Raw genomic sequence first — 57671 nt, forward strand, 5'->3', positions numbered from 1 at the left:
AATTCCTTCTCAAGCTCTTTTTTGTCTTGCTCTAATTTCTTCCTTAATTCCTTGAGCACCTTTCCTTTTAATCCCGCATTTTTAGGCTTCTTATCCTTATTGCCTAAGATATCGGGAAATTTTGGTTTAGGAATTTTAGTAAAATCTAGTTTGGGGATCTTGGGGAATTTCATAAAATTAGTTTTTTATTTTTAGTCCTGCAACCTTAATCTAAGTTTATAATACCCGACAAGAAAAGGCAAGGATTAAATTTTTAATTTTTAATTTTCATTAAATTTTCAAGAAATTAATTTTTAAACCTCTTTTATTTCCTAATTAGTATAGGTTTCTTTAAATTGCGAAACCCACCCCCCCCCCCTGCCTTGAGCGGGGAGGCAAGAGGGGGTGGGAGCTCCAATGCCCCACCTACAGTCTCTAGAGGGAGGAATATTTTATGATTTTGGAAGTTTTCATAATGCACACTAGGCTTTTTAAAAAAAATAAACAAAAAAACAGCCTTATCCAAATTAAGCCTGTCTTCTTTTAAGAGAAACAGGGGCAAGATAGCCCGCGATATATATTGTTTAAGGGGGCATCTGCCCCTGTGTTAGATTGGAATACTCCAACCTCGACCCCAAAATACCAAAAGGTAAATGAGGTCGATTGGAATTCCAGTCTTTTTTTTGGCTGTAGTGGTCAACTACTGGCCGTCTTCTACTACTGACCTCCCTTGCGGGAGATTCTTTTCCGCTTTTAAGTACAAAGAGCTATTTTTTGGACTGCACCCTGAAATTCAATAACTTCCAGCTGAATTTAAGGCGTTATCAAACTTTAGGGCGCAGTCCATTTTGTAGTTTTTGTTTTTGTTTTTGCTATTGACCTAGAATAGCGAATTTTTAGAGTAGCAGAAGAAAAACCCAATCACAAATAGGGGGAACTTGTGATTGGAGTTCTCTCCACTACTCTATAAACAAAACAGAAAATTGATTGTCTGTGTTTATAAATGTACCCTCTTTTTATTCAATTTTTCTGGCTTCGTCTAGCTTTGCCAGATCTTTATGACCAGATCTCGCAGAGCGAGACTATATCCAGTATAGCATAGAAAAAATCCCATGTCAATCCGTGTGGATAACTAAAAAACCCAATTAAAGCCTATTCTTCAATAATAAGTTGTTTCAGCCTAAAATAAACAAAACAATCAATATTTTTCCCTTTTCCCTTCCTTATTTTTCCTTTTAAACAGTGGATAAACTGTGCACAACTGGATAAGCGAAAAACTAAAAGTAAAAAGTTAAAAGTGGAGATTCAAATTTGTCAATTTGCAATTTAAAATCACAACTTTGCACTTTGAATTTTGAACTTTTAACTTGCTACATTTCCCCCCAAACCTTTATCAAAATCCCATCTCGCGCGTTGCGGCTTGAGCCTTGCAATTTTTTGAAGCCCGAAAGGACATTCGCCTGACCTGCTTCGGTTAACTTTTCCAAATCAAGATAAAACCATTCATCAGCGTTGGAGAATGATTTCTGTAAAGGATCCTCTTGGGGCTCGCGAAAAGAAGAAATTACTTTCTGAAAAATCTCCTCGGAGTCGCTGACAATGAGCCTGTCGGCTAAATAACCATAAAACAAATTGCGCTTGAGGTTTAAAGCAATTATATCGGTTTGAATGCCCGCCACTTCTTTTTGTTCGGGAAGCGCTTCATCCGGAAGAACGTATTCCGTAATTGCGCTGCCATCCGGCAATATCACTTCTTCTTCTTGAGGTTGGTTGGCAACAGCGAGGCTTTTTAAAATTGCCGCCAATCTTGGAAGCGCTGTTTCATCTTCCGCGCTTTTAGACACAATTAAGGCAGTGGTTAGGGTCTTGTCTATTTTACGATCAACGATAAGCTCAAGGTCTCCCAAGGCGAGAGACTTCAGCTCCGCCATCTTGTTGGTTGCCTCGAGATTTTTCCGAATTAACCCATCGGGATCCAGAAAAGACCAGAAAAAACTCTGAAAGGGAGTATCCCCCAAGACAAACCGGGCATCACCCGCGGGAAAACGCGCTACCAGCAAAGGATCGGAAGGAATAAATCTCGACCAGGAAGCTTCGGATTTATCAGAAACCATTTTGTCTTGAGAGGGATAGTACGCCTCCAATTCCAGACTATTTCCATTTATCTTGGTAAGCCCCACTCCAGAAGGCAGCACGCTGTCTAGATTCAGATAAACAAACAAAGGAGAAGGGGAGCGAAAATGGGCTTGCGTTTTCTGGAAATTGGCATTGTTCTCTAACGCGTTGGAGGGAATGGCTTTAAGATCCGCAATTGTTTTTAAATTTTGTTCGTTTTGCGAAAAAAACAGATAACGATCCAGAAGCATATAATAAAAATTTCCTTCTTCTGAAATTACCCGCCCAAGCGAAATCCCTTGGTAAGGAACATCGGCGCTTAAAAATTTCTCTCTCAAAATATTGGAGATGATCGCTCTGTTTTTAATTTCTAAAACTAAAAGCTGGTGTTCTGCCCCATTATCGGCAAATTGAACCCAAGCCAGCATCTTGCCTTCGCGCAGCAAGAAATCATCTAGCTTAACAGAAAAGGTTCCCAAGATGTTTTGAATTTGCGCCGCGCTCGCGGGCAGACCTGCCTTTTCCGCGAACCGATCGTAAAATTCAAAAAGCTGGCGAGTATTATTATTCTCGCGGTCAATGTTTAACTGAACTAAAATTTTTGTATCGTTCGGCAACAGACGGGCAAGGCTATTCTGGTTGGAAAAATCCTCCAGATACTGCCGCGAGCTGAAACCCAGAATAGCGACTAAAAAAATAAGGGCGAGAATCGTCCCTAAAACAAAAAAGTGGGTTTTATCCCTCATTTTTCCTCGTGTTTTAACCTCTTGTTTTGGCTTTAAGAGATTAACTGCTGGATTCTGCATAGTAAAAAATTCTCATTGCTCTGATTGATATAGTTGGTCTAAATGAATCAGGAATACTATAAGAGTATAAATCCAAAATTCAAAGTTCAAATGTCAAATCAAATCTAAAATCCCAATGACAAAAATTTAATTGTTTTGGATTTTGAGGCTTTGAGCTTGATTTGAAATTTGGATTTTGACCTTTCTCTAACGGGGCTAACGGGGTTTATTCCCTGTCAGGTCTCCCAAAGAAGGGGGCGTGTTTAGAAAAACCGGATTGATTATTTTTATTTTCTAGTTTCAACAGATTTTTACAAGAGAGGTTTATCCGTCCCTTCTCATCAATCTCAATCACGCGGACTGGGACAATTTGGCCCACTTTAAAATACTGATCTACCCGTTCCACGCGAAAAGGAGCAATCTCGGAAACATGGATCAGACCTTCCTGACCTGGCAAGACTTCCGCGAAAGCGCCAAAATCCATAATCCGCGTAATCTTGCCCTGAAAATCCTCGCCCACTTTCACCTCGCGGGTGAGATTCTGAACCCATTCCACCGCTTTTTTGGACATTTCGGGGTTTGCCGAAGTTATCATCACAAGCCCCGAGTCTTCAATATCAATATCCACCCCCGTATCCTTAATGATCGCGTTAATCACTTTGCCGCCCGGACCAATCACATCGCGGATTTTATCCGGATTAATCTTTAAAGTCACAATCCGCGGCGCGTAAGGCGATAAATCCTTGCGGGAAGAGGAGAGGACTTGATTCATCTTGCTCAAAATCTGCAGGCGAGAGACCTTTGCCCGCTTCAAAATTTCCGGGAAGAGATCCAAGGGCAATCCTTCTACTTTAACATCAAGCTGGAGCGCGCTAATGCCGTCTTCCGTGCCCGCAACTTTAAAATCCATATCTCCCGCGTGGTCTTCAATGCCTTGAATATCGGACAAAATTTTATAACTGGTTCTATCTTCAGAAAAGAAAATTCCCATCGAGATTCCCGCCACGGGCTTTTTTAAAGGCACGCCCGCATCCATTAAAGATAAAGAACTGCCGCACGTCGCCGCCATAGAAGTAGAACCATTGGATGATAAAATCTCGGTTACCACGCGGATCGTGTAGGGAAATTCTTCTTGGGAAGCAGGCAGGTAAGGCAAAATCGCTTTTTCCGCCAAAGCGCCGTGACCAATCTCCCGCCGCCCCGGTCCGCGCAGCATACCGACCTCGCCCGAACAATAGGGAGGGAAATTATAATGATGCATATAACGTTTGGCGCCGTCTTCCTCCATAGAATCCAAAAGCTGCTCGTCGCCGGGCGCGCCCAAAGTGACTACGGAAAGGGCTTGGGTTAAACCCCGTTCAAACAGCGCCGAACCGTGAGTGCGAGCCAAAACTCCCACCGCGCACTCAATCTTCCTTAACTCATCAATCTTGCGTCCATCCACTCTTTTCCCCTCCTGAAGCAGGGCTTGGCGCGCGGCGTCAGCCAATAATTCTTCAAAATAAACCTTGACCATACCCTTGCCTGTCTCATCCAACTCGCCCAAATAGCCTAAAAGGGAATCAAAAAGTTTTTTCACGGCATCGCTGCGCTCCGGCTTTTCCGGCACGAAAAGCACAGCCGCGAGTTTATCCTGCAAAAATTCCTGAATTTTATTCTTTACTTCACTGGAGAGCTCTACTTGCGCGTAAATCATCTCCTGGGGCGCAATTTCACCGCATTTATCTTTAAACTCTTGAATTAAACGCAAGCACTGCTTGACCTCCTCGTGCGCTCTACCGACATAGCTCACGATTTTTTCTTCCGGAATATCCGGTCCGCTCGCTTCAATCATATTCACCACGTTCTCCGTGCCCGCGACCAACAAATCCACGGGGGATTTGTCTAAAACCGCCTTGCCGGGATTCACCACCAATTCACCTTCCACTTCCCCAATGTGGCAAGCGCCAATGGGGCCATAGACAGTGGGGATTCCGGAAGTAGTAAGAGCGGCGGAAGCCGCGATCAAGGCTGTAATATGGGGATCCACCTCTGGATCCAAGGAGAGCACCATCACTATAATTTGAATATCATTGCGAATTTTGGGATCAAAAAGAGGGCGCAGGGTGCGATCAATAAGGCGCGAAACCAAAATCGCCTCATCGGTCGGCCGACCTTCCCTCTTTATAAAGCGGGAGCCTTTAATCTTGCCCGCTGCATACAATTTTTCTTCATAGTCCACAATAAGAGGCAGATAATCCACCCCTTGGCGGACTGCTTCGCCGCGCGTGACAGCGGCTAAAACCACTGTGTCGCCATACTGGACTCTTACCGCGGAGGTAGCCTGGATGGCTAAATGTCCTTTTTCAAAGGCAATCTTCTTGCCCCCCAAAACCCCCTCGTGTTTCATTACTTTACGCATTTTTGCTTCCTGCTCACAAGACTCTTTTCTCTTCCTCTGCAAGCATGGAAGACCAAATAACGCTTAGTCTTCTCGTCTGTAGACGAAGGGAAAATATGTCCAGCAAGGAATAGTTATAAATTATTAATAATACAAAGTTTAAATGAGATATTTTTTCGCCTCTTTGTCTAAATCAATGAAATCATCCGCTTCTTCAATTAATTTCTTGGAGGCGGATTTACCAAAAGCGATGATTTCTGTACGATGCCCCAAGCTCTTTAAATATTCCAAAAGGGGCTGAAAATCGCCATCTCCCGAAATTAAAACCATTACGTCCAGTTTCGGTCCCATTTTAATCATATCCACGGTAATCCCCACATCCCAATCTCCCTTTTTCTGCCCGCCCCAAAATACCTGCAAATCCTTCATTTTAACCTCAAAACCGGCATTAGACAAGGCATCGAAGAATCCTTGTTCTGACTCTGTTTCCGCTTTTATCACATAGGAAATCGCCCGGATGAGCTTTCTGCCCGCCACCGCCGCTTTTAATATCTCTTTGAAATTGACCTTTCTTTTGTAGATATGCCGCGCCGAGTAATACATATTGGAAACATCCACAAAAACCCCGACGCGCTGTTCTTTATGCTTGAGCATAATCTTGGTAATTGGTAATCAGTAATTGGTAATCAGTAAAATAATAGATTCTCTAATTACTAATCGCCGTTTTATTTTTTCAATTTTAATTTTTTAATCAGAGTCTGATATCTTTTTTCGTCTTCTTTAGCCAGATAATTTAAAAGTTTGCGGCGCTTATTCACCATCTGCAAAAGACCACGGCGGCTGGCAATGTCTTTCTTGTTTTTCTTTAAATGGATAGTTACTTGCTTGATTTCACTGGTTAAAATCGCGCATTGCACCTCCGGCGAACCAGTATCGCTCTTGTGGGTGGCAAACTTCTTAATAATTTTATCCTTTTCTTGAACAGTAAGCATAAAAGAAAGTTAAAAGTTAAAAGTGAAAAGTTTGAAATTTGACTTTTAATATTAGTTAGTAAACATTCCAAATTTAGCATAAAATAATAAAATGCGCAAGGGGTTGCATAAAGAGGGGAATGTCGTAAAATGAAAGGGGAAAGTAATCAGTAATCAGTAACTAGTAATTCGTAAAGGGGGATTTTTAATAAGTGATAATGGTTAGGACAAAGGACGAGAGAATTAATCCCTCCCCCCTAAAGGGGATGGCAGGGGGGTGCCTATTAAATTGAAAAGGTCACAAGTTACAAAATTCAAGTTATGAGTTATAAAAATATGGATTTAAATAAATTAAAAACAGATTTTCTGGAATACTGCGAAATTGAGAGAGGACTCTCCCAGCTTACGATCCGCAATTATGATTTTTATCTCTCTCGTTTTTTGGAATGGACAAAGGCGCGAGAAACGCGCCAGATTACAGAAGACGTGATCCGCGCCTTCCGCCTGAAGCTAAACCGTTATCAGGATAAAAAGGGACATTCTCTCTCTCGCGTTACCCAAAATTATCATTTAATCGCTCTGCGCTCTTTTCTAAAATACCTCGCCAAACGCGATATACCCTCATTCGCGGCAGAAAAAATTGAACTGCCCAAAACGCCGGAACGCGAGATAGAAGCCTTAACACAAGAAGAATTAGAAAGCCTGCTTGCCGCTCCTCTCAAAGCTGATAACCATTCCTTTATTAAATTGCGGGATCAGGCAATTTTAGAAACCCTATTTTCCACAGGACTGCGGGTATCTGAACTCGCGGGACTTACCCGCGAGCAAGTGAATCTGAAATATGATGAATTCACCGTGCGCGGCAAGGGGAACAAAGTAAGGATTGTCTTTTTATCGCCAAATGCCAAGCAAGCGCTCAAAATGTGGCTGCTCGCCCGCAGCGATAACGCGCCCTATCTTTTTGTGCGCTACAATAAAAAAGTGGCGGACCAGATTGAAGGTTTAGCGCCGCTCACTGTCCGCTCAATTGAACGGATGATTAAGCGCTACGCGATGCTCGCCGGAATCAACAAAAAAGTGACGCCGCACGTGATGCGCCACACCTTTGCCACGGATTTATTGCGCAACCGCGCGGATATCCGCAGCGTGCAAAAAATGCTCGGACACTCCAATATTTCCACGACCCAGATTTACACCCACGTGGCGAACGAAGAATTAAAAGAGATTCATAAGAAATACCACGGGAAATGGAGGAGGGGGAATTAGGAATTAGTAATCAGTAATCCGTAATCGGTAATTAGTAATTAGGGGTAATAAGTAATAAGGGGCGGGGAACAGGGAAAATGGTAAAAAATATAATGAACAATCTTGTTGTTCATTTTTTAATAAATAAAAAAAGCGGGATAAGTTCGACTATAAACTTTAAAGTTTACAAATATCTAAATCCCGCTTAGAGCCTGACATTTAAGACAAGCTGTAATCCTTATAAAAGGACAATCTACTTTATATTACTGCCAAAAGTAGCGACATTATGGTGGTCAATCTTGCGCGAAAGCCAAAAAATAAAACAATCGGGATACCGCCGCCGGCAAAGGTAATAAATTCCGCCCAAAGGCATCAAAGCCACATCCACGCAGAATTCGCAGAAGGCGACCACCATACCGCCCCAGTAACAAAACTCATGCCAGAAAATATAAATCATTAATATCCCTCCTTTCTGTCCGCATTAATATTCTGGAATTCTTAAGAAAAGAACGGGCTAGCAATCTGAAAACAGAATCAAAAATCACGAACCATAAGCAAAGTATTCGTGCCTTAAGACTTTTTTTACTACACTGTTAATTTAGCATAAAAAAGGGATTAGACAAGAGAGAATTAGTAAATGGTAATCAGTAATCGGTAATTAGTAATTAGGGGTAATAGGCAACAAGGGGTAGAAAATGGGGGAACGGAAAAGGAATAAATTATATTAAAGACCCCTCCCTGCCTCCCGCTTCCCTAAGCGGGAGGAATATAAAAAGATATGAACAATCTTGTTGTTCATTTTTTAATAAATAAAAAAAGCGGGATAAGTTCAACAAATAATTTTCGTGTCAAACAAAAATTTGACAAAAACTTTAAAAATGATATAATTTAGTCTTCTTGAGAAGTATTTTCAAGGAGAAAAAGGCTATAAAAAGGGTTAAACGTTCGTTTTTCAAAGAATGAAGGAGTCAAGAAATGAAAAAAATTTTGGGGGTAATGGGGTTATTATTTCTGATGATTTCAAATTTTAACGTGTTTGCAGAGGAGACAAAAAGTTTTACAGTTTGCTATCACACCGTTTTTTCGTGCCTTAATTCGGCAGAGAAAATTACAGGGATAGACCCGAGTCAATGGAAATCAATAACCAATAGGCAGAAACAAACCTTGGAATTACACCAAAGATTTGGAGAGAAGGATCTTAAACAATTCAAACCTGAGGAAATGGAAGGGTTTGCTTCGTATGAACCCTGCAGAATTGCCGAATTCTTAACTCAAAAAGGGTTTACCGATCTTGCGGGAAGCGTGAAAAATTTTTCCGCTCCTAATTTTGGCACGGTGGCGGTAATGAAAGTCAATGTCCACTGGGTAGAAAAAGGGGGTAGTGACTGGATAGAATACCAACAAAAATGGTATCAGGCGGCAACCTTACCCGAAGGCGTAATATCTATGGAACTGCCGGGGACAGAAGCACCTATATTTAGGATTGAAACCCAAGAAGGCGACTTTGCCTACATTGCCCTAATCCCTTACGAAGGGAAAGACCAAAAAGGATTAGAGGCAGAAATCTCTAAAGTTATTGTGCCTTTTATCAAGGGGAATATAGAAGAGACTGACCAGGAGATGGCAATAACTTTCCCGGTCGTAAAATACGACGGCAGGGAAGATATTTCTTGGTTGGTAGGGATCAATGCTATTGGTAAGGACAAAATACCAACGGAGCTTGCGGACGCGCAGATGCAAAATAAACTTGTGATGGATCACGAGGGTGCGTCCGTGGAAAGCGCGGCGTTTATGAGGTTCGCAAGAGGGTCGTCCAGGGCGAGGGCGTTTCAAATCAAGCAGCCTTTCTTAGTTTGGTTTTCTCGCCCGGGAATGAACCTCCCATACTTTATCGGCTACATCGCGCCCGATAGTTGGGTGGTTAAAGAATAATAAAAATAAGCGATGCCCTTGTGAACAAGAGAACTGCTCTCTTATAAATGTTTCACAAGGGATTTTTTTATTTAAAAAAAATCTCCGCCTATTCTTCATAGCCGGAGAAAAGATCTACCTCTTCTGAAGCCTCTTCACGCCACTCATTGCGGTCATAGCCGCCTGATTTCTTGCAATACGGATCATTGCGCAATTTACCAATGTAGTGATGCTTCTGTTTGTCTTGACTGCTCTTATGTCTTGGAGTTTTGCGTTTTTGTTCTGTTCTTCTCTTTTTACTCAAAACTAACCTCCTTTTACCCACTTTTAATCTTCTTCCGCAAGATAGTGCTTGCCGCGAATTTCCAAGTCTTCCTTTTTCTTTTCTTCACTAATCACGGCGAATTTTGCCTTGAGCTCTTGGTCAGGCAATTTTGCCAAGCCTAAAACCATTTTCTCGAGGGTCTTTTTTTCATTCAGCTTGGGATCGTCTAATACTTCGGCTAAAAGCGCGTTCACAAGCAAGCCTATCTTTGGCCCAGGCTTGATATTTAAAATTTTCATTATATCATTCCCATTGATTTTCAACATTTTGGCGGAAATGGGATCGCGGGAAACCTTTTCCAGCATATATTCCAGATGACGCAGTTTATAGGGTTTGGCTTTGGGACAGCCCGAACCCAAGCGGTCAGCAACGCGCAATTCAATAAGATCGGTAATATTTTCCGGTCCCACCTTGCGCAAAAGGCGGCGCACACCGCGCTCTGTAACTTCGCCGATATTATAGACAAACATATGGTGGCGGATAAGGTGCGCCACGCGCTCCACCACTTTTTTGGAATATTTAAGGCGGTAAAGGATTTTACGGCTCATATGCGCGCCGCGGACATTATGGCCATAGAATGTTGCCTCATCGCCTGCGCCCTGACGCGCGTAGGGTTTCGCAATATCGTGGAGTAGGGCGGCAAGGCGGACTTCTATCTTTTGGGATTTGCAAAAGCCCAAGGATTTCACCGCGTGCTCAAAAACCGTGTAGATGTGGTGTTTGGGCTGCTCCATACCTACGCCCGCCAAAAGTTCAGGAATTATATAGGAGAGAAGTTTCAGATCTAAAAGCAACCGCAAGCCCCATTCCGCTTGTTCACTCATCACGATTTTCGTGAATTCATCGCGAATGCGCTCGCTGGAAATAAATTTAAGGTTAGAAGATAATTTTTTAATCGCTTCTCTGGTCTTTTCTTCAATTTCAAAATGAAGCTCTGTGGCAAAGCGCACGGCGCGGAGCAGGCGCAAGGCGTCTTCTGAAAAACGCTCTTCTGAATTGCCGACCGCACGCACAATTTTATTGTTCAGATCTTCTTGTCCGCCAAAAAGATCAATTACTTTTCCCTCCTTTGCGCCCATAGCTAAAGCGTTAATCGTGAAGTCGCGGCGAGCTAAATCGTCTTCCAACTTCGCCGCGAAGCGGACTGCGTCTGGGTGGCGCTTGTCCGTATATTTTGCTTCAATGCGGTAAGTTGTTACTTCAACCTCGCTAATCACGACCGTGCCGAATTTATTTTCATACCTCCCGTCGGGAAAAATTTTAATAATTTCCTCGGGCTTCGCGTTCGTGGTAATATCCCAATCTTTCGGCTCTTTGCCTAACAAAAAATCCCGCACGCACCCGCCGACAATATAGCCTTCAAAACCTGCTTTTTCTAATTTTTTGATGATATCCTTTACTTCTTGAAGAATCTTCATATTTTTATTCTAACAAAAAATAGGAGAAAAAGATAGCATAATAAAAAAAATCTGATGCTTTAAAGTTCAAAAAAATTGTAAACATCAGATCTATTTTAGAAAGTAACCCCGCAGGTCGCGCTGACATTCTTGACAAAAAGGACCAAACCGGAGCCGGTCATGGGTCATCGCTACCCAGTCGTCAGGAAGCCGTAACCCTTGCCGCATCACACAAGTATTAGTACAATGCTTCCCTAACTTTTCCTCTATGTTATCCTTTCTATCCTTGGGGAGAAGGCCGAAGACATGCCCAACCTCATGGATAATCTCGGTCTTAATGCACTCAAGTTGTAATTTTAAATCAAGTTGTAGAAAACGGTTAATGGAAATGACCGTGCCCGTATCGGGTAAAGCGAGACCAATAACAAAATTATTATCTTCCTCTCCAGAATACATATCATTCCAAATAACGACCACATCATAATGTGGAGAGGTTTCCTGCCAAGGCTCGGTCCAAAGATTTGTCATTATAGCATCTCCACTCACTTGACCTTGCCGCGAGCTGGACTTGATACCTTGATCAATATACCAGTCCACACTATGATAGGGAACAAGCAACCCACCATCTAGCCAATCATTCAGTCTCCAAATACCAAAATTATAAACCTTGATGTTTTGGCTTTGACCAGCAATCTTGAGGATTGTGCAAATCCCAGCGAGGACAACCTCCATTTGTTGAGCTCCAATCCCATCCTCACGCATCACATAAACCGGCTTAATCTTTTGCAAAGTAACTACCTCCTCGTTTACGTATTATTTAGGCAATAAATTATTCTTATCAATAACATCTCAAAAGAACATAAAATCCGCCGAAATCTGGATTCAAATTATAATATATTTTTTATTATATGTCAATCAAAATTTGATTTTACACTTTCAATTGGAGCGAAGCGATTGTCTCCCCGGGAGGACTCGAACCTCCAGTCTACAGCTTAGAAGGCTGTCGCATTATCCAATTATGCTACGGGGAGGAAAAAAATGTAAAACGAAAAGTGAAAAATGTAAAATGGAATTTAAGATTAAAAACTTTTAAATATTCAATGCTGTGATGATTAAAAATTAACATTATTTAGCCCAGGCGTCAATTTACTAATTCCTGATTCATAGCTCCTCATTCCTGTGGTAATAGACAGCCCAACACTTTTATGCTAATTTAAAGACACAATAATGGTGGCTATGGTGTAACGGCAGCACAACAGGCTGTGGCCCTGTTAGAGAGGGTTCGAGTCCCTCTAGCCACCCCAAAAATTGAATTTTTATTTGATACTAAAAAGACCTTGTAATCAGAGGTCTTTTTAGTTTTCCTTGACTATATTTTAAAATAATTGTATAATCCATTTTTGATCATTTAGAATTTCTTTGCTCATTTTAATACACTTTGAATCAAATTTAACTGGTCAACAATTCAAGTAAAAGGAGGTTTTTGAGATAATGGAAAGATTATTCATCTTGGCGGGATTAATAGTAATCGCCGTAGGCGTAGTAATAATACTGTGCGTTGCGATATCAAACTTACTTTTTATGCGTAAGCACCCGGAATATTCTTTGTTTCCAGTAGTGGCAACCTGCCGCTTATGCAACAAAAGGATATATCTTTGGCAAAGGAAAGAATATCGCTTGTACAAAACGAACCTGGATAATCCGGACGATATTGCGATCACGGCAAATGCCGGAGGACTAGTTCATAAAAAATGCAAGGGAACACCGGAATTTAATCTAAAAGTTTCTTTTGGGCGTTCTGATAATCAAATCTAGGAAATTCCTATCCCAAAATTCATTCTGACCCCACAAAATGGCGAGGATAAAATCCTAGCCACGGTATACAGATGAACTTTGCGCTTTTATTTAACTATACTTGCCGAGCTTCATATATTTTATAAGCGGCAAGTTTTTTTATTTTGATATTTTCACCCCAACATAAAACTGCAGACGACCCAAACTTCAAAATCACCCCTCGGCAAGCCCTATCCGCCTAAGGCGGACTACGGGGAAAGCTCGGGACTTCGCCAAACAGGCGGTTTTTGGTATAATAAAAGATGGTGAAATATCAAAAAAATAAACCCCATTAGAGAACCTCGCTCTCTAACGGGGTAAAAACAAATATTATGATGAACCAAACAACCAGAGAGCAAACATTTTTTAAGCCCACCAAAAGAAAAATTATTCTGCCCTTGATTCTTCTCCTGCTCCCTCTGACTTTATTTCTAATCTCTGTGCCCTATGTGGGCTATTTTTTTGTGCTTTTGCTCGCGACCCTTTGCATTCCCTTGAATCCTCTTTTGGAGAGATTACACTTGGTCATTGGAGCTCCTGGCTGGTTTGATATGATGGGAGGTCCGAGTCTTGGGGGTATTATTGTCGTGATGGTTTTATATGCGGCGATTGCTTACTTTATTATCTGCCTCCTTACCTATGTCACGCGGAAAAATCCAGAATCTCCGCTCTCCACTAATATTTCCTCTTCCTCCCGCTCCTTAATCAACAGGCATCCAAAGATAACAATCTTGCTGGTTTTTTCCATTTTAATCATAACAGGCGCGATTATTTTAACTTTAAGACAAACATCGCAAGTGGCGCCAACCGAAGAAGCAGTAACGCAAGAAACTCCCAAAATTACAGAAACGGAGCAACCGAATTCCGAAAAAATGGAATGCAAGAAAACAAACGGCGAGTGGTGCGAATTCACCAATGAAAAATATAATTATTCTTTTAAATTTCCGGCTGATTGCGTGGTGAGTAGTCAGATACAAACAGGGAAAGGTGGAATTAACATAATCAAAGATGATTTTGTAATTATTTCGCAAGAGGAAACGAAAAGGCAAGAAAGAGATTTTGGGATTCACATCACAATCAGCCATACGGATACGCTGTTTTTTAATCCACCCGAAGAAACGGACCTAATCACTTGGCTAAACTTGAAGGCGCATGATATGTATTACCCTAATTATCCAATCCCAAATAAACCGAACCTAACAATTGACGGCTTACCCGCGGTTTATATTGATATGGATTCGGCGCAGTCCGGTCACCAAGCGGATGTTTACGTATTAAATAAGAATAAATTATTCAAAATTAATACAATGGATACGGGGAGCAGGGAAGCAAAGGATTTTTTCACCGCTTTTCTTGCAACTTTTAAATTTAATTAATTTTAGTATCAACAACGGGCGAAAAAATAATAAAATTTAGATTAAACAAATATAGAAAAGGACCTTTCCGTAAGAGGTCCTTTTGGTTTTGTAACAAAAGGACAATTTCAATCAATTTATTTACAAAATCTCAATTTTAAACTAGAATAAATTTTCAGAATATGGGGATTGAGAACGGTTCTTTTTAAAAATAACGAGTTGAGTATATTTGACGATTCTTTATGCGCGATTAACTAAAAACTGAACAGGAGGAAAAAAATGCCAAAGACAACAGACAGCCAAAGGCTTGGCAAAAGAAACAGGAAGGAAAAAAGAGAGCACTTTGAAAATGCAGGCGTAATCCACGGCTATAAAGCGAAAAGGTTAATGCAAAGTGTAAAAACAACGGTGAAAGAGTGGAAAGGCACGATTGGTTCAAGTAAGGGAAGAACTGTTCTCCAACTATTACTCACAAAGGGTCCTATGTACTCTTATGATGTGTCCGATTGGGGCAAAAAGATTAGTAGCGTTTTAGGAATATCCCAAAAAGACGCAGAGGAAATGGTAAACGAAGCAAGAAAGCTGAAAGAAGGAAAAGTCCTTCTTATGGAAAGTGAAAATAAGGCGATCCTGGAAAAAATCCAAGAACGGATTACTTCAGGAACTTACACAGTTATTCCTAGCCATGCTCTGGAAATCCGGTAAACATAATAAAGGGGGAATTTGCTTGGAAAATAGATTTGTAGCCACCTTCAATAAAAACAACAAGGATTGTGATAGTTGCGGCGCATGCGCTTTACGATGTCCGAGCGATGCCATAGAAATGGGATATAAATTTCCAAACTCGTGGCCGATAATTGACGCGCAAAAATGCGTCAGCTGCGGTAAATGCATCAAGGTATGCGATGCGAAGGCAATCTCTTTCACCTTAAAGGGGGTGATCAAAGCAAAGATTCTTCACTGTTATCATAGAAGGAGACTTATTCACGCTATAAGAAAAGAAAGGAGCAGAAAATGGCACTACGGACGTTAATTGGCAATCCACCCACAGTGGGAATCTATGGAGCGATAGACCCGCGCACATTCACGGTGCCAGGGATTCCAGAGGGTTGTGTTAAAGCGCAGCAGATGCCGGTCGTGATGAACCGCCTTGAAAAGGTCGTTGAGCTTGCTAAAACAATTAAGATGTATGACGACACCGAGCTCAAGGTTATCAAGGGAAGCGTTCCTGTTGGCGGACCAAGGGACGCGGCAATTGTGCAAGCGGAGTTTGAAGCGGCTGGGGTCAGCATCATCCTTAATTCTATGTGCACTTGGTCAATGGGCTGGGAAACGAACTTCTTTGGGCATCCAGAATGGATAACTGCCTATGAAGCAATGAATGGGACAGCTTGGCCCGGAGCGGTTTTGCTCAACTCCAAGAGGGCATCCGCGACAGCGCATAAAAATCCGGTATTCTGCATTTACCCGCCGGATGTTGAAGAAATGGATCCCGCGGCGCCTTTGCATCCGGAAAGCATTAGGAAAATTACTCAATTCCTTAAATGCGCCGGCTCAATAGCCATGATGAGAGGCAAGAGCTATGCCAGTATAGGTCATGTCTCAATGGGCATTGCAGGATCAGAAGTATCTAGCGACATCCTAGCCAGATGGTTCGGAATGAAACTCATTCACGTTGACCAGCTTGAAATTCTGATGCGCATAGAGCGCAAAATGTATGACAAAGAAGAAGCCGACCGCGCCTATAATTGGTTCTTTCAAACTTTTGAGGGCCGCATAGATCCTTATAAGAAAATGGCGACTCACGATCACAAGGTGCTTTTGGAAAAGCTTGTCCAAATGACCCTTGTTATCCGTGATATTATGCGCGGAAATGACGTAATCAAGGATGAAGAAAGGTCGCAGGGAGCTAATGCCCTGTTCGGCGGAACTGCCGGACAGCGTTATTGGACAGATTGGCATCCAAACTTTGACTTCCCGGAAGCGATCAATTCCGGCACGTTTGACTGGAATGGTCTGCGCCCGCCCATGATCCAAGCCACTGAAAACGACTTCTTGAACGGTATGAGTATGCAGTGGGGAACAATGCTCACCGGAGTTGCTACGCTCTTTGCAGACCTTAGGACTTACTGGTCGCCAAAGAAGATAAAAGAGGCAACTGGCGTTGAAATTTGTTCTTATGCGCCAACGGGATTCTTACACCTAATTAATAGCGGACCAGCGGCGCTTGACTGGGCGACTGATCCCGCGTTTATGCCTGCTGAAGAAAGAATGAGGCAGGCAATCAAGGGAATAGAATGGCACCCAGCGAGTCCAGGCTACTTCCCTGGGGGCGGGCTCTCCACGCATTTTGTTACGCCCGGCGGTCTGCCAATAACGATCATTCGGCTTAACCGCGTCGGACAAGATTTGACGCTTTCCGTAATTGAAGGACATACAGTACAACTGCCAGAAAATGTCGCTGAATATGTCCGCCAGAGAACCGATCCTACATGGCCAGACACTTTTGTTATAGCTGATGGCATTGATACCTTTGACGTTATGAACAGAGGTATTGACCCGAATCACGTTTCAGCGGCTATCGGTCACATCGGCGAGGAAGTGATGACTATGGCGGCGATGCTGCGTATCCCTGTAGATTATCATAATATAGATGAGAGCCGGGTTCTGCGCCCAACACTGTGGACACGCCTTGGCGGAGACAGGGAAACCTGCAAGGTTTTGGGTCCTTTATACGCTTAAATCAGCACCTTGGACAGGAAATCTCCTGTCCATTTTTATTTGAATTTTATTCGTAAAATTGGTAAGCTAAAAACGGGGGAATAATAATGGCTTGTTCTTTACCCCGTTAGAGAAAGCCACCGATTTTAATCGATGGTCATTACCGCTTAAAGCTGACGGTAGTTTAATGCCACCGTCAGTACAGACCGTTAGAGAACAAGGTTCTCTAACGGGGTTTACTTTAACTAAAGAAAGGGGATTAAGATATGTCTGCAGATTTGGCTGTGCCGAAAAAAAATTACGTACCGAAGGAAAAAACTTTTAAGGATGTAAAAAAACAAATATTATGGAGACAATTTAGGGCAGGAAGAAAAACCTATGTTGTACTTCATAGTTGCTTCGCAGACCCGGCTCTCATTTCCTTTCTGATTAAATGGGGGATATTAGAGAGGTTGGGCACAATCGGACAAGTCGCCAAAAAAGAAAACTGGGATCAAAGCTGTATCAGTAATTCTGGATTTAGCTATAGCAATAATTCTATCTGTTATCTTGTAAAGAGAAGGGTTAAAAATCTGACTGTGGCTAAAATCCTGAATGTCCCAGAAGGCATACCCATACCATTAGATGGTACAATTGAATGTGTTAAAAAGGTGATAAAAGACAGGACTTTTGAGATAAAGGGCATAAAATACGCGGCAATTTGGTATAGATTCGGAGTGCCAAAATACGTTCTGAAGAGAATAATAGAACTGGGTTACTTGAAATATGCGGGAAAACTGCGTGAAGTGGTTATAGCATCCGGGATAACTTGGGATCCGAATAATTATAAAGACGGCAACTCTGTAATTGCCGGAAACGCGAACGTATACAAAATATTAAAAAATCCAGCAAGATTTTCATGGAAATAATTTGACCTTTTTAGAGGCAGCTAAAAACTGCCTTTTTTATTTTAAAAAAATCCCTATGAAATTTATTCATAGGGTTCACAATGAACATACTGGGCGCAAGCGCCGTCTTTGTTGACCATAGGAAATTTTGCTATCGGCGCCTCCTAAAGATAACGCCTAGAAATAAAGCGAGGTTTTAACAACTCCCCGCAATGTTCGCATTTTTTAAGATCCCTCTCGCCCTTATCGGTCATTTCTTTGACTTCTTTAAAATTCCAATTGGAACAATTGGGGCATTCTCCCGAAGAAGTAACCATCCGCAGGGAGTCAAAATCAAGCAGAGTTTCTGTTTTTTGCGGAATAACATTTACCGCGCAAACATTATTCCACCAATCCCAGAAAAAGGACCAGGATAAGCCCAAAGGGATAAAGATGCGACCACCCTTAAAAGGAGAAGGAGCCGAATATCCGACGCGAGCGCCATTTGAATTAAAGTGAGACATAATTCCAGGAGACATTATAGACATTATCTACTCCTTTCAATAGAGATTAGAGGATAAAGAACAGACCCGAGAAACACTCTTTTAGATTATTTTTTTATTACCTTTTTGTCAATCTTACTCTTGTAAAAACGATGGTTTTTAGTTAATGTATAAATAGATGGGTTCGTAGCCCCTCACCTTTTTAAAAGGGTATATAGCTCAGTTGGTTAGAGCGCTGTCCTCACACGACAGAGGTCTCTGGTTCGAATCCAGATATACCCACTAAATAGATAGATGATAAAAGCATAAAATCCAATTTCTTAATTAAAGATAAAGGTGGGGGGAGGTCAGTCGTTCAAATCGGCTCGAGCCCACCTACGCTAAAGCTTCGGTGGGTAAACCCACAGAAAAAGCGTAAAGCAAAAACTAAAAGCTAAAAATTAATTATTTATAATAAATTTTACCACTATTTTACGCTTTGCATTTTACACTTTAAACTTGTTTCGCCCTCGTAGCTCAACTGGATAGCCCCCCACCTTTGATGCCCCTGTAGTGAAATGGATATCACGACGGTCTTCGGAACCGTTAATGTAGGTTCAAATCCTACCAGGGGCACTAAAGGTGGGGGGTTGTAGGTTCACCCCGTCATTCGACGGGGTGCCCTATCGAATGATAGGGCAAATTCTACCGGGGGCGCAGCGCTTTGCTTAAGTTAAAAATTTAAAGTGCAAAATTTAAAATTATCTCTTATGAAAAAATATAGCTTGCAAGAAGTTATTAATATTACTCGGAAAGAGATTATGGCTTTCGAAAAAGTAGAGCAGAGGAAATGGGGCATAGAAGCTAATGTGGTAGAATTAGCAAAACAGGTCGGCGGCTTGGCAAAACACATTATGGTGCAGGAAAAATATTATCTCAAAGAAAGATATAAAAAACCTGAATATAAAACAGCTAAAAAGGATATAGAAGATGAACTTGCTGACGTTTTCTTTTGTTTAGTGCGTATTGCGGATTATTATAAGATTAGTCTGGAAAAGGCACTAATTGAGGCGAGAATCAAAGGATTAAGGGATCGAGGCACTCAACTAAAATAAAAACAATCCACCCGCATCAGGGATGGAAAAAAATATACCCACCGAAAAGTGGATTTTTTATTGAAAAAAGGGGAGAAATAAGGTATATTGATTTTGCATTCAAGCGCCCATAGCTCAATTGGTAGAGCAGCACCCTCTTAAGGTGACGGTTGGAGGTTCGATTCCTCCTGGGCGCACAAAAGTAAATTAAAAATGAAAAGTGAAAAATGAAAAAAGAGTTAATTTCAAAGGCTTACCTTAAAGTAATGACTTTATTTAAAAAAAGGTTCTTAAAAATTTTTTCATTTTAGATTTTAGTTTTTATTTTTTCATTTTCAATTTTTAATTTATTCAAGGGCTCGTAGCTCAAGTCTTGCCCCACACCATTTTCTACAAATAAGAGGAAGGGTATATAGCTCAGTTGGTTAGAGCGCTACGTTGACATCGTAGAGGTCTCTGGTTCAAATCCAGATATACCCACAAAAAATAGGTAATGAGGACTGGGAAAGTATTTAATTTTAATAAATAAAATGGTGCGGGGTGAAGTTAGAGCGCTACGTTGACATCACAAGAGGTCTCTGGTTCAAGTCTGCACGAGCCCACCTACGCTAAAGCTTCGGTGGGTGAACCCACAAAAAAAGCGTAAAACTAAAAGCAAAAAAAACGTAAAATAAAAAATTTAATTTAGAATTTATTTTGGAAAGGAAAAATGAACAAATTTATTGTTCAAGTAAAAGATAAAGAGGAACGGTTGGACAAATTTTTAGTGCGCAAGTTTCCACAATATTCGCGCTCCCATTTACAAAAGAATATTAAAAGAGGACGAGTCGCTGTAAACAGAGAGAATGACAAAAAACCTGATTACAGGCTTAAAGCGGGGGATATTGTTGAAGCTGACATTAAACCTTTAGAAATGGTTAGTTTGGCTCCAGATAAAACTATCCCTTTAGATATTGTTTATGAAAACGATGATCTGTTGGTAATTAATAAGCGAGCCGGAATTGTAGTGCACGCCGGGGTGGGACGAACAAAAAACAATTTAGTTAATGCTCTGATTGCTCACTATCCTAAAATTAAAAAAGTGGGCGATGCGCCCGACATTCGCCCCGGCATTGTTCACCGGTTAGATAAAGACGCTTCTGGATTGATGGTAATAGCAAAAAATAATCCCTCTTTCCAATACCTCAAAGGGTTATTTCAGAAAAGAAGAATTGAAAAGATATATCTCTCCCTAGTTTGGGGCAATTTTAAGGAAAAAAGAGGCAAAATCAATACGCCTCTGGCAAAGAATCCAAACAATCCGGCAAAAATGGTCGTGGTCCAGAACCCTAAAGATTCCTTGCAAAGACGCGCTAAAGCGGCTTTAACCGAATTTGAGGTGATAGAACAGTTTGACAATACCGCCTATATTAAAGTATATTTAAGAACAGGACGGCGGCATCAAATCCGCGTCCATTTTAAATCCATTGGTCATCCTTTAGTCAATGATCGTTTTTATGGTTATCGCAAACAGCGGTTCTTGGGTTCAGGTCGTCTTTTTCTCCACGCGAGCGAATTGACTTTTACTTCTCCGCAGGGCAAAAAATTATCATTTACCTCTAAATTGCCTAATGATTTACAAGAAATCCTAACGCAGCAGGAATAAAGAAAGAGGAGGGAGGATAATATTCATAAAGCCTCCCGCTATTCCTTATTCATGATTCATAATTCCATGATTCCATTAATAGACGAATTCAAAAAAACTAACATACGCTCGGATGTCCCAAATTTTCGTCCCGGCTACACTATCCGCGTCCACCAAAAAATCCAGGAAAAAGGAAAGGAAAGAATTCAAATCTTTGAAGGGATGGTTATCGCGCGTAAAAAAGGAAAAAGCGCGGAAGCCACTTTTACCGTCCGCAAGATCTCTCAAGGAATCGGCGTGGAGAGAATTTTCCCTTTATATTCTCCCCATATTGCCGCAATAGAGGTCGTAAAAACCGCAAGGCCCCGTCGGGCAAAATTATATTATCTGCGCCGCCGCGAACGCGAAAAAATGCGACGGGAAGAGAGGGTCAAGAAAAGAGAAGTGAAAATTGTCAAAACAGCGGATAAGAAAAAAGAAGTACCAGAGAAAAAGCAAGAAACCCCAAAACCCAAAGAAGAAGGAAAACATACAAAAAAAGAATCTAAACTAAAAAAATCTTCAAAATAAAATTGTCTTCCTAGCCCAGGTGGCGGAATTTGGTATACGCACAAGACTGAGGCTCTTGGCCATTTTTTGGCATCCGGGTTCAAGTCCCGGCCTGGGCACAAAAAAAATGAAAAATGAAAAATTCAAAACTTAAAATGTCTTAATCTTATGGCAAATTTTGATGACTTCTTAAAATTAGATATTCGGGTGGGAAAAATTATTGATGCCGAGGAACTGCCAAATCCAAAACACACTACCCATAAAATCACCATTGATTTCGGGGAGGAAATTGGCAAAAAAGTCTCTGGCGCTCGTCTCGTTCGCTACACCGAAAAACAGTTAATCGGCAAACTGGTCTTAGGCGTTGTAAATTTACCGCCCAAACAAATCGGGCAATTAGCTTCTGAAGTGCTAACATTGGGAGCTATGGATGCCCAAAAAGAATGCGTCCTCATCTCTCCTGACAGTAAAGATGCAATTATTGGCAGTAAAATTTATTAAACCCGCCTAAATTTTTGGGTATGTAGACCAGTCTTCTGTCGGGGACGCATAGCTCAGCTGGTAGAGCGCCTCGTTTACACCGAGGAGGTCATAGGTCCGAGTCCTATTGCGTCCACAAATGTGCGGGGTGAAACTAAAGCGTCTTGTCTACACCGAGAATGATTGAGATTGAAATCCTACATTGCCTACAGAGTAAATTAAAAATGAAAAGTAAAAAATGTAAAATTGAATTTTTAATTTTTCATTTTGAATTTTAAATTGTTTTGGGCGTGTAGCTCAGTTGGTTAGAGCGTCGCTCTGATAAGGCGAAGGTCTGTGGTCCGAATCCACACACGCCCACAAAAGAAGCTAAAAGTAAAAAACTAAAAACTGCTAAGATATTTTATGGAAAATGTAGAATAAATAATGGTATTTACAGAGAGTAAAAAATTTCAACGCAATAAAGAAGATTTCACGTGCGTAAAATGTGGTTCTCTGGTTCATGGCAATGGCTATACCAACCATTGTCCCCATTGTCTTTGGAGCAAGCATGTGGATTTCCAACCTGGCGACCGCCAAGAGGGATGCCAAGGCATGATGCAGCCTATAAGCGTTGAGCTTCGGAAAGGGATATTTATCCTTACCCATCGTTGTCTTAAATGCGGAAAACGGAAAACTAATCGCGCCGCTCACGAAGACAATTTAGAGCTTATTCTGCAACTATCTCAAAACACAAACTAATCATTGCGTCACTCTAAATACAAGACCTTAAACCCAGGCTTCAAGGTTTAAACCTGCTAAATAAGACCCCATTAGATAACCTCATTCTCTAAACCTATTTAGAAATTTATTTCTAACGGGGTAAATATAATTTTGGTCAAAGCAGGAAATTTATATTATAATAAAAAGGGAAAAGATAAAGATGCAAGAAAAAATAAATCCACAACCACTCCCAGGAATAAAAGTCCTCTTTCGAGAAACCACGGATTTTTTTCGGGAACATTTTAGCCTGCTCATTTCCCTTTCTCTAATTTTAATGGGCATTGTGTTGATTTTTAGTTTTATCTTGGGCATCTTCGGCTCCAGCCTCGCTCTCCTTGTAAGCCTAGCGAAACAAAAAGTCCTTTTTCTGATAATGATAATTATTTTTGCCATCTTGAGCATCTCATTGCTCATTGCCGCATTGATCTTCCAAATTTTAGCCCAAGGAACAGTAATCTTGGCAATTATCCAGAAAGATCATCGCCGTGAAACAGATATCAAAAAAATTTGGCATGAAATTTTTTCCCAAGCTAAATCAATAATTTGGGTGAATATTCTTACTTTTCTGGCGACTTTAGGCGGTTATCTGCTCTTATTTATTCCCGGCCTCATTTTCGGTCTTTGGTTTAGCTTTGGGATATTCGTCCTTTTGCAAGAAAAACAAGTTGGACGCGCCGCGCTTAAAAGAAGCAGGGCATTGGTCAAGGGATATTTTTGGCCCATTGCCTTCAGAATCTTTATTCTGACCCTAATTATTGGCGGATCATCTATTTTCTGTTCCCTGATTCCTCTTTTCGGCAATGCATTAGGGATGGCTATCAGCTTGTTTGCCTTGCCTTTTATGTATATCTATCTTTACTTAATATACAAAAATCTTCTTGAGCTTAAAAAAGTGAATCAAAATTAATGGTTCGGCCCCGCTCCGCCGAAGTCCGCCTTGGGTGGACGGAGGCGAGCAAGCTCACCATTAATTCTCGAACTTTCCCGAAATTAAAATAAACATTCAATCATAATTTGCAAAAAAGGAGGTGATAAAAAATGGACACTTTAGGGTTGTGGGGCGAAAGCATAGTGGACTCTATAAGCAAAGTCTGGGCGAGCTTCATTATTTTTACCCCTAAATTATTTGGCGCGATTCTCGTAATGGTCTTGGGCGTATTTATCGCGATCGGCATTGCTAAAATCGTCCGCCGCATTATTAACGCTTTTCGTATTACGACTATCCTGCAAAAAACCAATATTGATGAAATAGTAGAACGAGCGGGAATAAAATTTGACGTCGGACAACTCGGATACTGGCTAGTGAAATGGTTTCTCGTGATTGCTTTCTTTATGGCGGCTGCGGAAATTCTTAATCTGCCGCAAGTGTCGCAATTCCTGGGTAAAATCTTGTTCTATGTTCCCAACGTGATTGTGGCGGTATTGATTATGCTGATCGGCACCATTTTGGCTAATTTCCTCTACCGTCTGGTGGAAAAAAGCGCTAAGGCTGCCGATTTAACAGTTTCTGCGCGCCTGCTCGCCGAGCTTTCCCGCTGGTCTGTGCTTATCTTCAGTTTGATGGCTGCGTTAATCCAACTCAAGATCGCCGCGGATTTAATTCGCACTCTCTTCACGGGATTGATAGCGATGCTCGCAATCGCGGGCGGGATTGCTTTTGGCTTAGGAGGCAAGGACGAGGCAAAGCGGGTTGTGGAAAAATTGAAAGGTATACGCAATAAAAAATATTAGACTAAAAAATCCCATCCTCCGTAGCGAATAAGAAAAACCGCGCCATAAGGGGTCTATCTATTATGTCTTTGGTATTCTTTAGCGTGGCGGTCAATAATCAAAATCGTTGCGGAGGATGGGAAAAACATCCCTTGACAGTATTTGGGAGTAAGTTATAATGGAAAATAGCTAAAAATTAAATTACTTTAGTTATGTTATATTTCATTTGCTTTATACTTCAGCGAAGCGGATAAAATCGCATATCTTGTTTTGTTGCCTTGGGGGAACCGCTTCGTCATCAGAGCGGTTTTTTGATTGGTAAAATTTCAAGAGAGAAGCCGAACTTTTTACCCCATTAGAGAACGAATTTCTCTAACGGGATTTAACCCACCCTTATTCAAAAAATTTCCTTTTCTCTTGAATGAAGCCGCTTCGTAAAGGAAAGAACCTTGACAATTGAATAACCCATTTCAGATAAATATGAATTTATCTAATGGGGTCAAAAATGATTAGAAAACAAAGGGCGTATGGCGAATGCCTTGACTTAAAGAGACGATGAAGGACGTAGCAGGCTGCGATAAGCCTCGGGGAGCTGCCAAGCAAGCTTTGATCCGAGGATTTCCGAATGGGGAAACCCTATGTAGAAAACCTACATAATCCGCCCAAATTTTTGGACTGTTAAAAATAAAAAGCTCCTCAAAAGGGGAGCATGTTAAAAAAATTGCTGGCAAAAGTGCTAAAAAAGGAGAGAGGTTGGAATTAATCTCTTGGGGACATAGGAGCTCCTTAGTCTATTTGGCGCGCGCCTTTAGCTCCACAATTCCAGACTTCACTTTCTCTCCTTTCGTCATGTTTCTTAGAATCTCCTACGTTCAAGAAACTATCTGTAGCTGTATTGCTACTAATAGTATATAGCAAATTCAAAAAATCATCAACAGTCTAAAAATTTGGGCGGAAGACAACCCGGGGAACTGAAACATCTTAGTACCCGGAGGAAAAGAAAAAAAATCCGCGCTTTGCGCGGAACATTCCCTGAGTAGTGGCGAGCGAAAGGGGAAGAGCCTAAACCTGTCGCCGCAACTCACTGTGTTCCCCTCACATCCGTTCGGGGTAAACTTTTCAGTTTACTCCGATGAGCGAAGCGACGAGGAGAGCCTAGCGAGTTGCGACGGCCGGGGTTATAAGACGAATACGCTATCAGGGCAACCTGGTACAGAGTTTAATAAAATGCGACTTGCCTAGCAGAAGGCGCCTGGAACGGCCCACCAAAGAAGGTAAAAGTCCTGTACGCGAAAAGCGTTGCATCTCTGACGTATCTCGTTCTTGAGTACTACACCACCAGGGAAATGGTGTAGGAAGTCGGGAGTACTACTAAAGTCGCTCCTCACTTTTGTTCGGAGCTCCTTAAATTTAAAATGCAAAATGAAAAATGCAAAATTAAGGTAGAAAATTTTGCTTCGCAAAATTTTATTAATTTTAAATTTTGAATTTGTAATTTTAAATTGGAACGACGAGCGAAAGCGAGGAGCGATCTCCCAAGGCTAAATACTCTTTAAGATCGATAGTGAACTAGTACCGTGAGGGAAAGGTGAAAAGCATCCCGGTGAGGGAGATGAAATAGTATCTGAAACCATACGCTTACAAAGAGTGGGAGCCACCGTGCCTCACTGCGTTCGGCACGGAATTTCTAATTTCTAATTAACCGAATTTCTAATCAATTTCTAATGCCTTAATGTCTAATGTCCAAAAATTTTTGGTCATTGGGTTATTGGTCATTGGGATTTGATTAGAAATTAAAAATTAGAAATTAGTCATTCCGCCACGCCGAGCATAGCGAGGCGCGGTGGTGACCGCGTGCTTTTTGTAGAACGAACCAACGAGTTAGCTGTGTATTGCTCGTATAAGTCCGTTTTAAGCGGACGTATGCAAAGTGAAAGCGAGCGTTAATAGCGCGTTTTAATTCATTAGGCAAATAGAATTCTTCTGTTTGCCTTAATAATTAAAGGCAGTACGCACTAGACCCGAAGCCAGACGAGCTAGCCTTGGTCAGGGTGAACTTTGGGTAACACCAAAGGGAGGCCCGCACCCATTGGTCGTGTAAAGCCATGGGATGAACTGAGGCTAGAGGAGAAATTCCAATCGAGTCTGGTGATAGCTGGTTCTCCCCGAAATAGCTTTAGGGCTAGCGTCCTATTTACAAATTTGGAGGTAGAGCACTGGATGGAGCAGGATGGGATTACTCCCTACCTGTCCCAACTAAACTCCGAATTCCAAACTTTTACGATAGGGCAGTCAGAACGGCGCGGATAAGCGCGTCGCTCAAAAGGGAAACAGCCCAGATTCTTATCTAAGGTCCCTAAGTTCAAGTTAAGTGGTAAAGGAAGTGAGATTACAGAGACAATTAGGAGGTTGGCTTAGAAGCAGCCATCCTTTAAAGAAAGCGTAACAGCTCACTAATCGATCGTGATCTTGCGCCGAAAATGTAACGGGGCTCAAACTTGACACCGAAGATAGAAACCGTTGCTCCGCAACGGAAGCTCCAATAATCAAGAATCAAATTCCAAACAAGAACCAATAACCGAAATTCAAATAACCAAACAATCTGGTTTTGAACTTTGGAAATTGGGATTTAAGATTTGTTTGGAAATTGGGATTTAAGATTTGGAATTTCCGCCGCGGAGCGGCGGTGGTAGGGGAGCATTCTATATCCAGTAAAGCCAGCCTGTAAGGACTGGTGGAGGATATAGAAGAGAGAATGTTGGTATGAGTAACCTAAAGTCCGGTGCGAAACCGGACCACCGTAAGTCTAAGGTTTCCTGGGCAACGTTAATCAACCCAGGGTTAGTCGATCCTAAGTCGCAAAAAACGACGATGGAAGAGTAGGTTAATATTCCTACACTACTATTAATTTTGACGGAGGGACGCCACAGGATAGATTTCGTGTCCTAATGGTTTAGGCATTGCTGATCCGTAGCCGGAAGAAACAGGCAAATCCGTTTCTTCAATTCCAAACGGCGAAGATTATCAAAAGGTTTATTCCGCAAGGAATAGGTCAATGAAATTGATTCCAGTGGCCAAGAAAAACTCCTAAAATTAGATTAATAGTACTCGTACCGTAAACCAACACAGGTAGACGGGTAGAGGATACCAAGGTGTTCGGGTGATCCTTAGCTAAGGAATTCGGCAAAACAACTAGGTGTAAGTTCGCAAGATACCTTGCCTCAAAACATTTCGCTTGCGCTTCGTGTTTCTTAAGAAATCCCAAAAATCAAGCGCCAAGCATCAAACAAATTACAAACAGAAAAATTCCAAGCTTAAAAGGGTTTGGAATTTAGGAAATCGAAATTTAAGATTTGTTTGTCTGGCTTCGCCAGATCTCGCGAGAAGCGAGAAAAATTATGATTTGGGATTTTGAGCACGGAGCGCTAGCGGAGTGCGTATGGGGTCGCAGTTAAAGATCCAGGACGACTGTTTACCAAAAACACAGGTCCCTGCAAAGCCAATAAGGCAAAGTATAGGGGCTGACGCTTGGCCAGTGTCGGAACGTTAAGAGCGGGGGTGAAAGCTCTCGCTTTAAGCGCCGATGAACGCCGGCCGTAACTATAACGGTCCTATGGTAGCGAAATCCCTCGTCACTTGATTAGTGACCTGCACGAACAGCGGAACGATCCTGGAACTGTCTTAGCTAAGTGCCCGGTGAAATTGCATTTGCCGGTAAAGATGCCGGCTAGCTGTATCAAGACGAAAAGACCCCGTGGAGCTTTACTATAGCTTGGTATTGATTTGAGGTTTTGGATGCCGAGAATAGGTGGGAGACTTTGAGCGTCAGCTTTCGGGCTGACGGGAGTCGCAATATGGAATACCACCCTTTCGGAGTCTTAAATCTAACCCCTTACCTAGCAAGGATTTTTGTGGTAAATTAAGAAATTTTAATCGGATTTATATTGTGCCTTAATTACTTAAAAATTCTTAATACTTTAGCGAGCCTAAAGGCTCGTATCTTTGCTAGGTGAGGGGGAAAGTGCCTGGTGGGTAGTTTGACTGGGGCGGTCGCCTCCTAAAAGGCAACGGAGGCGCGTATAAGGTTCCCTTGCTCCGGATGGAAACCGGAGTGAAAGTGTAAAGGCATAAGGGAGCCCTGCTGCGAGGGGTACATCCCGAGCAGTTACGAAAGTAGACCTTAATGATCCGACTCTTACTTGTAGGAGTGGAGAAGCCCAACGGATAAAAGTTACCCCGGGGATAACAGGCTGGTCGCGCCCAATAGTCCACATAGACGGCGCGGTTCGGCACCTCAACAACATCGGGGTGCCATGGCAGTAATGCCATAACAAAAATCTGACTTATAACGGTGAAGCCCTAATTCTTTTAATATCTTTTGTGGCATAAGTGATATAATAAGTAAAAGAGATAAATATAAAAGAATGGGTAATACCGTGGGAAGTTTAACTCAATTTCAAGGCCAAAGTTAAGAAAGATTCTGAATGAAAATATCATTCCATCTATGAAATATAAAATTGAGTTATAACCCCGTAGAGACTTGTCCCTAAGGAGGGACGGATAGAAGTGGTGAATCAAATAAATTAAATTACGGCTTCTATAATATGTCAGCCCCCTCACTTTTTAAAGGGGAGGGGTGAAGATATAGTCCGATCCTCTTAGTAATAAGAGAAAATGCCGACAAGCGATGTCGGCTCGTCGCATCCTGGAGGTGAAGAAGCTTCCAAGGGTTTGACTGTTCGCCAATTAAAGCGGTACGCGAGCTGGGTTCAAACCGTCAACCAAAACCTATTTACTGTTAGATAGGTTTGGCGGCTTCTAGTGGCAACACTAGAATGAAAAACTGACTCATATCGGTGAAATCCTAGTTGACAATTAACCTGTCGCATACTAGGATAATACCGAGGGAAGTCACGGCCGTACCTCACTATCGTTCGGTACGGGCAAATTTTTAATTTTTAATTTTTAATTTTTAATCAATTTTCAATGATTTAATGCTTAAATTTTTAAACTCAATAGAATAGAGAGTTTAAAAATTGAGTCATTACAAAATTGGAATTTGTTTGAAAATTAGAAATTGAAAATTAGAAATTCCGCCTGAACGCAAGTGAAGTGCGGCTGGTGACCCCGTAGAGACTCAAGGATAAGAACAATCCTTGGATTTAATCTTTAAAAAAGATTAGATAATACGTCAGTGCTCCAAAAAATTATTTTGGAGTGTGGTATAGTCCATGCCTTGTGGCAACACGAGGAGAAACATGCGTGAGACAGGTTGGTCTCCTATCTGATACAGCCGCATAAAGTCTTGAGGGAGCCCATTTCCAGTACGAGAGGACCGAAATGGATAGACCTCTGGTGTACCAGTTATCTTACCAAAGGTAAACGCTGGGTAGCTACGTCTAGTTAGGATAAATGCTGAAAGCATATAAGCGTGAAGCCGTTCCCAAGATTAGGACTTTCCGCCGCAAGGCGGAGGATTTGGTCGGAGAAGACGACCTTGATAGGCTCTAGGTGTAAGTCCTGCAAGGGATTTAGCCGAGGAGTACTAATAGATCTATTTCAATCATCTTTTGACCCCGTTAGATAAATTTATTTTCAAAAAGCGCATAGACTAAACAAAGTTATAACCCAAAAATTGAATTTGAGTTTTAACCTTTTTAGTCTTGCGTTGCACTAGTGTCTTCACAACAAAAATCGGCTTTTAAATTGGCAAGCGTGGTGGTGATGATTGCTGTCTTTATTACGATCGTCTTTTTACTGACCCCTCCGGCGATCGGGATGAGGTAAACCCCGTTAGAGAACCTCCTTCTCTAACTCCGTTTAGAAATTTATTTCCAGCAGGGGCTAACGGTCTGCACTGACGATGATATTAAACCACCGCCAACTTTAAGCGGTAATGACCACCGATTAAAATCGGTAACTTTCTCTAACGGGGTAAAAAACCCCAAAAATCCTGAAAGAATTTTTGGGTGACCCCTGAAGAAAAGCCCCACAAAATTATAGATTTTATGGGGGACCCCTGAAAAACCCCAATCAATCCCTATAATCAACGGAGATCTGTGAGCTAGAATGAATTAACTAATAGCTCTTCGGTGATTCTAGCGGAGGGGTTCCACTTGTTCCCATTTCGAACACAAAAGTTAAGCCCTCCAGCGCCGATGGTAGTGCCTCCCACGGGAGGCGCAAGAGTAGGTCATTGCCGGAATTATCAAAAAAGACCTTGAATAGATTAAGGTCTTTTTTGATTTTTCGGAAACAATAAAAAAGAGTATCCTTAATTCCCTCCGGGATACTCATAAACTTCTTCAATGTCTCTTAGATTTTGGTTTCCTTTTTATGCGTTGGCTGATAAACTCTGAATGATATTTTAATGGTTTCCCATAGCTAATCAAAGCTTCAACTAAATAACCTCCGGTGGTAATACTATTTTTATCACAGCCATTTTTAAAAGTACCAGGTCGCACTACTTGAATGCCATATTTTTTAAATGACCCCCGTCCATGACGGTGTCCGATTTGTAAAACTAAAACACTTACAGTCCAACTCCGCCCGTCTATGCTAACTTTTTTGCCATCTTTTAATACCTCTGATTGCAGGAAATCTCCAGCGCTTTTACCATTGGTTAAATGGACCATTATTATCGCTGTACCAGCAATAATAACATTGCATTCCAGACTGTTCAGGTAATAAAAATTATGCATCCACTTTTCAAGCATAATCAGAGGATTGACTAGCCCTGCTTTCTCTACCGCTACCGTGTGATTACCTTTGTTCCCAATATATGTTAAAGGGTACACTGATAAAACATCACAAAGCCTTTTTGCTTGATCTATAGGGGCAAGGTACCGTAATTGGCTTTCCTGCCCCGGATACAAACCCTCTATTAAATCTCCACTGATAAAAACATATTTACAGCCCTCGTCCTGAGCCGTCCTCAAAAAATGGCGCAAGCCTGCTTCATCAAAAAATACTGACCCGCAATGCAAATCTGAAGCCGCACCCCATTTTAAGATACACTCTCCTTTTTCTGCTTCGCTAATTACCAGAGAAGCACTGTCATCTTGCGCTGGTATATAGTATTTATCACCCCCATCGCTATCCTGCACACGAACTGGATAACCCAAAGCAGACATCTCCAAGATTTCTGATCCGGTTAGGTCCAACTCCTTGAGACTACAAGGATTATTAAACATTCTTTGCGCAGCCGATTCTATGGACACGGGCATCCTCCTTAAAGCTCATGGAAAGAACATGCTTTAATAACTTTTTACATCTATGCGCCACATATCTCAAAAATAAACTATCCCAGTTAATATGTCAAACCTATTAGCCCCTCACCTAGAAAAGATAGAAATCGTGTAGGTGAAGGGTTTGACTTTACGACTTTAAAAAATTATGATGAGAGAGGAAGGGTCGCATAGTGGTCTAGTGCGGCGCACTCGCCCCGAGATAAACTCGGGGCGCCACGGGTTTATCCCGTGGCGAAAAATTTATATGTTTATTATATAATATAATTCAATGGAGAGGTGGCCGAGTGGCTTAAGGCGACGGTCTCGAACACCGTTTGGGTCTAAAAGCCCACGTGGGTTCAAATCCCACCCTCTCCGCCTTCGGTCCGCCGAAGTCCGCCTCAGGCGGACGAAGGCGACCTTCGCCCGCCCTTAAGAAGCATTTATAAAAACTTAAAAATTAACAACAAGTATTATGAAAATAGGAATAATCGGCTCAATGCAATTTACCGAAAAAATGCTTGAGGTAAGAGAAAAACTGCGGGAATTGGGTCATGATGCTTTTCTCACAGATTCACATAAAGCAATGGTGGGTAAGACCGATGACGAGATTGAAAAAATCAAGCTTCATCAAAAATACAATATGGACGCCATTCGTAAATTCTGGAAAATGATGCAGGGAGCTGACGCTGTTCTTATTTTGAATCTTGATAAGAACGGCATCAAAAATTATATTGGGGGAAATACCTTAATGGAAATCGGTTTTGCCCATGTTCTGAATCAAAGAATCTTTATGTTAAACCCAATTCCCGAAATGCCATATTGCAAAACTGAAATTGAAGCTGTAAAGCCGATTATTCTTAATGGAGATTTAACAAAAATAAAGTAGGCAGTGAGGAAATGCTGGTTTAAGTGCGTATAATATTCAAGAATTTGTATTCTTTATAAACACAACGCGTATAACAATGAGTTATGTAAAATTACCAATAAATTTACACTCTAAAATTTAACATTATTTTATGTCAGACAAAACTGAAGGGACATTTGTCCCAGAACAAGAAAAAAGGAGGGGTATAGAAGTCCTAAATTTGCCAGAAGTTAGAGTAAGCTCTGCTTCATTCGCTAGAATTCGTGATAGCCAAGGAAGATACGCGCTTCTTGTAAACAAAAATAGGGCAAAAAAGGGAGACATCTTACTAACTCCGATTGGTGGCGCAATTGAAACCACTGAAGAAGGTTTACAAACCCTTCAACAACTTCTTGAAATTGAAAAAATTGCGTTTGAAAAAGGAAATGATTTACGCTTCCGTATGCCAGGAAAAAAAGCCAATGAATTTAGGGCATGGTTTCTTCAAAGACAACAGAGAGAGACGAACCCAATAAGAGAAGTTGTTGAAGAACTTGTTGATGAGGCAGAGCTATTAAAAAGAGAAGATCTTGGTGAGCTTCAGTGTGGCTTGGTCGGCTTTGATGCTGAGCTGGAGGAAACAACACGTATAGGGCAAGAAGGGCAAATGACCCTGCGCTTGTTGGAAATATTTGAGGCAGGATTAAAAGCTGAAATTATAACTAAATTAGAAGAATTATCTAATCAACCAAACGCAGTTATCTATTTTGTAACCGCCGAAGAAATACAAGCTGGACAAACTAATGATGGAATTAAGATTAGTAAATCATCCAACTCTCTGCTGAATCCAAAAAAAACGATAGAACCGTTCATATAAATTTATTGGCAACATTACATAACAGCATATATCTGGCTCGCTCCCTGCAGTCAATTGACTCATATTCACTTCAGGTGGACATCAGATATACACAAACGTTGAATAAAATACCACTTACATTTCAAGGGGTGGAATTCAAATTGATGATAAATTTATAAAATCGCATTAGAAAATTATTAACTACTAACGAAAAAACAAATGGAAAACTTGGAACAAGAGAGTGGAGATATTCATACCAAAGAAGTTGAGAGGAACAATATTGATATCGAAGAAATCAAAAGGTTTTATGATGTGATAGGCACCAAAATGCGTAATTTCACAAGACCATCCGGAAAACTGAATGTGGAAGCCTATGGAAGATTTATGGATTTTATGGATAAATTGGAAGAGAAATACGGGAAAGAAGAATTACGAAAATATGCGGCATGGCAGGCGGCAAGCGGCAGCAGTATTTTAGAGGACGAATTTATTGACATCACGGGGCTTGATCTTCCGGGTGAAGATTCCATAGAGAATTTTTTTGACTCACAAAAATGAGCTGTCCGCCAATTAGGGAACGCCAGTTTAAGCGCGTATAATATTCAAGAATTAAGATTTTTTCAGAAAACAATTCATATAAGAACGAGTTAAACGAAATTTTGCTCAACAAATATTTTTTATTTTTTATTAAAAAATTATTAACTACTAACGAAAAAACAAATGGAAAACTTGGAACAAGAGAGTGGAAATATCTATACCGAAAAAATTGAGAGGAACAATATTGATATCGAAGAAATCAAAAGGTTTTATGATATGATAAGAACCAAAATGGAGAATGCCATAAGTCCATCCGGAGAACTGAGCGAGGAAGCCTGGGACAAACTTACGGATTTTATTCAACAATTGAAAAACAAATACGGGCAAGAAGAATTACAAAAATGCGCGGCATTCCATGCGGCAACCGGCAGTGGTATTCCCGAGGGTAAATTGGTTGATATCACAAGGCTTGATTTTCCGGGCGGAGATTCCATAGAGGATTTTTTGGACTCGCAAAAATGAACAGGCTCGGATAATATTTTTCCTATCGGCAAAATAAAACTTTTCATTACATCCAGTGACAGTATATATCTGGCTCGCTTATTATAGTCACTCGAATCATATCCACCTAAGGCGGACATCAGATACACGTACACGCAAATATTGTGCGCAATCAACAACCTAAAATTATGGATCAAAGCATACTTACAGAATGTGGAAAATTTGCAACCGAGTTGGCGAAAAACGCAGGAAGTCTGATCAAAAAACACTTTGAGCAAAAATTAAATAAGACCAAAAAGGATAAAGAAGAAAGGAATTTTGTCACAAGAGCAGACCTTGAGTCAGAGGAATTCATCATCAACAGTATCAAAAAGGAATTTCCTGACCATAATATCTTAGCCGAGGAATCTGGGTCTCTCACGTCTCTATCAGGGTTTATTTGGATAGTTGATCCTCTTGATGGAACAACAAACTTTTCAAGAAATTTGCCATTTTTCACGATTTCTATCGCACTCGCAAAAAATGATCGGGTTATTCTAGGCATTGTATATCAACCAATCAATGACGAGTTGTTTTATGCTGAAAAGGGAAAGGGAGCGTTCCTGAATGCAAAAAGAATTATCGTATCTGAAAATCACTCCTTATCAAAATCAATAGTCTCTCAAAGCTTTGATTATTCTAATAAAAAGAGAAGAGACAATATCAAAAATATACAGAAAATCTTCTTTTTGATTGAAGGTTTCAGATTGCTTCATTCAACCGCGTTGGAACTTTGTTATGTTGCATCGGGACGATATGATGGATATATGATCTCAAGCGCAAACCCATGGGACATTGCGGCTGGGGCATTAATCGTGGAAGAAGCTGGTGGATCTGTGACTAAATTTGATGGTACACAATGGGAATTGATGCGCCCAAGGATTGTTGCTACGAATGGATTAATTCACAAAGAACTTCTAAAGAAAATAAATACCTAGCAAGGATTGACTGCGCCCAACAGCGACTATGCGGTTTCGCTCCCTTGCAGTCGCTCCACCCACATTCACTTCAGGCGGACATCGGATATCCGCGAACGTTATTGGCGATCTTTCGGGCTTAAAGAAAGGAGATAAGAAAGATTTGTTATTCATTATTTAAATAACAATGTTAAAAACATCGGAGGGTATATGAAAAAAATTCTAATCTTATTCTGCGCTCTAGTGGCTATTTTTTGGGCTATCCCAGTAATTCCAGATGCCAAAGCCGAGGACTTACCGAGCGGGGTTATTCCTAAACTGCCCAAGACGGCGAATGACCCTATTCTTTCCGAAGGCAAAATTTATCCTTTTTGGGGACCAGTATGCCAAAGATACACTTATTCTGTAATTTACAGCGATAAAGAAGGCAGGACGCCGGAATATGTTAAGATTTATTTCAACGGCAAAATGATAGATATGGAAAAAGCGGACGCGAACGATAATAATTACAAAAAAGGAGTGAAATATATTTACAAGAATGTTCCGAATAAATTTGGTTCTAATTTTTATTATTTTGAGGCTTCAAATGGACTGGGCAAGACGCGCGATTCAATTATTGACTCGCCAGATAACGGACCAGTGCTTTTTGATGCTGATTTTAAAGAGAATGAAATTATTTTGATTGATCCTGAAAGTGGAAACCTAAAGTGGCGCTATCCAATTCAAGAAGAGTGGGTCGGCGGAGTCGCGCTGTCTGATGATGGCAGATACTTGGCGGCGCAAACTTCCAATCATATTTACTTTTTTGACACGGAAAAAAGTGAGCCTTCTTGGAGCTATCAAAGTCCGACCGGCGGCGCGATAGGCGGAGATGTTAAAGGCGGAGTAGCGATTTCCGCTCGCGGCGATAAAATTTTTGCCGCTTTAAACGGTAAGGCGTTGATGTTTGATCAAAACTCTAATCAGCCTATCTGGACCTATAATTTAGGTAATAATGGCGGAGGCGCTTATGGCGTGGACATTGCTAAAAACGGTGCATACGCGGCAGTGGCAATGGCTGGTTCGGAAGAAGACCTAAATAGCAATGTTTTGATCTTATTTGACGCCAAGGATAAAAAGTTATGGCAATATCATTCCGCGGGCAACTGGCATGAGGTTAATTTATCACAAGATGGTTCATATATTGCCGGATCAACAGGTTGTCCGGATCGAAGGGGTTATCTTTTTACTAAAGACTCGGCTGAACCAATAATCAAGTCTGAACCTTTATCTAAAGAATCGCCAATTGACGAAACGCGAATATCGGCAGATGGCAGTTTAATCGCTTTCGGGGTTGAGTCAGGTTATGGTGCGATTGTTTTAATGGACGCGCAAAAAAAGGAAATTTTATGGAAATATGAAACTTCCCAGGGAACATCTGTACGCGCGTTAGCAATGGCACCTAGTGGAAACTTGATTGGCGCTGGCACTTTTGGCGGCGATATTTTAATTTTTGAAAAAAATTCAAATAAGCCGATTGAAAAATTAAAAATTAATTCCACAATCGGCGCTTTTGATATAACGGATGATGGATTACTTTTTGCGACTGGTTCGGCTGATAAGAAAATCCGGGTATTTGAAAAGGGAGCTGGCAAAGCAAAAGCGGAAATTTCAGCGAATGAATACGTCGGAGAATTAGATATCGCGGCAAATGGAAAATATTTAGCCGCAGGCACAAGCGGCGCGGTATATTTTTTTGAAACGATCAGGGATTTGGAAAATAAGGGAGTTTTTGCCTGCAAGGAAATTATAGAACCCAAAGCAGAAGACACTACATTGTTCGGTGGACAAAATAGCGGGAATAATTTGGCGGACAGTGCAGATAATCAAGAAAAACCAGTGAAAAAAGAAACGTCTTCTTGGCTTACGCGGGGCGCGATAATTTTTGGAGGAATATTGATAATTGCGCTTTTTGGCTACATTTTGATTTGCCGCAAACGCGCGCGACCGCCCAAAAAGTTGATTATCATTTTAATATCATTTTCAATAATACTGGCTTTGATAGTTGTTTTTTACTTTGGACAATGGAAAAATGTTGAATCTGATAAAAGCTTAGATCAAGGCCAAATTAAAAAAGAAGGGCAGGAAAATATCTGTGGAAATACTTTGTGCGAGCCCAATTTGGGGGAAACAAAGGAGAATTGCGCCAAAGACTGCTTAGGCGGGGAATAAATAGTCAATTAATTTTAAAAATAAAAACATCGGAGGTTATATGAAAAAAAATTTAATCTTATTCTGCGCTCTAGTTGCTCTTTTTTGGGCTATCCCAGTAATTCCAGACGCCAAAGCCGAGGATAAGCCAGCCGAATTAAATAATCAGCCGGCGGCTCAAATTTTCCCTAAATTGCCGACCACGCCCGATGACCCCCATTTGGATGACGCCAAGGTTTATCCGATGTGGGGACCGCTTTGCATGCGCTATACTTATTCCGTGGTTTATCAAGACGATAAAAACCGCGCGCCGGAATATATGAGGATGTATTTTAACGGCAAATGGCTTGACCTTGCAAAAGAAAACAAGAACGATTCTGATTACAAAAAGGGGGTAAAATATGTTTACAAGTTTGTGCCTAATAAACTGGGCTCAAATTTCTATTTCTTTGAAGCTTCAAATGGCAAGGGCAAAGCGCGCGACGGGATTATTGATTCACCAGACAATGGGCCGGTTCTGTTTGAAACTGATTTTTCCCAAAATGAGATTGCCTTGATTGACCCGAAATCTGGCCAAAAATTATGGAGTTATCCCACCCACAAAGAATGGGTAAAAGGAGTAGCCCTTTCCGACGATGGCAAATATTTAGCGGCGACTACCACCAAACATATTTATTTCTTTGAAACGAGCAAGCAGAATCCGCTTTGGAGTTATCAGTATCAAGGCAGTTTTGATGTGGAAAACAATGATGTCAAAGGCGGCGTTGACGTTTCCGTCGATGGTTCCAAAATCTTTGCCCTGATTGGCAAATACGCTATTTTGTTTTCCAAAGATTCAAATCAACCAATCTGGCAGAAGGATGTCAAACAACAAGGCTACAACACGGCTATTTCGGCTGACGGGAAATATATGGCTGCGGGCACGGCGGGGGATGAGAAAAATGTTGATACCAATTTATTAATATTATGGAGCGAAAAGAGCGCGACCCCCTTGTGGCAGTACCACGCCGCTGGCAACTTTCATGATGTTTCTTTGTCTTTTGACGGCTCATATATTGCCGGAGCAACCGGCTGCCCCGACCGACGCGCCTATATTTTTTCCAAGGATTCAAACGAGCCAGTGATGAGAAGCGATATGCTAGCCGAAGATTCTCCGGTCAACCGAGCTAAAATTTCAGCTGACGGGAAATACGTGGCTTACTCGGCTGAATATAACAAAGGTATTGCCTTTTTGTTTAAAAATCCAAAATTTGGCGGCTCAAACCAGCCTGTCTGGAAACTTTTACCGCCCAGCCAACGTTCAGGCCGAGCTTTGGCAATGACACCGGATGCTAAAACCATCTTAGAAACAACTTTCGCGGGTGATGTTCTGACTCTTGGCCTTGCTTCAAATCAACCAACTGCTTATTGGAAGTATCCCAATCCAATTGCCGCCGCCGATTTAAGCGACGATGGCAGGTTAATCGCTGTCGGCGGAACGGCGGAAAGAGTCTATCTCATTGACGGCGATTCCAAAAAACAAACGGCGGAGGTTCAATTTTCAGAATATATCAGCGAAATTGATGTGGCAGGCGACGGCAAATATGTGGCGGCTGGCACTGGCGGCGCTAATTATTTTTTTGAATCTTTTAGCCAAAATGAGAATAAAAAGGTTAGTTGCGATAAAGTTATTGAGCCGGAGCCGGAGATGGTCCAGGATCAAACCGATTCCAAGCTTTACGACGGCGTTCAAGATGTTGATCAAAACTTGTCCGGCGGCAACGAGGTTAAACAATTTACGCAAAAAAATTGGCTCATTATTGTCTCAACCTTGGCTTGCTTAATAATTTTGTTCTCAATAATTTTTGGCAAAACCAGAAAAAAATATTGGCTCATTATTATTATTTTGCTGATTATCGCTTTGGTATTGAGCTTAATTTTTTTCCGCAAACCTCCAAAATCTGATTTAGAAAAAACCGAACAGGGTACTCAATTAGAAAACCAATGATTGAAATGATGATATAGAGAAATAAATCTAAAATATCATGGCGGCACTTGGGGGCAAAAAAATTAGGGCAAGAAGGCCATCAAATATAACAAAGAGGTGAGAAATGGTTAGTTTTGGATTATGAAAAAAAATTAAAAAAATTTAAATAGCAGAAACGCATGGTCAAAAAATATATTTTAGAGGGGGTTATTTTCTTTTGCGGAGCAATCGGAATGATTTTAGAACTCACTGGATCAAGAATTTTAGCGCCATATTTTGGAACATCAATTTTAGTCTGGACAAATATAATCGGGCTAATCTTGGGCAGTTTAAGTTTGGGTTATTATTTGGGAGGAAGAATAGCGGACAAGCAGGCAAATTATAAGATTCTATCAATCATCATTCTAACAGCCGCGGGGTCTGTATTTTTAGCCGCGTTCAGCCATCAATATTTTTTATATTCAATTTCAAGCCTAATTCATGATTTGAGGTTGGGTTCATTTATCGCTACCTTAATTTTATTTGCTCCGGCAAGCGTCGCCTTGGGCATGGTTTCACCTTATGTGGTGAAACTGAAGATGCAGGATTTAAAAAATACAGGCAAGACCGTGGGGAATCTTTACGCTCTTTCCACGATTGGCAGTATCGCAGGCACATTTTTAAGCGGATTTATCCTGATCGCGACACTAGGCAGCACAATAATTTTATTTATTTTGAGCGTTGCTTTAGTTTTAATCAGTTTAATTACCAATATCAGCTATTACAAAATTAAAACCGGATTGATCCTAATTTTACTAATTAGTATCGGAATATTTAATCAGATTAAACGCGAGAGGGAAAGCAGGGGATTTATTGACATAGACACGCAATATCAGAGAATTCAAATTTTTCAGGGAATTGACGCGAAGAATAACGAACCCGCGAGATATCTTAGAACCGACCCTTTATCAGTCCAATCAGCAATGTATTTAAATAGCAATGATCTAGTTTTTGACTATACAAAATTTTATAATTTATTTAAATACTTTAATCCGGAAGCAAAGCAGACTTTAATGATCGGAGGCGCGGGGTATTCTTATCCAAAATATTATTTAGAAAATTTCCCAAACCTGACGATGGATGTCGTGGAAATTGATCCAATGATGACTAAACTCGCGAAAAAATATTTTCGCCTGCAGGACAATCCAAGATTAAAAATTAACCATGAGGACGGAAGAGTATTTTTAAATCGAACCAAGAATAAATATGATGCTGTATTGGGGGACGCTTTTAACGCCCACACACCGCCTTTTCAATTAACAACCAAAGAGGCGACGCAAAAAATTTATGATTTGCTGAATCCCGAGGGAGTGGCGATAGTTAACCTTATTTCCTCTCTTTCCGGGGGAAAAAGCAAATTTCTAGAAGCGGAATACGCAACCTACAAGGCAGTATTTCCGCAAGTTTATTTATTTCCAGTAAACGGTCAAAATAATCTTGAACGAACGCAAAACATTATTTTAGTAGCGCTAAAAACAGGAAAAAATCCGCAACTCAATATTCAAAATCCGGAATTTGACCAATATTTAAAAAATATTTACTATCTTCCAACAAATCAAAAACCATTACCAATTTTAACAGACGAAAAGGCGCCGGTGGAAAATTACACTTTGAATTTTTATTAATCAATTGGAATTCATTGAAAAATAGGCGGTTTAAAAAGCTTTGGGAAATCCATGGCTTTAACTAGCGCATAAACCTTGCATCAAGGGGGTTTTTAGATTATGATGAAGGTGTTTTTAAAAGGAGGGAATTTTGAAAATTTAATTTATTTTTATGCCTAAAATCACCAAAGCGATTATTACCGCCGCGGGCTACGGCACCCGCTTTTTGCCCGCGACAAAGGTCCAGCCAAAAGAAATGCTGCCTATCATTGATAAACCCATTATCCAATATCTCGTTGAAGAAGCGGTAGCGTCGGGAATTAAAGATGTCATTATTGTCACCCGCGCGGGTTTGCATTCTTTAGAAGATCATTTTGATTCCGCTTTTGAGATTGAACACCAACTAGAAGCTAACGGTAAAAAGGATATTTTAGAAAAACTGAAACAGCTGACCCGAATGGCTAATTTTGTTTACATCCGCCAAACCAAAGACCTGCCCTATGGCAATGGTTCGCCACTTTTAGCCGCTCAACACTTAATTGGCAAAAATGAAGCTTTTGTTTATATGTTCGGCGACGATCTGGTAAAGTCAAAGGTGCCGGCAACAAAACAACTCATTCAAACCTTTAACAAAACCAAACCCAAAGCCGTGATCGGCGTGCAAGAAATACCCCAGGAAGAAACCAACCGCTACGGCATTGTTAAATACAAAAAAGACACTAAAATTAACCAGATCGTGAAGCTGGTGGAAAAACCTGCCGCGAGCGAAGCGCCGTCCAATATGGCTGTGTTCGGCCGCTACATTTTAACCGATAAAATCATCAAAATTTTAGAAAATCTCCCTCTAGGGAAAGATAATGAGCTGTGGCTTGCCGACGCTCTTAACAAATTAGCCCAGACTGAAAGAGTAGTAGCCACGCCTATTAACGGCAAATGGTTAACCACAGGCGATCCTTTACGCTATATGAAAGCTATGGTAGAATTTGCCTTAGAGAGGAAAGATATTGGGCCGGATTTTACGGAGTACTTAAAGGGACTCAAATTGTAATTCTAACCATAAAACATTGTTCAATTGTTCCATTGCTCAATTGTTGGTTTTTAATAATGGAATAATAGAACAATCGAGCAATGATGACTTTAGAAGTGTGAATCGCATCTAAAATGAAAATAAAAAAAATCCTTATTATTCTCTTGGTTCCCGTCCTCCTCGCTACGGTCGGTTTTGGCTGTAAAAGATCCTGCGCGCCAGGGCAACCCGGCGGAACCACTAAGAAACAGCCCGTTGAGCTTACTTTTTGGGGAATCTTTACCGAGAGCGGTCAGATTGAACCTGTGATTAAGGCTTTTGAAGCACAAAATCCCAATATTAAAATCAATTACAAAAATTTCGGCAATGATTACCCTAATTACCGCACCGAAATTTTTAACGCCCTTGCTCAAGGCAGGGGACCTGATATTTGGATGGTGCACCATACTTGGATTCAAAGGGATAAAGATTTCCTGACCCCTTGCCCTCCGGAATTATGCAATGTCCAAAACTTTAAAGAGACAATGGTAAAAGCGGTCGTAGACGACAGCATTATTGACGGTTCTATCTATGCTATGCCTTGGAGTCTAGACACCTTAGCGCTTTTTTATAACAAAGATTTATTTAACCAGGCGCATATCTTAAACCCTCCGCGAACTTGGGAAGAATTTACAGAGGACGTGAAAAAACTCACCAAGCAAAATGAAAAGGGGCAAATCATACAAGCGGGGGCGGCTCTCGGCACAGGACAAAATATCAATCGCGCCCCTGATATCCTTGCTCTTCTGATGATGCAAAATGGCGCTCAAATGACAGACATAAACCGCGGCACAGTAACCTTTAACACCTCTGGCGCTCCCAGCGCGCCCTCCCCAAACGGCAGCCAGCAGCAGGAAACCTTGCCCGGCGAGGAAGCTTTTCAATTCTATACTGATTTTGCCTCGCCCAAAAAAGAAACCTACACTTGGAACTCTCTGCAACATTATTCCATTGACGCTTTCGTAGAAGGCTCTTTGGCGATGATGTTTTCTTACTCCTATCATGTGCCCACGATTCAATTAAAAGCGCCTAATCTGGACTTCGGGGTGGCTTTATTGCCGCAGGTGTCTGGAGGACGCGAGGTAAATTTCGCGAATTACTGGACAAATGTGGTCGCCACAAGGACTCCTTACAAAAAAGAGGCTTGGTCTTTCTTGGTTTTTGCCGCTCAAAAAGAAATAATGCAGAAGTTTTGCGAAGACAGCCGCCGCCCTCCGAGCCGGCGCGACCTTTACCAAATGTTTGACAACGACCCGGAATTGCAACCTTTTACCAACCAAATTTTAACCGCGGAATCCTGGTATCGCTCGGATAACGACAAGACCGATGCAATCTTTGAAGAAATGATTGAAGATGTGGTTTTAGGCAAAAAGAATATCCCCGAAGCGATGACGGAAGCCGCGGCAGAGATGCAGACGATGATGAAGTGAAATTTCTAATTGACCTAATTGTTCTAAGTATTCTAAATAATGACCAAATCCTAATAACTAATGACCAAAAATTTCAGAAACCAGTTTAGAAATTTCTTATTAGGTATTGGAATTTATTTAGGTCAATTAGAATAATTAGAAATTCACAGAGAACATGTTCAAATTCAAATTATTCTCCACTATAATCCTTGCCCTACTCGGAATATCTTTAGTCTTAAACCTAGCCCACGCGGCTTTAGTGCCTTGCGGCGGCACGGGTCAACCGGAGTGCAATCTTTGCCATTTTTTTGTCTTAATCCAAACTATCTTTAAATATCTGCTGGGATTTCTGGGAATCGTGGCGCTGCTCATCTTTGTCATCATCGGCTTTATGTTTTTATTCGGTTCCACCAATGAAGGTCTGCTCACTACCGGCAAAAAGGCTCTGACCTCCGCGATAATCGGTCTTGTCCTGGTGCTCGTCGCTTGGCTTATAATCAACACTGTGGGCTACGCCATAGGTTGGGCGCAAAAAGGCAGCTGGTGGACATTTAATTGCGTATCAGAATAAACCCTATTAGAAAACTTTGCTTCTAACGGGGTAAAAACATTTTTATAATTTCAAAGGATGTCACTCGCGAGCCACGTCGTTCGCGAACGACGTGGCGAGTGATATCCTAAAAAAATGAACACAAAATCTATTTTCAAACTTCTATTTCTTTGTTCTGTAATCTTTATACTCGGATTTTCTATCGCACATTCTGCTTTAGCGACTGAACCGATTAATGTTAGTTTGGAAAACCCTATCGGAACAGACACGGTCACAGGGCTCATTAATAAAATCACGGGCTGGGTTTTAGGCATCGCGGGTTCCATTATGATGATTGTTTTGATTTTCGCGGGTTTTCGCTATTTAACCGCCGGAGCTAATGAAGACAGAGCCAAAAGCGCCAAAAAAATGCTGACGTGGGCGATTATTGGCATCGCGATAATCGTCGGCGCGGCTGCGATTACCAACGCGGTAATGGACGCGCTGGGCGTACCTGAAACTACTACCGGCGGGGGAGGGGGTACGGCAAACGTGGCGGCAGCTTTGGACACAATAGAATTGGCTCCGGAGGGCGATCTCAATGGAGATGGAGAAATCAACGCCGGAGATACGATAAATGTTGTTGCTAATTTAACTAATAATAGTGATCAAGATATTACTCTGAATAATGTCCGCCTCATTGCGGTTGCGGCTGGCTCTGCAACGGGAATGAATAATCTTGAGCAAGGGGACAAAAAAAAAGTAGCGGGGGCAAGCACATTGATCGCTGACGAACAAGAAATTCTTAAATGCGGCTACAGGGAATACTGGATTATTAGAGAATTTGGCCCGATTACCGTTAAAGCGCGGGAAACCGTCGGCTTGCACTCGGAATGGACAGTTCTCAATATTCCGGATAATATTTTAATCCAATTAGAAACATCAGACGCAACCCAGCAACAAGCCTGTGAACTTTTAGGCAGGGTGCCGATAGATGGAGGCGAGAGCGGAACTAGCGGCTTATTAAGTTATGTAAGCCACACGGTGAAGAGAAGCAGTATCGAAAATGAGAGCGCGGAGCCTAAAGTCGCGCCCGGGGCAGAAGTCACAATGGAGGTCTGCCTGAAGAATACAGGCGGCGAAGAAATCGATGACGCGAATGTAAATCTTTCCCCGCAAGAGGATGGGGTTAGTGTCTTAAATAACCCGCGTAGGTACGCGGGGGTAGATCCCGAGGAAGTAGCATGCAAAGACTACGACTTTTCAATCGCGGCAGATTATAAACCAACATCAATCAATTTTAAAATCCAAGACGCAACGTCAGATGACAAAGTCAGCGAATCTAATATTAAGGTGGATTTAGGCACGGGAGGAGAAGGAGGAATAGAGGAAGGCACATGCAACAGCAGCAGCGGTTGTGTGACTTTCCAGGAATACACCATTCAGGATAGCTCTATTGGCGGATCAAGGCCAAACGCTAAGGTTGTTCCCGGAGCGACTGTTATGATGCGTGTTTATTTAGAAAATCAAACCAGCACAGACTTTGGGGACACTATACAGGCAACTCTCACCACCAGCGATAGTGGCGTTACTGTCACGAATAATCCGGGGAAATATAGCGGAATGCATATTAACAAACACGAATATTACGGATACACATTTTCCATTCCGGGAAGTTACACTAAAAATTCCATAAATTTTACGATCCAAGGAAGCAAAGTAACCTCAACAAATTTTACTGTGCCGATAGACACAAGTTTTAAACAGAATTTAACCGCCCTCTACTTCGGATCCGGAATAGGCAACACACTAGTGGTTAAGGGTACCATCCTGCATCCCACTTTTTCCATTAAGAATACCGGCGCGATGGCTCTTGCCGCGAATCAAGATTTTAATGTTGAATTATACGCCTGCTATAGCAAAGACGCAGATGCCTGCGCTGGATTAACCAGCAAGCCAGAATATAAATTCTATTCTGGCAGTGCGAAAGAGATGTCCGGCGGGTGGACAAGCATACCGTCAGGAGGATACGTGGCGGTGAAATATCCCTTAGATTTCGAAGTCAAAGAACAGAAAAATCTTTATCTCGGCATTAAAATAGACACGGGCAACAGCATTAATGAAAGCAACGAGAATGATAATACGGGCGGACCATACGAAGTTCAGATCGCTAGCTGGAACGCGGAGGTCAAAGAATTGACTTTAGACGATGATCCGACCCAAGGGACTAAAATTACTTATCTCGATCCTCCAGCAAATACCAAAATAGTTTATCGCGGTTCATTTAAAATCACGAACACAGGAACGGGCAACACTAATCTGGGTTCAACGGATTTTTATTACAAAATTGACCTTATTGACGGACCTTGCGCGGAATCCACTCCAGGATTATATAATAGCCAGGAGCAACAATTAACGGGCTATCTTCTTCCCGGCAACTCTGTGACTAAAAATTTAGAAATTGATACGAGGCAGAATTATCCGTTCACTTGGCAGACTGGAAAATCTTACAGAGTAAGGATTATATTGAAGGATCACAGTACACTTGAACAAATACCCAATAAAGTGGTTTGCGCCGCGCCTTTCACCTACGGCGGGGAGCCTACCCTTACTTATAACGCCAAGGTTCTAAACGCGAGCCTTACCACAACGGGGGTCACTAACTATCTCTATGTGTATGGCAAGGTAAAAAATGACAGCACAAAAAAAGCGGATGTTAGCTACGGCTGGAGCATTAATAAAAATAGCAGCGGCGCGACGGATAACTTTGGCTGTTTACAAAATGCTTCTACTTATAATTCAGGCGAAACTATGAACGCGGGATCAATGCCCGCGGACAGTGAAGTTACAATAACCAGCGGACACATCGACAAGCCTGCTGAAAATGGATATTACCAAACAGTAGTTACGGCAAATGTTCCCGGGGATACAGATGCAACAGATAATAAAAAATGCTCTACTCCTCTTAAAATAGAAAGTGGCGGAACAAAACCGCCACCTATAGAGCCTGCTATATCTTACGACCTGGAAGCAAGTAAGGCGGTATTGAGTTATGATCCTGCCGCTAACCGATTTAAAACCACTATCTGCGTCAAAAATCACAGCACTAAAAATGGTGAAGCTTATAGCGGTTTTATAGGATATTACTCATGGTCTTTAAGAAGAGATGGCATCGAATCTGTGGAGGCTTCAATGAGCGGTTTCACGGCCGGATCAGGCGAAGAACAATGTTTTGATGCTAACCCATACCGAACAGAGCTTGGCGAGTATCGGTTTTCTTTAATTACCAGCGTGGGCAACCAAAATATAGATGTTAAGCCCGGCAATGATTCAATATGGTCCAATACAGTAACAATTTCCGAAACTCCCCCCGTACTGCCCCCATCCGCTCCAGCTGACTACAAGACAGAAATCTCTACTTACGGTATGACCGCTAATCCGCCGGATAATCCCGGGACTTATAATTACCGCATTACCTACGAAAACAAAAGCACCCAAGATGGTCAACCGATCAGGGCAAATGTGAGTTGGGGCGTTAAGATGTTGCGCAACGACTCTTTGCCAACGGGCTGCCCGGCAAGCGGCGGATCTACGGTATTCTCATATAATACAGTCATCGATGCTCAGAACGGCATTTTCGTGGATATGTATGGCGATAGTTATAAACCGAGCCAAGAAGGATATTACCATTTAGAGGCTTGGGCTGGGGTTAGCGGTTACGAAGACAGTAAAAGTTATAAATGCACTAGCACGGTGCATCACGTTCCCGCCACTTCCGCAAGTTTAGACCTCTCCAGCGCCAATGCCTTTGCGCTGCCGCTTTTAGACGAGCAAATCAAAAATTTCTGGCAAAAATTGCAGGAGGTGATAGAATAAAATCACAACGCGAGCGATAGGGCGCCGCGAGCGGCTAAAAAACACAAGATCAAAATCAAATAAAAAACCAATGAAAAAATCCAAATATCCGCAAATTTTCTGCTTGAGCATCTTCCTGCTCCTCTTTGGTTTTTCTGTTTTCACCGCAACGGCGCAAGATGAACCTACTGGATTACAACGCCCTGACGCCGCGGCGGCTGGACTGCCCGCGGGTGACTTCAAGGCTTTGATTAACGGCATTGTAAAATGGGTGCTTTGGATCGCAGCGCCAGCTTGTTTAGTCGCTCTTGTTTACGGCGGGATGCGTTATGCCTTTGCCGGAGGAAGTGAAGAGAAGGCTGAAAATGCGAAGAAGATAATGAAATACGCAGTCATTGGCGTCGCGATCATCATCGCGGCTTACGCTATTGTCGGCTTAATCACCGCGCTTATTTCCGGCGAAGTGCCGGCAACGCCAGAAGTCAACGGAAGTAATGCCACTCCGAAACGATTTGCTGGCGGTTGCCCAAGTCTGGGACAAGGGGCTCGCTGTGTCAATGCTGACAATGTACAAAGTCTATGTAATTGTGAGACCACTGATCCTAATAGCTGTTACTGTCCTTGATAACATTTTTATATTTCTCCACAAAATAAAATCAATAAAATTGAAGGGAGGTGAAATAAATGAAGTTAAATTACAAAAAAATTGTTCCCATACTAAGTCTTTTCACTATAATTAGTTTGTTTGGTCTTTATAGTTTCACAGCAATAGCAGCAGATCCAACAGACACATGGAAAGAACAAAAGATCCCCGTAACAGGCCCAGAAATGTCCACTGACGCGCCCAAGAATATGGTTACCATAGCCCTGAACTGGTTCTATATCATTGCCGCCGTTCTTTGTGTGGCTGTTATTATTTGGGCAGGAATTACCTATGCGACCGCAGGTGGCGACGAGGAAAAGGTGGGGAAAGCAAAAAATCGTCTTATTTACGGCATCATTGGGGTAGCCTTGATTATCGGCGCTTACGCGATTACCCAACTGATTAAAAGTGCGATGTCTGGTACAGCACCAGCAGCGCCAACATTGTAATAACCAAGACAAATAACTAAATATAATCAAAAAAGGAGGTGAGAACAATGTACAAACGCAAACTGAAAAATCTGTTAATGTTATGCATTATTGCCTTAGTTTTAACAGGCCCGAGTTTGGTTTCCATAGCCCAAGCAGCAGACACAGAGGGTACTATCCCCACTCAAATCCCTTCTGCTGGCTTTCAAGCAAAACCTAGCGATGCAGAAGTACAGGCAGCCCCTGGTAAACTACTGACCACAGGACTAAGTTGGTTCTATGCTATTGCCGCAATACTTTGTGTGGCTGTTATTATTTGGGCAGGAATTACCTATGCGACCGCAGGTGGCGACGAGGAAAAGGTGGGGAAAGCAAAAAATCGTCTTATTTACGGCATCATTGGGGTAGCCTTGATTATCGGCGCTTACGCGATTACCCAACTGATTAAGAGTGCGATGTCTGGCAACGCACCAACAGCACCGACATTGCAGTAAAAAGAACTAAAATAAACAAAAACAGACTATCCGTTAACGGGTCTGTTTTTGTTTTGCGCAGTTTAGAAATTTCAATTATAATAAAGGCAAGGTAATAATTCTACCCAAATAAAAAACAAAATTATGTCTAAAATTATCAAAAGCGCATTTTTTCTAATTCTCCTAACCGCGCCTTTGTTCTTTGCTCAAGGCGCCGGAGAAGAACCTGAATATTATTGCACCAAAAAACAAGACAATGGCGAATTGAAAAAATGCACCTCCAATGCGCAATGCGTGGGTTTGGGCACCTGCGTCAAAGTGTATCATGGCGGTTTTCAGCCAGCATACAATCCCGATACCCCTAAAGCATGGATTACAGCAGGTTTAAACTGGTTCTTAGCCCTCGCCGCGATTCTCTGTGTTGCCGTTTTGGTTTGGGCTGGTATTACTTATGCCACAGCCGGCGGAGATGAAGACAAAGTAGAAAAAGCCAAGAAGAGAATGATTTATGGAGTAATTGGGGTTGCTTTTATTATTGGCGCTTTTGCAATTACCCAGCTCATCAAAACTGGCCTAGAAGGGAATCTGCCTACTAGCCCCGCTTTGTAATAACAAAACTGGCAATAAAAATATCAAAACTTATGTTGGAATTGCCCTCCATTGATACCTACAACCTTTCCGCCCAAGTCTCCCGATTTGCCAATGAGAGCTTGATTACTTACCTTATTGGTCTCCCGATTATCTTTGGCATTTTGCTTTTGATTTACGGCATTTTTAAATTTGTATTTGCCGGTTCTTGCAAGCCGGATAAGGACGATGCGAGAAGATTGCTTTGGGTTTCTATAATCATCATTATCGTAGCAATCTTGGCTTACGCGATTTATTTTTGGATCTACGGCGCCGCGAACTCCGCTACTTTGCCTAATGCCGTAGAATAGCATTCCCTATGGTAGAGACGTTGCAATGCAACGTCTCTACTTTTTTTATCTTTGACAAAAAAGAGGAAATCATTGACAATGTAGAAAGAAACGCTACTCCCACCCCCTCCACCTCCCCCTCTGGCAGGGGGAGAGGAACTCTTTTTTGCTCCCGTGGCGGAATTGGCATACGCGTAGCGCTTAGAACGCTATCCCTGAAAAGGGTTGCAGGTTCAAATCCTGCCGGGAGCACACTTTTACGGTGTAATAGTTAAAAGTTCAAGGTGCAAAATTCAAAGTTGCAGTTTAAAGTTCAAAATTGAAAAACTTACAACTTTGAATTCAACTTTTCACTTTGAACTTTGAACTATTAACTAAGTTGCAGATCCTTCCCCCGGCACAAAAACACCTCCGTCATTGCTTCGCCCCTGCGGTGGTCACGATGACGACAGCGACTATTATCCAAAACAGCACCGACAAATCATTTTTAAAATAAGGCGTGTCCACAAGACCGTGCACCAGCAACGCTATCATTGCCGCTAAGGCGTATTCCACTATGGGATCATCTTTCTTTTGCCAGCCTTGTTTGAAGAAGATAATAATGAGCCAGATAAAACTTGCTAAACCCAAAATACCCATCTCAATCCATAGAGCGAGATACAGATTGTGCGGTTTGACTACCAACCATTCCAAAGGCGGAAAAGCAACTCGCGGCACATATTCGCGGTAGGAGGCTTCAAAATTCCCCAATCCCACACCCCAAAAAGGGTGTTCTTTTATAATAAGAAGCGAAGTCTGCCAAATTTCCGCGCGAGTAGAAGAGGAGGTGCGAGTGCTAAAATCCAAAAGCCGTCCGAATTTGGGCGACTCGGATTCGCTAATGCTTACCAAAATTACAAGCAGGGCAAAAATCAAGAGATATTTTAATCTTTTTATCGGGATTTTAATTCTAGACCAAAGGAAAACGAGAGCGCCGAACAATCCCAGCCAACCGCCATAAGATTTAGTGAAATAGAGAGCGAGAAGAACTGCAATAAATAATAGGTAATAGGTAATCAGTAAAAATTTGGAGCGCACTTTTTTCCAAAAAGTGAAAGATAGAACCAAAATAGGTGCCACATACATCGCGACATAATTTGCCGGAACAAAAAACGAGTTCAACCGACCATCCGAATCAAGACCTACCCGAAAAATATACTCGTAAAGCCCATAAATCGCAATGTAAGAAGCGGAAAGAAATAATGTGAGAACAACTGCCTTAATCTCTTTTTTTCTTCTTACAAGATCTAAAAATAGAATTAAGACCAAAAGGGGATTAAGAAACCAACCCTTTAAAACCCCCAAACTCAATCTTTTATCCGGGGAAATGACGGTCGCGAGAATTGCTGCCCCGAAAAACAAAGCTAGGGGGATAAAAAAAGGACGGATGACGCGATAAACTCGCCTTATTTTTTTAATTAAATTTTTAGAAAAAATCGCTTTGAACAGCCAAACTAGAAAAACAAAATAAATGGATAGTTCTAAAAAAGTGGTAGGAATGAAAAAAATCTCTCTCCGGATTAAATAAGTAGGAAGCAGAAACAAAATCAAATACAAACCCCAGCGGGTTTTAAATAAAGATATTATTAGGATAAATAGCAGAAAGAGTGTGAAGTATAGCATAAATTTTGGAATTAGGAATAATGAATTGGGAATAAGGAATAGCATCATATCTATTTTTTCACTCCTGATTCCTGCTTCCGAATTCCAAATTCATTCCTTATTTATCATTGACGCATGAAACTGATGTAAATTCTTGACTCTTTCCTTTGTCAGGACTTTTAGTCCTTATCACCAACGCCAGAAATATCCAAATCACTTCCATAAAATGCGGATACAAAAGACTATTGGTAAATTGGGAGTGAACGAGCATTCCGGACAACGCGCCAAGCATTCCTAAGCCCAAAGCCGCGGCGACTTTATTATCGCTCTTCTCGCGCCACGCTTTGAAACTTACCCAAAACATAGCGCCCAAAAGCCATAAATAAGCTAAAAAACCAAAGATCCCAGTCGTTACCAAAATGGTCAAAAAAGAGGAATCGCTGCCAAAATCGGAATGGCTCGCTTCGGATCCAATCTTACCATATTCCGATTGGACATATTTAAAGGTGTTAAAACCCACGCCCAAAAAAAGATGGTCACGGGCGATCTCCCAAGTCGCGAGCCAAGAAGCAATCCTCGCTTGCGCGGTCACGTCAATCTCGGTTGCCCCGGCTAATCTTGTTTGCAAACGATCCGAAACCCCAACTAAAATTAAAAGAGCCGCGAGACCTCCTAACAGCAGCTTTTTGGACTTTAAAATGCCTAAAACCAAGAGCGTCGCCAAAAAAGCCAAAAAGGCGCTGCGTGAATAAGTAAGAATCAGGGCGCCAAACAAAACCAATCCTAAAATCGCCAAGAATAATCTGTATTTGCGATTTTGGGAGTACAAGAAAAAGCTTAAGACAAAACTCAAAATAAAAACAAAAAAACCGCCCATAAAATTCGGGTCAAACCAAGTGGAGAGCAGGCGCTTGATATGGGGATCCCACCCCGCTTTTGCCGCCATAGCGGAAAAATCAGGGACAAAAATATATTGCAAAAAGCCCAAAATAGCCAAAATAAAGGAACAAACGAAAATCCAGGCGATATATTTTTTAATCTCTTTCGCGCCCTTCGCCACATCCAAGACGATATAAAACAACAAAGCATATTCCAAAAACCGCAGGTAGTAAAAACTGGAAACTAAAGCCTCTCCCCAAGCAAGATTACGTATGCCCCAAATTAAAGAAATTAAAGCTATACCCAAGAAAATAAAGAGAGGCGCGTTGAGGGGCGTGGATTGAATTTTGAAATCGCGCTTGACCAATTTTCCAAAAATCCAGCAAAGAATCATTACCGGAATAATCATATCGTTGGGCAGAAAAAAACTCTCCGTGCTAGGCAAAGGAATGCGCACTAATTGACCTAAAACTAAAGAAAAAATCACCAAGACTAAACCGAATTTGAAATCCAGGAAAATTAAAAAGCCCAAAAGCAAACCGAGGCAGGCTAAAAAGCCCAAAAGGGGATTGTAAGCCAACAGGAAAGAAACGACTCCAACGCATAAAAGAATGGCTATAACTTTAGCAGGTTTAAACATGAAAAATGTCTAATTATCCTAAATAACAATAGTTAACTTTCAAATTTTTATAACTTATAACTTGAAACGTGTAACCCAAGACTTGAGTTACACGTTATAGGTTACAAGTTTAATGTACGAGGTCAATTAGGAATTTATATCCGTTCTAATATTTTTAGAATCTCCCTTGCTGTTTGCTCCCAACTAAACTTTTTTACTCTCTCCCGCCCTAATCTAGCTAATCTAACCCTTAATTCCTGATTGGTCAATATCCGCTCCAGCGCCTCGGCAATCTCCGCTACATTTCTGGGATTAACCAATAAAGCCGCTCCTCCTGCCACTTCAGGCAGAGAAGAAAGGTTGCTTGTGATTACAGGAGCGCCGCAAGCCATTGCTTCCAAAGGAGGCAAACCAAAACCTTCATATAAAGAAGGAAAGACAAAAACAGCGGCTAAATGGTAAAGGGCAATGAGGTCTTTTCTCTCAATATAGCCCAAAAAATGCACATACCGCTCAAGATTTAATTGCCGGACCCTCTGGAAAATTCCCTCATAGTACCAACCCTTTTTACCCGCGATTACTAAGCCATATTCTTCTTTTAAGGGGAATCTCTGGTAAGCCTCTAATAAACGAATGAGATTTTTTCTGGGCTCCAAGGTGCCCGCGAAAAGAATAAATTCTGAAGGCAAATTATATTTCTGTCTCACTTCCGCCAAAAAAGAAGGGGATTTTTGTTGATATTGATCCGCGGCTAAATAAACCACATTTATTTTAGAAGAGGGAAGGGAAAACAATCTTCGCAGGTCTCTTTTGGTAGCATTAGAAATCGCAATTACCCTCTCACTCTTGGCAAGCGCTCTTTTTAAGAAACATCTCTCCAAAAAAACCGCCTTGGGATTATGCTTTTGAGGGAACAAAAAGGTAACTAAATCAGGAGTAAACACAACCGAGTTTTTAACCCCTAAAGCGGGAAGAATGTAACTAACTAGCGCTAAATAAACATCGGGTTTTAAAATCAATTCTAGATCCAGCCAAACAAAAAGGTGCCATAGAATGCCCGGCAATCGCACTCTTCTTATCTTGAAATTGGCGCCAAAGCGGCAAGGAAATTTTTCTCTGGAATATAAAAAATATTGATTCCGAGAATCAATTTTCGCTAAATGCTTAATTATTTGATAACTATATTCTCCCTTACCCGTCCGCGCGCCCGCAATCGCACGGGCATCTATGGCGATACGCATACTGTGAAAAATTAGTAAACCTTAAATTACTAAATGCATCGTCTGTTAGCGAGGGATGTTCCCTCCCCTTACCAAGGGGAGACGGGGAGGGGTCTAATTTATATCTAGATGTTTATAGCTAGATGACCATTCTCCCTCCCCCTCCATCTCCCCCTCGGGCAGGGGGAGTGTAATCAGGCTTCTCGCTAATGGACAGAATAAATTTCGTAATTTAAGGGTAGTAAACGGTAAAAATTACTAATTAACTAATTACTAGTTACTGATTACCAATTACTAACTATCATTTACCCTTTTATAACGCGCAAAACCTTTAAACTTTCCTCGCACCCGCTGCCAATACTCCCGCTCGATAAGAGCAAGCAGACTATAAATGAAAATCTGCCAAGCCTGATAAGAGAAAAAGGCGATAAAGGTAAAAATATTTTGAAAAGCAATATTTTTTAAACCGAAATAAACCTCATTAGCTCTTAAGTTCTTCATTGCTTCAAGGGGAGCAAGGCGCCCCCCTGGGGAATAGGAATGAACAACAAAAGCCTGACCATTGTAAAAGACTTTCCCCCCTCTATGCTTAATACGAAGGCATAAATCCGGCTCTTCCAGATTGGGACCGGGCAAAAAGTTTTTCTCAAACCCTCCCACCTCTTGAAAATAAGAGTTTCGCACTGCAAGGTTGCCAGCGCCGCCCCAATCGCAAAATCCTTGGGTAGCAAGGGAGAGACGCGCGTCCACGCGACCATTAAAATAAATCGTGCCGCCTGCTCTTTTACGACATAACAAATAAAACGGATAAAAAGGCAAATTTAAAATTATATCAGAAAATGCGCCCTGTTTGCTTTGCAAACGTTTCTCCACAATTCTACCCGCAACAACCACTATCTCTCTATTCTTGAAAGGTTTCGCGATCTCCGCGAGCCAATGAGGAGAGGGGGCACAGTCGTCATCTAAAAAAGCTAATACTTCCCCCCGAGCTATCCTCGCTCCCGCGTTTTTAGCCCTTCCAGGACCAATACTACCGCGGGTCGCAATCACTTTAACTCCTTGAAACTTATTTGGCGCCCCGGTGCGACTGTCATTAACAACAATAATCTCCTTAGGCTTCAAGGTCTGCTTTTTTAAACCCTCTAAGCACAGATTAAGTTCGCGCGCCCTGCCGCAAGTAGGAATAATAACCGAGATTTGCATTATTTTTTAATACTCAAAGATTCTTTGAGGATATCTTTAGGCAAGCCGCCAAGCAGATACAGCACCGCCAGATAGAGCGTTGCGCCGCAGACAAACCTGACTACAAAATTCCAAGAGGGAAACAGGATGAAAAACAAAAAAAGCACCGCGCCTGCTACTATGCTTCGCCCTAAAATTCCTTTTCTCCAGGGTAAATGATATGATTTTCTGATAATATAAAAACTCCAAATCAAAATTAAAAGTTCCACTAAAACCGTAGTCACCGCCGCCCCGATGTAAGAAAAAGAGGGGATTAGGATTAAATCCAGAAAGACTGCAAAAATAGCGCCTGTTAAATATCCCCAAATCATCTTCTTTTGCTGATCCAACGCCACAATAAGGTGAGACGGCAAAGCGGCAAGAAAAATAATCCCAACGGCAATACTTAAAATCTGAAGCACTCTTATGGAAGGATCAAAGTCAGGACCAGAGATAATATGGATCATTTGAGGCGCGAAGAAAAAGATACAGATGGCAAGGGGCACCGTGCCCACAATCAAAAAATCAAAGCTTTTCTGGAAAATGCGCTGGAAACGCGCGGGGTCGCTGTCCCGATGCAAAGAAAACTGCGGCAAAACCAAACTGCAAAACAGAATCGGAAAGGCGATCAAAAGCTCCAAAATTTTGTAAGCCGCGCCGTAAATTCCCACATCCGCCTCGGGTTTCAAAAGGGATAGAATAATCGTGTCGAACTTAAAATAAATCAAGTTAAAAACCATGGAAAGAGCGAGAGGCCAAGAACGGTGAAAAATATATTTCCAAACCTTGGAATCAGCCTCAAAGCGGATTTTAGCATAGGGCAGGGTAAATAAATAAACCAAAAGCGACTGTACAAGATTGCCCCAAGCCACCGCCCAGACAATACTCAATAACCCCTTTGCTTTCCAAACTGACCACAAAACCAGCCCCAGAGTCAGGAGACGCCCTAAAATCTCCGCCAAAACCAGCTTTGAAGTTTTTAATTCACGAAAAAACAAACCGTCAAAAACATGGCGGAAAGAAAGGAGGAAAAAAGCAAAACAATCTACGGCGATGGCTTGCTTCACAAGCGCGGGGTAAGGCATTAAGAAACCCACCAAAGCTCCTAAACCTAAAATAGCCGCCGAAGTAAATATTCTCAAAGAGAAGGCGTTGGATAAAAACTTATTTAAGTTTAAATTTTTCTTGCCAATTTCATTGGTAACAACCAAAGAAATACCCATACCGGCAATGGTGGAAAAAAAGCCAGAAAAAGCCATTACGGTCGTATATTGGCCAAATCCCGCCCTGCCAAGGTAGCGCGCTGTTGCTGCGATTACTCCAAAACCAATAAAAGCCGAGAGCACCCTGCCCACGGATTGCACCAAAGTATTGTAAGCGATTTTGCGTGTTAGAGACATATTGGGAAAAACTCTTCTAGTTGACGTAACGTCCAAATATTACTATATTCTAGCCAAAAAAA

48 protein-coding genes, 11 tRNA genes, 2 rRNA genes and 1 pseudogene (1 of these 62 running past the window's edge) are annotated in these 57671 nt (G+C 41.6%); 45 read left to right on the forward strand and 17 right to left on the reverse strand.

The annotated features are described in order from the left end of the window. The 5 genes from PHW01_02330 to rpsO all read right to left on the reverse strand — a co-directional run. Window positions 1-173 carry the start of a TraR/DksA C4-type zinc finger protein gene (locus PHW01_02330; protein MDD5626827.1) on the reverse strand. Its footprint begins 289 nt before the window's first position, so 173 of the gene's 462 nt are visible here — the first part of the coding sequence; it begins with the start codon at window positions 171-173; its stop codon lies off the left edge, out of view. A 1176-nt stretch (window positions 174-1349) separates the two neighbouring features. Then, on the reverse strand, window positions 1350-2900 hold the full coding sequence (locus PHW01_02335) for a hypothetical protein (GenBank protein ID MDD5626828.1): 1551 nt from the start codon (window positions 2898-2900) through the stop codon (window positions 1350-1352). Between the two features lie 205 nt (window positions 2901-3105). After that, the gene (locus PHW01_02340; GenBank protein ID MDD5626829.1) at window positions 3106-5322 is read right to left on the reverse strand and encodes a polyribonucleotide nucleotidyltransferase; all 2217 of its coding nucleotides are present in this window, start codon (window positions 5320-5322) and stop codon (window positions 3106-3108) included. Window positions 5323-5418: 96 nt separating this feature from the next. After that, window positions 5419-5913: an NYN domain-containing protein gene (locus tag PHW01_02345; protein MDD5626830.1), complete on the reverse strand. Its 495-nt coding sequence runs from the start codon at window positions 5911-5913 to the stop codon at window positions 5419-5421. A gap of 71 nt (window positions 5914-5984) precedes the next feature. After that, entirely contained in the window at window positions 5985-6251 is a 267-nt protein-coding gene (gene rpsO / locus PHW01_02350) for a 30S ribosomal protein S15 (protein ID MDD5626831.1), read from the reverse strand. A gap of 300 nt (window positions 6252-6551) precedes the next feature. Between rpsO and PHW01_02355 the strand changes: the two genes are divergently transcribed. Next, window positions 6552-7496 (forward strand): tyrosine-type recombinase/integrase, encoded by a 945-nt coding sequence (locus tag PHW01_02355; GenBank protein ID MDD5626832.1) that lies wholly within the window; start codon window positions 6552-6554, stop codon window positions 7494-7496. Between the two features lie 232 nt (window positions 7497-7728). Here the strand turns inward: PHW01_02355 and PHW01_02360 are convergent, their stop codons facing one another. Beyond that, complete coding sequence (locus PHW01_02360) at window positions 7729-7932, reverse strand: hypothetical protein (GenBank protein MDD5626833.1); 204 nt, start codon at window positions 7930-7932, stop codon at window positions 7729-7731. Between the two features lie 518 nt (window positions 7933-8450). Between PHW01_02360 and PHW01_02365 the strand changes: the two genes are divergently transcribed. Further along, window positions 8451-9407: a hypothetical protein gene (locus PHW01_02365; protein ID MDD5626834.1), complete on the forward strand. Its 957-nt coding sequence runs from the start codon at window positions 8451-8453 to the stop codon at window positions 9405-9407. An 88-nt stretch (window positions 9408-9495) separates the two neighbouring features. On the opposite strand, the gene PHW01_02370 is transcribed toward PHW01_02365, so the two are convergent. The 4 genes from PHW01_02370 to PHW01_02385 form a co-directional block, all read right to left on the reverse strand. Further along, the gene (locus PHW01_02370; protein MDD5626835.1) at window positions 9496-9690 is read right to left on the reverse strand and encodes a hypothetical protein; all 195 of its coding nucleotides are present in this window, start codon (window positions 9688-9690) and stop codon (window positions 9496-9498) included. 23 nt (window positions 9691-9713) lie between these two features. After that, on the reverse strand, window positions 9714-11129 hold the full coding sequence (locus PHW01_02375; GenBank protein MDD5626836.1) for an HD domain-containing protein: 1416 nt from the start codon (window positions 11127-11129) through the stop codon (window positions 9714-9716). A gap of 90 nt (window positions 11130-11219) precedes the next feature. Next, window positions 11220-11897 (reverse strand): hypothetical protein, encoded by a 678-nt coding sequence (locus PHW01_02380; protein ID MDD5626837.1) that lies wholly within the window; start codon window positions 11895-11897, stop codon window positions 11220-11222. Between the two features lie 168 nt (window positions 11898-12065). Beyond that, window positions 12066-12139, reverse strand: a tRNA-Arg gene (locus PHW01_02385). A 199-nt stretch (window positions 12140-12338) separates the two neighbouring features. Between PHW01_02385 and PHW01_02390 the strand changes: the two genes are divergently transcribed. From PHW01_02390 to PHW01_02420, 7 genes are all read left to right on the forward strand, one after another. Then, a tRNA-His gene (locus PHW01_02390) sits at window positions 12339-12412 on the forward strand. A 277-nt stretch (window positions 12413-12689) separates the two neighbouring features. Beyond that, window positions 12690-12923, forward strand: coding sequence for a hypothetical protein (locus PHW01_02395; GenBank protein ID MDD5626838.1), 234 nt, complete (start codon window positions 12690-12692; stop codon window positions 12921-12923). Between the two features lie 350 nt (window positions 12924-13273). Beyond that, window positions 13274-14317, forward strand: a complete 1044-nt coding sequence (locus tag PHW01_02400; protein ID MDD5626839.1) for a hypothetical protein — start codon at window positions 13274-13276, stop codon at window positions 14315-14317. A 258-nt stretch (window positions 14318-14575) separates the two neighbouring features. Continuing rightward, window positions 14576-15001, forward strand: a complete 426-nt coding sequence (locus PHW01_02405) for a hypothetical protein (protein MDD5626840.1) — start codon at window positions 14576-14578, stop codon at window positions 14999-15001. Continuing rightward, window positions 14982-15329 (forward strand): 4Fe-4S binding protein, encoded by a 348-nt coding sequence (locus tag PHW01_02410; GenBank protein MDD5626841.1) that lies wholly within the window; start codon window positions 14982-14984, stop codon window positions 15327-15329. Before PHW01_02405 ends, PHW01_02410 begins: the two co-directional genes overlap by 20 nt. After that, the gene (locus PHW01_02415) at window positions 15311-17038 is read left to right on the forward strand and encodes a hypothetical protein (protein ID MDD5626842.1); all 1728 of its coding nucleotides are present in this window, start codon (window positions 15311-15313) and stop codon (window positions 17036-17038) included. The genes PHW01_02410 and PHW01_02415 overlap by 19 nt, the downstream gene beginning before the upstream one ends. 245 nt (window positions 17039-17283) lie before the next feature. Next, window positions 17284-17925 carry a hypothetical protein gene (locus PHW01_02420; GenBank protein MDD5626843.1) on the forward strand — a complete coding sequence of 214 codons (642 nt, stop codon included), beginning with the start codon at window positions 17284-17286 and terminating at the stop codon, window positions 17923-17925. 143 nt (window positions 17926-18068) lie between these two features. On the opposite strand, the gene PHW01_02425 is transcribed toward PHW01_02420, so the two are convergent. Next, entirely contained in the window at window positions 18069-18407 is a 339-nt protein-coding gene (locus PHW01_02425) for a hypothetical protein (protein MDD5626844.1), read from the reverse strand. A 187-nt stretch (window positions 18408-18594) separates the two neighbouring features. On the opposite strand from PHW01_02425, the gene PHW01_02430 reads away from it, so the two are divergent. The 16 genes and pseudogenes from PHW01_02430 (at window position 18595) to rrf (ending at window position 30789) form a co-directional block, all read left to right on the forward strand. Then, window positions 18595-18668, forward strand: a tRNA-Val gene (locus tag PHW01_02430). A 261-nt stretch (window positions 18669-18929) separates the two neighbouring features. Beyond that, window positions 18930-19001, forward strand: a tRNA-Arg gene (locus tag PHW01_02435). Window positions 19002-19135: 134 nt separating this feature from the next. Further along, window positions 19136-19480 (forward strand): MazG-like family protein, encoded by a 345-nt coding sequence (locus tag PHW01_02440; protein MDD5626845.1) that lies wholly within the window; start codon window positions 19136-19138, stop codon window positions 19478-19480. A 103-nt stretch (window positions 19481-19583) separates the two neighbouring features. After that, a tRNA-Lys gene (locus tag PHW01_02445) sits at window positions 19584-19656 on the forward strand. Window positions 19657-19865: 209 nt separating this feature from the next. After that, window positions 19866-19939 (forward strand) — tRNA-Val (locus PHW01_02450). Window positions 19940-20168: 229 nt separating this feature from the next. Continuing rightward, on the forward strand, window positions 20169-21104 hold the full coding sequence (locus PHW01_02455; protein MDD5626846.1) for an RluA family pseudouridine synthase: 936 nt from the start codon (window positions 20169-20171) through the stop codon (window positions 21102-21104). A 66-nt stretch (window positions 21105-21170) separates the two neighbouring features. Further along, window positions 21171-21512, forward strand: a pseudogene (gene rplS, locus PHW01_02460) (50S ribosomal protein L19). A gap of 154 nt (window positions 21513-21666) precedes the next feature. Further along, a tRNA-Leu gene (locus tag PHW01_02465) sits at window positions 21667-21751 on the forward strand. A 49-nt stretch (window positions 21752-21800) separates the two neighbouring features. Beyond that, window positions 21801-22133, forward strand: a complete 333-nt coding sequence (locus tag PHW01_02470; GenBank protein MDD5626847.1) for a tRNA-binding protein — start codon at window positions 21801-21803, stop codon at window positions 22131-22133. Window positions 22134-22175: 42 nt separating this feature from the next. Then, window positions 22176-22248, forward strand: a tRNA-Val gene (locus PHW01_02475). 150 nt (window positions 22249-22398) lie between these two features. Further along, window positions 22399-22472: transfer RNA gene (locus PHW01_02480), tRNA-Ile, on the forward strand. A 66-nt stretch (window positions 22473-22538) separates the two neighbouring features. Then, window positions 22539-22853 carry an RNHCP domain-containing protein gene (locus tag PHW01_02485; GenBank protein MDD5626848.1) on the forward strand — a complete coding sequence of 105 codons (315 nt, stop codon included), beginning with the start codon at window positions 22539-22541 and terminating at the stop codon, window positions 22851-22853. Window positions 22854-23034: 181 nt separating this feature from the next. Then, complete coding sequence (locus PHW01_02490) at window positions 23035-23781, forward strand: hypothetical protein (GenBank protein ID MDD5626849.1); 747 nt, start codon at window positions 23035-23037, stop codon at window positions 23779-23781. A 131-nt stretch (window positions 23782-23912) separates the two neighbouring features. After that, complete coding sequence (locus PHW01_02495; GenBank protein ID MDD5626850.1) at window positions 23913-24605, forward strand: hypothetical protein; 693 nt, start codon at window positions 23913-23915, stop codon at window positions 24603-24605. 486 nt (window positions 24606-25091) lie between these two features. Continuing rightward, window positions 25092-30151, forward strand: a 23S ribosomal RNA gene (locus PHW01_02500). 521 nt (window positions 30152-30672) lie between these two features. Then, window positions 30673-30789, forward strand: a 5S ribosomal RNA gene (gene rrf, locus PHW01_02505). Between the two features lie 100 nt (window positions 30790-30889). On the opposite strand, the gene PHW01_02510 is transcribed toward rrf, so the two are convergent. After that, the gene (locus PHW01_02510) at window positions 30890-31810 is read right to left on the reverse strand and encodes a hypothetical protein (protein MDD5626851.1); all 921 of its coding nucleotides are present in this window, start codon (window positions 31808-31810) and stop codon (window positions 30890-30892) included. Window positions 31811-32104: 294 nt separating this feature from the next. On the opposite strand from PHW01_02510, the gene PHW01_02515 reads away from it, so the two are divergent. The 20 genes from PHW01_02515 to PHW01_02610 all read left to right on the forward strand — a co-directional run bounded on the left by PHW01_02515 (window position 32105) and on the right by PHW01_02610 (window position 50881). Beyond that, window positions 32105-32191 (forward strand) — tRNA-Ser (locus PHW01_02515). Between the two features lie 97 nt (window positions 32192-32288). Beyond that, a complete protein-coding gene (locus tag PHW01_02520) occupies window positions 32289-32702 on the forward strand; it encodes a hypothetical protein (GenBank protein ID MDD5626852.1) in 414 nt (137 codons plus the stop codon). A gap of 130 nt (window positions 32703-32832) precedes the next feature. Next, the gene (locus tag PHW01_02525; protein MDD5626853.1) at window positions 32833-33537 is read left to right on the forward strand and encodes a hypothetical protein; all 705 of its coding nucleotides are present in this window, start codon (window positions 32833-32835) and stop codon (window positions 33535-33537) included. Window positions 33538-33735: 198 nt separating this feature from the next. Then, a complete protein-coding gene (locus PHW01_02530) occupies window positions 33736-34074 on the forward strand; it encodes a hypothetical protein (protein ID MDD5626854.1) in 339 nt (112 codons plus the stop codon). Between the two features lie 162 nt (window positions 34075-34236). Continuing rightward, a complete protein-coding gene (locus PHW01_02535) occupies window positions 34237-34575 on the forward strand; it encodes a hypothetical protein (GenBank protein MDD5626855.1) in 339 nt (112 codons plus the stop codon). A gap of 143 nt (window positions 34576-34718) precedes the next feature. Beyond that, window positions 34719-35531, forward strand: coding sequence for an inositol monophosphatase family protein (locus tag PHW01_02540; GenBank protein ID MDD5626856.1), 813 nt, complete (start codon window positions 34719-34721; stop codon window positions 35529-35531). A gap of 28 nt (window positions 35532-35559) precedes the next feature. Then, window positions 35560-35691, forward strand: coding sequence for a hypothetical protein (locus PHW01_02545; protein MDD5626857.1), 132 nt, complete (start codon window positions 35560-35562; stop codon window positions 35689-35691). A gap of 29 nt (window positions 35692-35720) precedes the next feature. Next, window positions 35721-37721, forward strand: a complete 2001-nt coding sequence (locus PHW01_02550; protein MDD5626858.1) for a WD40 repeat domain-containing protein — start codon at window positions 35721-35723, stop codon at window positions 37719-37721. Window positions 37722-37761: 40 nt separating this feature from the next. After that, complete coding sequence (locus PHW01_02555; GenBank protein ID MDD5626859.1) at window positions 37762-39687, forward strand: WD40 repeat domain-containing protein; 1926 nt, start codon at window positions 37762-37764, stop codon at window positions 39685-39687. Window positions 39688-39845: 158 nt separating this feature from the next. After that, window positions 39846-41330 carry a fused MFS/spermidine synthase gene (locus tag PHW01_02560; protein MDD5626860.1) on the forward strand — a complete coding sequence of 495 codons (1485 nt, stop codon included), beginning with the start codon at window positions 39846-39848 and terminating at the stop codon, window positions 41328-41330. Window positions 41331-41481: 151 nt separating this feature from the next. Next, complete coding sequence (locus PHW01_02565; GenBank protein ID MDD5626861.1) at window positions 41482-42357, forward strand: UTP--glucose-1-phosphate uridylyltransferase; 876 nt, start codon at window positions 41482-41484, stop codon at window positions 42355-42357. 113 nt (window positions 42358-42470) lie between these two features. Further along, window positions 42471-43805 carry an extracellular solute-binding protein gene (locus PHW01_02570; GenBank protein MDD5626862.1) on the forward strand — a complete coding sequence of 445 codons (1335 nt, stop codon included), beginning with the start codon at window positions 42471-42473 and terminating at the stop codon, window positions 43803-43805. A gap of 154 nt (window positions 43806-43959) precedes the next feature. Beyond that, entirely contained in the window at window positions 43960-44355 is a 396-nt protein-coding gene (locus tag PHW01_02575; GenBank protein MDD5626863.1) for a hypothetical protein, read from the forward strand. A 114-nt stretch (window positions 44356-44469) separates the two neighbouring features. Next, the gene (locus tag PHW01_02580; GenBank protein MDD5626864.1) at window positions 44470-48189 is read left to right on the forward strand and encodes a pilin; all 3720 of its coding nucleotides are present in this window, start codon (window positions 44470-44472) and stop codon (window positions 48187-48189) included. A gap of 70 nt (window positions 48190-48259) precedes the next feature. After that, window positions 48260-48793 (forward strand): pilin, encoded by a 534-nt coding sequence (locus PHW01_02585; protein ID MDD5626865.1) that lies wholly within the window; start codon window positions 48260-48262, stop codon window positions 48791-48793. A 59-nt stretch (window positions 48794-48852) separates the two neighbouring features. Further along, window positions 48853-49260, forward strand: coding sequence for a pilin (locus PHW01_02590; GenBank protein MDD5626866.1), 408 nt, complete (start codon window positions 48853-48855; stop codon window positions 49258-49260). Window positions 49261-49307: 47 nt separating this feature from the next. Then, on the forward strand, window positions 49308-49733 hold the full coding sequence (locus PHW01_02595) for a pilin (protein MDD5626867.1): 426 nt from the start codon (window positions 49308-49310) through the stop codon (window positions 49731-49733). A 123-nt stretch (window positions 49734-49856) separates the two neighbouring features. Next, window positions 49857-50321: a pilin gene (locus PHW01_02600; GenBank protein ID MDD5626868.1), complete on the forward strand. Its 465-nt coding sequence runs from the start codon at window positions 49857-49859 to the stop codon at window positions 50319-50321. Between the two features lie 32 nt (window positions 50322-50353). Then, window positions 50354-50650 carry a hypothetical protein gene (locus PHW01_02605; protein MDD5626869.1) on the forward strand — a complete coding sequence of 99 codons (297 nt, stop codon included), beginning with the start codon at window positions 50354-50356 and terminating at the stop codon, window positions 50648-50650. A gap of 147 nt (window positions 50651-50797) precedes the next feature. Next, a tRNA-Leu gene (locus PHW01_02610) sits at window positions 50798-50881 on the forward strand. Window positions 50882-51043: 162 nt separating this feature from the next. Here PHW01_02610 and PHW01_02615 read toward each other — a convergent pair. The 5 genes from PHW01_02615 to PHW01_02635 all read right to left on the reverse strand — a co-directional run bounded on the left by PHW01_02615 (window position 51044) and on the right by PHW01_02635 (window position 57609). Continuing rightward, window positions 51044-52291: an O-antigen ligase family protein gene (locus PHW01_02615; GenBank protein ID MDD5626870.1), complete on the reverse strand. Its 1248-nt coding sequence runs from the start codon at window positions 52289-52291 to the stop codon at window positions 51044-51046. Window positions 52292-52388: 97 nt separating this feature from the next. Continuing rightward, window positions 52389-53789 (reverse strand): O-antigen ligase family protein, encoded by a 1401-nt coding sequence (locus PHW01_02620; protein ID MDD5626871.1) that lies wholly within the window; start codon window positions 53787-53789, stop codon window positions 52389-52391. Window positions 53790-53923: 134 nt separating this feature from the next. Continuing rightward, window positions 53924-55009 carry a glycosyltransferase family 1 protein gene (locus PHW01_02625; protein MDD5626872.1) on the reverse strand — a complete coding sequence of 362 codons (1086 nt, stop codon included), beginning with the start codon at window positions 55007-55009 and terminating at the stop codon, window positions 53924-53926. A gap of 273 nt (window positions 55010-55282) precedes the next feature. Further along, on the reverse strand, window positions 55283-56191 hold the full coding sequence (locus PHW01_02630; GenBank protein MDD5626873.1) for a glycosyltransferase: 909 nt from the start codon (window positions 56189-56191) through the stop codon (window positions 55283-55285). Beyond that, window positions 56191-57609: a flippase gene (locus PHW01_02635; protein MDD5626874.1), complete on the reverse strand. Its 1419-nt coding sequence runs from the start codon at window positions 57607-57609 to the stop codon at window positions 56191-56193. The genes PHW01_02630 and PHW01_02635 overlap by 1 nt, the downstream gene beginning before the upstream one ends. Window positions 57610-57671 lie beyond the last annotated feature (62 nt).

The organism is Patescibacteria group bacterium, assembly GCA_028717685.1.
GTDB lineage: Bacteria > Patescibacteriota > JAQUNI01 > JAQUNI01 > JAQUNI01 > JAQUNI01.

What these genes read in the sequence shown, in the direction of transcription:
- PHW01_02335 (MDD5626828.1), bottom strand. Translation starts at nt 2,900, where the DNA reads ATGCAGAATCCAGCAGTTAATCTCTTAAAGCCAAAACAAGAGGTTAAA.
- PHW01_02345 (MDD5626830.1), bottom strand. Translation starts at nt 5,913, where the DNA reads ATGCTCAAGCATAAAGAACAGCGCGTCGGGGTTTTTGTGGATGTTTCC.
- rpsO (MDD5626831.1), bottom strand. Translation starts at nt 6,251, where the DNA reads ATGCTTACTGTTCAAGAAAAGGATAAAATTATTAAGAAGTTTGCCACC.
- PHW01_02355 (MDD5626832.1), top strand. Translation starts at nt 6,552, where the DNA reads ATGAGTTATAAAAATATGGATTTAAATAAATTAAAAACAGATTTTCTG.
- PHW01_02360 (MDD5626833.1), bottom strand. Translation starts at nt 7,932, where the DNA reads ATGATTTATATTTTCTGGCATGAGTTTTGTTACTGGGGCGGTATGGTG.
- PHW01_02365 (MDD5626834.1), top strand. Translation starts at nt 8,451, where the DNA reads ATGAAAAAAATTTTGGGGGTAATGGGGTTATTATTTCTGATGATTTCA.
- PHW01_02375 (MDD5626836.1), bottom strand. Translation starts at nt 11,129, where the DNA reads ATGAAGATTCTTCAAGAAGTAAAGGATATCATCAAAAAATTAGAAAAA.
- PHW01_02395 (MDD5626838.1), top strand. Translation starts at nt 12,690, where the DNA reads ATGCGTAAGCACCCGGAATATTCTTTGTTTCCAGTAGTGGCAACCTGC.
- PHW01_02400 (MDD5626839.1), top strand. Translation starts at nt 13,274, where the DNA reads ATGATGAACCAAACAACCAGAGAGCAAACATTTTTTAAGCCCACCAAA.
- PHW01_02405 (MDD5626840.1), top strand. Translation starts at nt 14,576, where the DNA reads ATGCCAAAGACAACAGACAGCCAAAGGCTTGGCAAAAGAAACAGGAAG.
- PHW01_02410 (MDD5626841.1), top strand. Translation starts at nt 14,982, where the DNA reads ATGCTCTGGAAATCCGGTAAACATAATAAAGGGGGAATTTGCTTGGAA.
- PHW01_02415 (MDD5626842.1), top strand. Translation starts at nt 15,311, where the DNA reads ATGGCACTACGGACGTTAATTGGCAATCCACCCACAGTGGGAATCTAT.
- PHW01_02420 (MDD5626843.1), top strand. Translation starts at nt 17,284, where the DNA reads ATGTCTGCAGATTTGGCTGTGCCGAAAAAAAATTACGTACCGAAGGAA.
- PHW01_02425 (MDD5626844.1), bottom strand. Translation starts at nt 18,407, where the DNA reads ATGTCTCACTTTAATTCAAATGGCGCTCGCGTCGGATATTCGGCTCCT.
- PHW01_02440 (MDD5626845.1), top strand. Translation starts at nt 19,136, where the DNA reads ATGAAAAAATATAGCTTGCAAGAAGTTATTAATATTACTCGGAAAGAG.
- PHW01_02455 (MDD5626846.1), top strand. Translation starts at nt 20,169, where the DNA reads ATGAACAAATTTATTGTTCAAGTAAAAGATAAAGAGGAACGGTTGGAC.
- PHW01_02470 (MDD5626847.1), top strand. Translation starts at nt 21,801, where the DNA reads ATGGCAAATTTTGATGACTTCTTAAAATTAGATATTCGGGTGGGAAAA.
- PHW01_02485 (MDD5626848.1), top strand. Translation starts at nt 22,539, where the DNA reads ATGGTATTTACAGAGAGTAAAAAATTTCAACGCAATAAAGAAGATTTC.
- PHW01_02490 (MDD5626849.1), top strand. Translation starts at nt 23,035, where the DNA reads ATGCAAGAAAAAATAAATCCACAACCACTCCCAGGAATAAAAGTCCTC.
- PHW01_02495 (MDD5626850.1), top strand. Translation starts at nt 23,913, where the DNA reads ATGGACACTTTAGGGTTGTGGGGCGAAAGCATAGTGGACTCTATAAGC.
- PHW01_02510 (MDD5626851.1), bottom strand. Translation starts at nt 31,810, where the DNA reads ATGCCCGTGTCCATAGAATCGGCTGCGCAAAGAATGTTTAATAATCCT.
- PHW01_02520 (MDD5626852.1), top strand. Translation starts at nt 32,289, where the DNA reads ATGAAAATAGGAATAATCGGCTCAATGCAATTTACCGAAAAAATGCTT.
- PHW01_02525 (MDD5626853.1), top strand. Translation starts at nt 32,833, where the DNA reads ATGTCAGACAAAACTGAAGGGACATTTGTCCCAGAACAAGAAAAAAGG.
- PHW01_02530 (MDD5626854.1), top strand. Translation starts at nt 33,736, where the DNA reads ATGGAAAACTTGGAACAAGAGAGTGGAGATATTCATACCAAAGAAGTT.
- PHW01_02535 (MDD5626855.1), top strand. Translation starts at nt 34,237, where the DNA reads ATGGAAAACTTGGAACAAGAGAGTGGAAATATCTATACCGAAAAAATT.
- PHW01_02545 (MDD5626857.1), top strand. Translation starts at nt 35,560, where the DNA reads ATGCGGTTTCGCTCCCTTGCAGTCGCTCCACCCACATTCACTTCAGGC.
- PHW01_02550 (MDD5626858.1), top strand. Translation starts at nt 35,721, where the DNA reads ATGAAAAAAATTCTAATCTTATTCTGCGCTCTAGTGGCTATTTTTTGG.
- PHW01_02555 (MDD5626859.1), top strand. Translation starts at nt 37,762, where the DNA reads ATGAAAAAAAATTTAATCTTATTCTGCGCTCTAGTTGCTCTTTTTTGG.
- PHW01_02560 (MDD5626860.1), top strand. Translation starts at nt 39,846, where the DNA reads ATGGTCAAAAAATATATTTTAGAGGGGGTTATTTTCTTTTGCGGAGCA.
- PHW01_02565 (MDD5626861.1), top strand. Translation starts at nt 41,482, where the DNA reads ATGCCTAAAATCACCAAAGCGATTATTACCGCCGCGGGCTACGGCACC.
- PHW01_02570 (MDD5626862.1), top strand. Translation starts at nt 42,471, where the DNA reads ATGAAAATAAAAAAAATCCTTATTATTCTCTTGGTTCCCGTCCTCCTC.
- PHW01_02575 (MDD5626863.1), top strand. Translation starts at nt 43,960, where the DNA reads ATGTTCAAATTCAAATTATTCTCCACTATAATCCTTGCCCTACTCGGA.
- PHW01_02580 (MDD5626864.1), top strand. Translation starts at nt 44,470, where the DNA reads ATGAACACAAAATCTATTTTCAAACTTCTATTTCTTTGTTCTGTAATC.
- PHW01_02585 (MDD5626865.1), top strand. Translation starts at nt 48,260, where the DNA reads ATGAAAAAATCCAAATATCCGCAAATTTTCTGCTTGAGCATCTTCCTG.
- PHW01_02590 (MDD5626866.1), top strand. Translation starts at nt 48,853, where the DNA reads ATGAAGTTAAATTACAAAAAAATTGTTCCCATACTAAGTCTTTTCACT.
- PHW01_02595 (MDD5626867.1), top strand. Translation starts at nt 49,308, where the DNA reads ATGTACAAACGCAAACTGAAAAATCTGTTAATGTTATGCATTATTGCC.
- PHW01_02600 (MDD5626868.1), top strand. Translation starts at nt 49,857, where the DNA reads ATGTCTAAAATTATCAAAAGCGCATTTTTTCTAATTCTCCTAACCGCG.
- PHW01_02605 (MDD5626869.1), top strand. Translation starts at nt 50,354, where the DNA reads ATGTTGGAATTGCCCTCCATTGATACCTACAACCTTTCCGCCCAAGTC.
- PHW01_02615 (MDD5626870.1), bottom strand. Translation starts at nt 52,291, where the DNA reads ATGCTATACTTCACACTCTTTCTGCTATTTATCCTAATAATATCTTTA.
- PHW01_02620 (MDD5626871.1), bottom strand. Translation starts at nt 53,789, where the DNA reads ATGTTTAAACCTGCTAAAGTTATAGCCATTCTTTTATGCGTTGGAGTC.
- PHW01_02625 (MDD5626872.1), bottom strand. Translation starts at nt 55,009, where the DNA reads ATGCGTATCGCCATAGATGCCCGTGCGATTGCGGGCGCGCGGACGGGT.
- PHW01_02630 (MDD5626873.1), bottom strand. Translation starts at nt 56,191, where the DNA reads ATGCAAATCTCGGTTATTATTCCTACTTGCGGCAGGGCGCGCGAACTT.
- PHW01_02635 (MDD5626874.1), bottom strand. Translation starts at nt 57,609, where the DNA reads ATGTCTCTAACACGCAAAATCGCTTACAATACTTTGGTGCAATCCGTG.